At 69.8% G+C, this 57,042-nt stretch carries 49 protein-coding genes and 5 pseudogenes (1 of these 54 only partly in view); 24 read left to right on the top strand and 30 right to left on the bottom strand.

Annotated elements, in window-relative coordinates:
* A protein-coding gene (locus IE275_RS39965; protein ID WP_229871081.1) for a hypothetical protein crosses the window boundary here: on the bottom strand, window positions 1-141 show its 5' portion. Its footprint begins 339 nt before the window's first position; 141 of the gene's 480 nt are visible here — the first part of the coding sequence; it begins with the start codon at window positions 139-141; the stop codon falls past the left edge of the window.
* 289 nt (window positions 142-430) lie between these two features.
* On the opposite strand from IE275_RS39965, the gene IE275_RS39960 reads away from it, so the two are divergent.
* A complete protein-coding gene (locus IE275_RS39960; RefSeq protein WP_229871079.1) occupies window positions 431-682 on the top strand; it encodes a hypothetical protein in 252 nt (83 codons plus the stop codon).
* A gap of 146 nt (window positions 683-828) precedes the next feature.
* On the opposite strand, the pseudogene IE275_RS46335 reads toward IE275_RS39960, so the two are convergent.
* A pseudogene (locus tag IE275_RS46335) lies at window positions 829-989 on the bottom strand (IS1380 family transposase); the annotation flags it as partial.
* Between the two features lie 308 nt (window positions 990-1,297).
* On the opposite strand from IE275_RS46335, the gene IE275_RS39955 reads away from it, so the two are divergent.
* Window positions 1,298-1,885: a DinB family protein gene (locus IE275_RS39955; RefSeq protein ID WP_189717628.1), complete on the top strand. Its 588-nt coding sequence runs from the start codon at window positions 1,298-1,300 to the stop codon at window positions 1,883-1,885.
* 421 nt (window positions 1,886-2,306) lie between these two features.
* Here IE275_RS39955 and IE275_RS39945 read toward each other — a convergent pair whose 3' ends face one another.
* The 3 genes from IE275_RS39945 to IE275_RS39935 all read right to left on the bottom strand — a co-directional run bounded on the left by IE275_RS39945 (window position 2,307) and on the right by IE275_RS39935 (window position 4,309).
* Complete coding sequence (locus IE275_RS39945; RefSeq protein ID WP_229871077.1) at window positions 2,307-2,849, bottom strand: GNAT family N-acetyltransferase; 543 nt, start codon at window positions 2,847-2,849, stop codon at window positions 2,307-2,309.
* 162 nt (window positions 2,850-3,011) lie between these two features.
* Window positions 3,012-3,188 (bottom strand): hypothetical protein, encoded by a 177-nt coding sequence (locus IE275_RS39940; protein ID WP_189717604.1) that lies wholly within the window; start codon window positions 3,186-3,188, stop codon window positions 3,012-3,014.
* 305 nt (window positions 3,189-3,493) lie between these two features.
* The gene (locus IE275_RS39935; protein WP_189717603.1) at window positions 3,494-4,309 is read right to left on the bottom strand and encodes a hypothetical protein; all 816 of its coding nucleotides are present in this window, start codon (window positions 4,307-4,309) and stop codon (window positions 3,494-3,496) included.
* A gap of 76 nt (window positions 4,310-4,385) precedes the next feature.
* On the opposite strand from IE275_RS39935, the pseudogene IE275_RS46330 reads away from it, so the two are divergent.
* Window positions 4,386-4,598 (top strand): annotated as a pseudogene (locus tag IE275_RS46330) (2-oxo acid dehydrogenase subunit E2); the annotation flags it as partial.
* A gap of 86 nt (window positions 4,599-4,684) precedes the next feature.
* On the opposite strand, the gene IE275_RS39925 reads toward IE275_RS46330, so the two are convergent.
* A complete protein-coding gene (locus IE275_RS39925) occupies window positions 4,685-5,794 on the bottom strand; it encodes an FAD-dependent oxidoreductase (RefSeq protein WP_189717602.1) in 1,110 nt (369 codons plus the stop codon).
* A 111-nt stretch (window positions 5,795-5,905) separates the two neighbouring features.
* On the opposite strand from IE275_RS39925, the gene IE275_RS39920 reads away from it, so the two are divergent.
* Both IE275_RS39920 and coaD read left to right on the top strand, forming a co-directional pair.
* A complete protein-coding gene (locus IE275_RS39920; protein ID WP_229871075.1) occupies window positions 5,906-6,583 on the top strand; it encodes a TetR/AcrR family transcriptional regulator in 678 nt (225 codons plus the stop codon).
* 124 nt (window positions 6,584-6,707) lie between these two features.
* Window positions 6,708-7,184 (top strand): pantetheine-phosphate adenylyltransferase, encoded by a 477-nt coding sequence (gene coaD / locus IE275_RS39915; protein ID WP_189717600.1) that lies wholly within the window; start codon window positions 6,708-6,710, stop codon window positions 7,182-7,184.
* Between the two features lie 107 nt (window positions 7,185-7,291).
* Here the strand turns inward: coaD and IE275_RS39910 are convergent.
* Window positions 7,292-7,414, bottom strand: a pseudogene (locus IE275_RS39910) (IS5/IS1182 family transposase); the annotation flags it as partial.
* A gap of 82 nt (window positions 7,415-7,496) precedes the next feature.
* On the opposite strand from IE275_RS39910, the gene IE275_RS39905 reads away from it, so the two are divergent.
* The 3 genes from IE275_RS39905 (at window position 7,497) to IE275_RS39895 (ending at window position 9,934) form a co-directional block, all read left to right on the top strand.
* Complete coding sequence (locus IE275_RS39905; RefSeq protein WP_189717599.1) at window positions 7,497-8,264, top strand: barstar family protein; 768 nt, start codon at window positions 7,497-7,499, stop codon at window positions 8,262-8,264.
* 188 nt (window positions 8,265-8,452) lie between these two features.
* Window positions 8,453-8,740: an alpha/beta fold hydrolase gene (locus IE275_RS39900; protein ID WP_229871072.1), complete on the top strand. Its 288-nt coding sequence runs from the start codon at window positions 8,453-8,455 to the stop codon at window positions 8,738-8,740.
* Between the two features lie 360 nt (window positions 8,741-9,100).
* Window positions 9,101-9,934, top strand: a complete 834-nt coding sequence (locus tag IE275_RS39895) for a PIG-L family deacetylase (RefSeq protein WP_189717598.1) — start codon at window positions 9,101-9,103, stop codon at window positions 9,932-9,934.
* 388 nt (window positions 9,935-10,322) lie between these two features.
* Here the strand turns inward: IE275_RS39895 and IE275_RS39890 are convergent, their stop codons facing one another.
* Window positions 10,323-11,264: a MerR family transcriptional regulator gene (locus tag IE275_RS39890; protein ID WP_189717597.1), complete on the bottom strand. Its 942-nt coding sequence runs from the start codon at window positions 11,262-11,264 to the stop codon at window positions 10,323-10,325.
* A 151-nt stretch (window positions 11,265-11,415) separates the two neighbouring features.
* Window positions 11,416-13,014, bottom strand: coding sequence for a hypothetical protein (locus tag IE275_RS39880; protein ID WP_229871068.1), 1,599 nt, complete (start codon window positions 13,012-13,014; stop codon window positions 11,416-11,418).
* Window positions 13,015-13,238: 224 nt separating this feature from the next.
* On the opposite strand from IE275_RS39880, the gene IE275_RS39875 reads away from it, so the two are divergent.
* From IE275_RS39875 to IE275_RS39865, 3 genes are all read left to right on the top strand, one after another.
* Window positions 13,239-13,451, top strand: a complete 213-nt coding sequence (locus tag IE275_RS39875; protein WP_189717596.1) for a hypothetical protein — start codon at window positions 13,239-13,241, stop codon at window positions 13,449-13,451.
* 133 nt (window positions 13,452-13,584) lie between these two features.
* On the top strand, window positions 13,585-14,058 hold the full coding sequence (locus IE275_RS39870) for a VOC family protein (protein WP_189717595.1): 474 nt from the start codon (window positions 13,585-13,587) through the stop codon (window positions 14,056-14,058).
* Between the two features lie 260 nt (window positions 14,059-14,318).
* Window positions 14,319-14,888 carry an NADPH-dependent FMN reductase gene (locus IE275_RS39865; protein WP_189717594.1) on the top strand — a complete coding sequence of 190 codons (570 nt, stop codon included), beginning with the start codon at window positions 14,319-14,321 and terminating at the stop codon, window positions 14,886-14,888.
* A 28-nt stretch (window positions 14,889-14,916) separates the two neighbouring features.
* Here IE275_RS39865 and IE275_RS39860 read toward each other — a convergent pair whose 3' ends face one another.
* The gene (locus tag IE275_RS39860; protein ID WP_189717593.1) at window positions 14,917-15,432 is read right to left on the bottom strand and encodes a VOC family protein; all 516 of its coding nucleotides are present in this window, start codon (window positions 15,430-15,432) and stop codon (window positions 14,917-14,919) included.
* 410 nt (window positions 15,433-15,842) lie between these two features.
* Here IE275_RS39860 and IE275_RS39855 point away from each other — a divergent pair, with 410 nt between their 5' ends.
* Window positions 15,843-16,394: a GNAT family N-acetyltransferase gene (locus IE275_RS39855; protein ID WP_189717592.1), complete on the top strand. Its 552-nt coding sequence runs from the start codon at window positions 15,843-15,845 to the stop codon at window positions 16,392-16,394.
* A 168-nt stretch (window positions 16,395-16,562) separates the two neighbouring features.
* Here the strand turns inward: IE275_RS39855 and IE275_RS39850 are convergent, their stop codons facing one another.
* A complete protein-coding gene (locus tag IE275_RS39850) occupies window positions 16,563-17,420 on the bottom strand; it encodes an alpha/beta fold hydrolase (RefSeq protein WP_189717591.1) in 858 nt (285 codons plus the stop codon).
* Between the two features lie 141 nt (window positions 17,421-17,561).
* Here IE275_RS39850 and IE275_RS39845 point away from each other — a divergent pair, with 141 nt between their 5' ends.
* From IE275_RS39845 to IE275_RS39835, 3 genes are all read left to right on the top strand, one after another.
* Complete coding sequence (locus IE275_RS39845) at window positions 17,562-18,104, top strand: TetR/AcrR family transcriptional regulator (protein WP_229871067.1); 543 nt, start codon at window positions 17,562-17,564, stop codon at window positions 18,102-18,104.
* Between the two features lie 191 nt (window positions 18,105-18,295).
* On the top strand, window positions 18,296-20,797 hold the full coding sequence (locus tag IE275_RS39840; RefSeq protein WP_189717589.1) for a WD40 repeat domain-containing protein: 2,502 nt from the start codon (window positions 18,296-18,298) through the stop codon (window positions 20,795-20,797).
* A gap of 260 nt (window positions 20,798-21,057) precedes the next feature.
* Window positions 21,058-21,237 (top strand): hypothetical protein, encoded by a 180-nt coding sequence (locus IE275_RS39835; RefSeq protein ID WP_189717588.1) that lies wholly within the window; start codon window positions 21,058-21,060, stop codon window positions 21,235-21,237.
* A 119-nt stretch (window positions 21,238-21,356) separates the two neighbouring features.
* On the opposite strand, the gene IE275_RS39830 is transcribed toward IE275_RS39835, so the two are convergent.
* From IE275_RS39830 to IE275_RS39815, 4 genes are all read right to left on the bottom strand, one after another.
* Window positions 21,357-22,022 (bottom strand): VOC family protein, encoded by a 666-nt coding sequence (locus tag IE275_RS39830; RefSeq protein WP_189717587.1) that lies wholly within the window; start codon window positions 22,020-22,022, stop codon window positions 21,357-21,359.
* 188 nt (window positions 22,023-22,210) lie between these two features.
* On the bottom strand, window positions 22,211-22,714 hold the full coding sequence (locus IE275_RS39825; protein ID WP_189717586.1) for a hypothetical protein: 504 nt from the start codon (window positions 22,712-22,714) through the stop codon (window positions 22,211-22,213).
* A gap of 496 nt (window positions 22,715-23,210) precedes the next feature.
* Window positions 23,211-24,836: an alpha/beta fold hydrolase gene (locus tag IE275_RS39820; protein ID WP_189717585.1), complete on the bottom strand. Its 1,626-nt coding sequence runs from the start codon at window positions 24,834-24,836 to the stop codon at window positions 23,211-23,213.
* A gap of 14 nt (window positions 24,837-24,850) precedes the next feature.
* Window positions 24,851-26,092, bottom strand: coding sequence for an alpha/beta fold hydrolase (locus IE275_RS39815; RefSeq protein ID WP_229871066.1), 1,242 nt, complete (start codon window positions 26,090-26,092; stop codon window positions 24,851-24,853).
* Window positions 26,093-26,935: 843 nt separating this feature from the next.
* On the opposite strand from IE275_RS39815, the pseudogene IE275_RS46320 reads away from it, so the two are divergent.
* Window positions 26,936-27,185: pseudogene (locus tag IE275_RS46320) on the top strand (IS701 family transposase); the annotation flags it as partial.
* Between the two features lie 94 nt (window positions 27,186-27,279).
* On the opposite strand, the gene IE275_RS39810 reads toward IE275_RS46320, so the two are convergent.
* Window positions 27,280-29,691 carry an ADP-ribosyltransferase domain-containing protein gene (locus IE275_RS39810; protein ID WP_229871065.1) on the bottom strand — a complete coding sequence of 804 codons (2,412 nt, stop codon included), beginning with the start codon at window positions 29,689-29,691 and terminating at the stop codon, window positions 27,280-27,282.
* A gap of 948 nt (window positions 29,692-30,639) precedes the next feature.
* Between IE275_RS39810 and IE275_RS39800 the strand changes: the two genes are divergently transcribed.
* The 3 genes from IE275_RS39800 to IE275_RS39790 all read left to right on the top strand — a co-directional run bounded on the left by IE275_RS39800 (window position 30,640) and on the right by IE275_RS39790 (window position 34,029).
* Window positions 30,640-31,818 carry an NAD(P)/FAD-dependent oxidoreductase gene (locus tag IE275_RS39800; RefSeq protein WP_189717583.1) on the top strand — a complete coding sequence of 393 codons (1,179 nt, stop codon included), beginning with the start codon at window positions 30,640-30,642 and terminating at the stop codon, window positions 31,816-31,818.
* Between the two features lie 71 nt (window positions 31,819-31,889).
* Entirely contained in the window at window positions 31,890-32,783 is an 894-nt protein-coding gene (locus tag IE275_RS39795) for an RNA polymerase sigma-70 factor (RefSeq protein ID WP_189717582.1), read from the top strand.
* A gap of 307 nt (window positions 32,784-33,090) precedes the next feature.
* Window positions 33,091-34,029: a class I SAM-dependent methyltransferase gene (locus IE275_RS39790; RefSeq protein ID WP_189717581.1), complete on the top strand. Its 939-nt coding sequence runs from the start codon at window positions 33,091-33,093 to the stop codon at window positions 34,027-34,029.
* A gap of 924 nt (window positions 34,030-34,953) precedes the next feature.
* Here the strand turns inward: IE275_RS39790 and IE275_RS39785 are convergent.
* The gene (locus IE275_RS39785; RefSeq protein WP_229871063.1) at window positions 34,954-35,451 is read right to left on the bottom strand and encodes a hypothetical protein; all 498 of its coding nucleotides are present in this window, start codon (window positions 35,449-35,451) and stop codon (window positions 34,954-34,956) included.
* 1,052 nt (window positions 35,452-36,503) lie between these two features.
* Window positions 36,504-37,937 (bottom strand): pyridoxal phosphate-dependent decarboxylase family protein, encoded by a 1,434-nt coding sequence (locus IE275_RS39780; protein ID WP_189717579.1) that lies wholly within the window; start codon window positions 37,935-37,937, stop codon window positions 36,504-36,506.
* A gap of 173 nt (window positions 37,938-38,110) precedes the next feature.
* On the opposite strand from IE275_RS39780, the gene IE275_RS39775 reads away from it, so the two are divergent.
* A complete protein-coding gene (locus IE275_RS39775; protein ID WP_189717578.1) occupies window positions 38,111-38,599 on the top strand; it encodes an Lrp/AsnC family transcriptional regulator in 489 nt (162 codons plus the stop codon).
* 512 nt (window positions 38,600-39,111) lie between these two features.
* Here the strand turns inward: IE275_RS39775 and IE275_RS39770 are convergent.
* Together IE275_RS39770 and IE275_RS39765 are read right to left on the bottom strand one after the other, a co-directional pair.
* A complete protein-coding gene (locus tag IE275_RS39770; protein ID WP_189717577.1) occupies window positions 39,112-40,125 on the bottom strand; it encodes a sugar phosphate isomerase/epimerase family protein in 1,014 nt (337 codons plus the stop codon).
* 220 nt (window positions 40,126-40,345) lie between these two features.
* A complete protein-coding gene (locus IE275_RS39765; RefSeq protein ID WP_189717576.1) occupies window positions 40,346-41,527 on the bottom strand; it encodes a Gfo/Idh/MocA family protein in 1,182 nt (393 codons plus the stop codon).
* Between the two features lie 212 nt (window positions 41,528-41,739).
* On the opposite strand from IE275_RS39765, the gene IE275_RS39760 reads away from it, so the two are divergent.
* The 4 genes from IE275_RS39760 (at window position 41,740) to IE275_RS39745 (ending at window position 46,338) form a co-directional block, all read left to right on the top strand.
* Window positions 41,740-42,771, top strand: coding sequence for a LacI family DNA-binding transcriptional regulator (locus IE275_RS39760; RefSeq protein WP_189717575.1), 1,032 nt, complete (start codon window positions 41,740-41,742; stop codon window positions 42,769-42,771).
* Between the two features lie 525 nt (window positions 42,772-43,296).
* Window positions 43,297-44,388 (top strand): sugar ABC transporter substrate-binding protein, encoded by a 1,092-nt coding sequence (locus tag IE275_RS39755; protein WP_189717574.1) that lies wholly within the window; start codon window positions 43,297-43,299, stop codon window positions 44,386-44,388.
* A 94-nt stretch (window positions 44,389-44,482) separates the two neighbouring features.
* A complete protein-coding gene (locus IE275_RS39750; RefSeq protein ID WP_189717573.1) occupies window positions 44,483-45,544 on the top strand; it encodes an ABC transporter permease in 1,062 nt (353 codons plus the stop codon).
* Window positions 45,545-45,546: 2 nt separating this feature from the next.
* Entirely contained in the window at window positions 45,547-46,338 is a 792-nt protein-coding gene (locus tag IE275_RS39745) for an ATP-binding cassette domain-containing protein (protein WP_189717572.1), read from the top strand.
* Between the two features lie 533 nt (window positions 46,339-46,871).
* On the opposite strand, the gene IE275_RS39740 is transcribed toward IE275_RS39745, so the two are convergent.
* The 10 genes and pseudogenes from IE275_RS39740 to IE275_RS39695 form a co-directional block, all read right to left on the bottom strand.
* On the bottom strand, window positions 46,872-47,888 hold the full coding sequence (locus tag IE275_RS39740) for a Gfo/Idh/MocA family protein (RefSeq protein WP_189717571.1): 1,017 nt from the start codon (window positions 47,886-47,888) through the stop codon (window positions 46,872-46,874).
* Between the two features lie 100 nt (window positions 47,889-47,988).
* Window positions 47,989-49,185 (bottom strand): Gfo/Idh/MocA family protein, encoded by a 1,197-nt coding sequence (locus IE275_RS39735; protein WP_189717570.1) that lies wholly within the window; start codon window positions 49,183-49,185, stop codon window positions 47,989-47,991.
* 50 nt (window positions 49,186-49,235) lie between these two features.
* Window positions 49,236-49,529: an MFS transporter gene (locus tag IE275_RS39730; RefSeq protein WP_268255339.1), complete on the bottom strand. Its 294-nt coding sequence runs from the start codon at window positions 49,527-49,529 to the stop codon at window positions 49,236-49,238.
* Between the two features lie 91 nt (window positions 49,530-49,620).
* Window positions 49,621-51,123 (bottom strand): CoA-acylating methylmalonate-semialdehyde dehydrogenase, encoded by a 1,503-nt coding sequence (locus tag IE275_RS39725; RefSeq protein ID WP_189717624.1) that lies wholly within the window; start codon window positions 51,121-51,123, stop codon window positions 49,621-49,623.
* Window positions 51,124-51,152: 29 nt separating this feature from the next.
* Complete coding sequence (gene iolD, locus IE275_RS39720) at window positions 51,153-53,030, bottom strand: 3D-(3,5/4)-trihydroxycyclohexane-1,2-dione acylhydrolase (decyclizing) (protein ID WP_189717569.1); 1,878 nt, start codon at window positions 53,028-53,030, stop codon at window positions 51,153-51,155.
* Window positions 53,027-53,899, bottom strand: coding sequence for a 5-deoxy-glucuronate isomerase (gene iolB, locus IE275_RS39715; RefSeq protein WP_189717568.1), 873 nt, complete (start codon window positions 53,897-53,899; stop codon window positions 53,027-53,029). The genes iolD and iolB overlap by 4 nt, the downstream gene beginning before the upstream one ends.
* On the bottom strand, window positions 53,896-54,768 hold the full coding sequence (locus IE275_RS39710) for a Cgl0159 family (beta/alpha)8-fold protein (protein WP_189717567.1): 873 nt from the start codon (window positions 54,766-54,768) through the stop codon (window positions 53,896-53,898). Before IE275_RS39710 ends, iolB begins: the two co-directional genes overlap by 4 nt.
* 4 nt (window positions 54,769-54,772) lie before the next feature.
* Window positions 54,773-55,765: a 5-dehydro-2-deoxygluconokinase gene (gene iolC / locus IE275_RS39705; protein WP_189717566.1), complete on the bottom strand. Its 993-nt coding sequence runs from the start codon at window positions 55,763-55,765 to the stop codon at window positions 54,773-54,775.
* Between the two features lie 160 nt (window positions 55,766-55,925).
* Window positions 55,926-56,783: a sugar phosphate isomerase/epimerase family protein gene (locus tag IE275_RS39700; protein ID WP_189717565.1), complete on the bottom strand. Its 858-nt coding sequence runs from the start codon at window positions 56,781-56,783 to the stop codon at window positions 55,926-55,928.
* A 61-nt stretch (window positions 56,784-56,844) separates the two neighbouring features.
* Window positions 56,845-57,042, bottom strand: a pseudogene (locus tag IE275_RS39695) (sugar ABC transporter ATP-binding protein); the annotation flags it as partial.

Genomic DNA, 57,042 nt, shown 5'->3' with positions numbered 1-57,042 from the left:
GAATTCCGTGTACACCTCGCGTCGCACTTCCGACGCGTGCCGTGCTTCCTCGCGCCTCCATCGATTGCGGTCAGCGAGCAGCGTGGCGGTAATGCCGATCGCAGCACCGGCCAGCGTCGAGAGCAGGGGCATCCAGTCCATGGGCCGCAGCTTCTCCGAGGCGACACGGCCGGCGCCAGGGCTTGAACCAAGAGGTCGCGCCAGACTCTCGGGGGACACCGGGGAAGCACGGCGAAAGCAGCAGAGCCCAGCGGGACCACACATCCGTCATTGGCCCAGGCCGACGATGCCCGCCCTCGGCCCGGAATGGAGAGTTCGGCCCCCAACCCGATGCGTCGGAGCTGGCGGTTGCAGTCCGGGCAGGTTGCTGCCACGTCCTGTCGAGGGGACCGACGGCCCGTACGATGCCGGGTATCTGCCCCGGTCGGCGATGACGTTCCACGCCGTCACAAAGCCCATTGCCGAGCCTGGTCCCAAGGTGGGCGGTGACCCCGTATGGCTGGGCGAGCCTTCCTGGCCAGTGCACCCCGGGACCGGGGAGCCACTCGACTTCATCGGGCAGTTCTGTCTGGCGGGCACCGACCTCGAAGAGCAGTACTTCCTGAACTTCCCTCACGGCTACGGATACGCGTACCTCAGCCCGGACCGCTTGGAGGGTCGCTTCAGCTGGGAGGCAGCCTGACCTCGATCTTGCACGAGGGTCCGTCGGCTTGATGACGGACCCTTTCTGCTCGTGGGCAGGCTGATGGCCCGCCTGTCGCGTCGGGTGGGCGCCAGGTTCCACGGCTCCGGTTGTGTGTGCTGCGCGCAGGGACGAGTAGTTGCTGGTCAGCCGGGGTTCGGCAGGACCGCGAGCCGTTGTACGGCCGCGGCTATTACGCCGGTCCAGGGCCAGTTCTCTGCGAGGCGCAGGATGCGACACCCCGTCCGGTGGTGACGAGGTGAGCGGCTGCGGAGAGCAGCCGCAGGCGGCGGGGTTCCGAGAGCCGGTCCTCGCGAACGACGACATCGACGACCCGCCTCTTCGGCAAGGACTCCCTGACCTCCGGCGGCACGGTGAAGTGCTCCCGGAGCGCACGCCGACTCGTCAACGGCTCAGACTCTGGCGTCGCCATCGGATGCCGGACATCGGTGACCTCGCCATACTCGCCTCAGGGGTTGTCTCACGCGGCGAGTTCCGCGAGTTTCTTGTAGCAGGTCAGGGCGGCGGCCATGGGCAGGCCTCGGCTCTGTCAGTCGTTGCGGACCAGGTACGGGATCTTGAGACCACGAGCAGCCCATGGCAGGCTCATGCCGCATGATCGATGAATTCGCGAAGGACAACCTGCACGGGAGACTGCGCCGGGACCGCGAGGCGCTGCTCTGGAAACTCGACGGCTTGTCCGAATACGACGCCCGCCGACCTTTGACAGCGACCGGGACCAACCTCCTCGGCCTGATCAAACACTTGGCCACCGTCGAGGCCAGGTACTTCGGCGAGGTCTTCGACCGCCCTTCCCCGGAACCGCTGCCCCGGTGGCAGGACTCCGACGGCAGCGATCTGTGGGCGGCCGAGGACGAGACTCACGATCAGATCATCGAGTTCTACCGGCGCACGTGGGAACACTCGGACGCGACGATCAACGAGCTTCCCCTCGACGCCCCCGGCCACGTGCCGTGGTGGCCGCAGCCTCATGCCGACACGAACCTGTTCGCCGTCCTGGTCCATGTCCTCGGCGAGTCCATCCGGCATGCCGGGCACGTCGATATCCTGCGCGAGGGCCTCGACGGCCGGACCGGGTTGCGCCCGGAATACGAGGAGCCGATCGACGAGGAAGCCCGTGCGGCCTACTGCGCGAAGATCGAGCAGGCCGCCAGGTCGGCCGCACCGATCAAGGCTTACTGATCGTTTCGGAGTGAGGTTCGAAGCCGTCTCAAGCAGATGATGCCGCAGGCGAGTTGAAGCAGTCCGAGGTGGACGTCGCCGCGAATCTCGTAGCGTTCCGGAGTCATTTGAACTGGTGGAGCCAGACGAAGGTCCGCTCCACGACCCAGCGGGTCTTTCCCAGTCCGGTAGTCGTAGCCGTGGTCGGCGAACGAACCGGCCTGTTCGGTGCCGTGCCGATCTACGATCAAGTGGTGCTTGCTGCCGGCCGAGTCCGGCGAACGCCCCGGTCGGCACCGCTGGAAGAGTGAACGGTCGATCGCCTGGCTCACCGTCCGATACCTACGAAAGGGCTCGCGCTTCCCCGTCGTCCTCAGCCTGGCCGCCGCACCGACCTGCTACGCAGGATGGTTGGCCTTCACGCACCGATGATTCGGCAAGATCACAATCCACCGCTGGGGCTCGGCCGCCATTCCGCTTCGAGGATGCTGAACATCTCGGAGTCCCGCCAGCCGTCCCGGATCAACGCGGTGTGCCGATGCCGCCCTTCGTACGTCATGCCGAGCTTGCCCAGCAACCGGGACGACGCGAGATTGCGGGGGTCACAGGTCGCGTAGATCCGGTGGAGTCCCCGTTCCCCGAACCCGCGCGACAGTAGCTCTTGCCCGATCGCCGTGCCCACGCCACGCCCCCAGGCTTTCGGGTGCACGATGTAGGCGATTTCGCCCTGACGATGGCGACGGCTACGAATGTGCAGCTCACCCATGCCGACGAGTTCGTCCTCGAACCGAGCGATGTAGACGAATCTCTCCTGATGGGCGTGCGACCAGGCTTCGACGGCGGTCTGCACGAACTCGCGCGTCTGGTCCTCGGTGTTCGGTCCCCAAGGCTGGTAGCGACAAGCTTCCTCGAGGCCGGCCCAGGAGTGCACGGCCTGCCAGTCGTCGAGTGCGGGCTTGCGCAAAGTCACCATGGATCGGCTCACAAGTGGATCTTGCCAGATCTCGCACGCATGGGGCACGAGCCCGGACTTCGTAGTGGCAGGTGCCCTTGCCGCGCGGCGATGTCGAGGATCACGGCGTGGAAGCCGTGTTGTCGGGCCCCGGGACCCTGTGAGGCGATACCGGGGCCCTGCACCGTTCATCGATCATTGATCGGCGGTTGCGTCTTCCCGCCGCTCGCCCTCCGCCTGGGACGGTTCGGTCCTGGGGACATCGGGGTGCTGCATGGCCGCGCGCTCGGCTGGTTCGTCGCGCTCGCCCTCGGCCTGGGAGGGCGTGTGGGAGTACAGCCAGCGGTCGTAGTCCGAGGCTCCGGTTTTCATTGCGGCCTCCTTTGCCAGCTCATCTCCCATGCTCCTCCCGGTGGCGCAGGAAGACGAAACCGGCTGGCACTTTGTGACAGGGGTGCGCGTTCGGACGGTCCGATGCGGGCTGGCAGATCGCTTCGGCAACGAGTTCAGCGATCGCCGTCGGTCACAACCTCGTGACCCGGTGCGACGTCGCGATCAACTCACCCGGCCCAGACCTCACCATGCCCACTTCAACGAGCCTCCTGCTCTTCGGTCGCCGTCTACGACGGGGATCCGTCGACGGCGCCCATGATGGCGCGGGCGAGGAGGTACTGGCCTCAGACCCCGGCGCCGGCGTTCCCGCGCCGCCGTCGGCCCCGGTTGCGGCGTCGGCGTTGGCGTAGCCTGCTGGTGCGCAGCCGGGCGGCGGATTCCGGGTCGCTCGCGGCCAGTTCGGTCAGGGCCGGGTGAACGCCCGCCCGCTCCGGATATCCGGCCGAGGGATCGCACCGCCATGCTTCCGCGTCGCCCCGCCGTTCGGACAGATGCAGCCAGAGGAACTGCGCGAGCAGTGCCGCGCCGACGAGGACGGACGCCGTCCAGTCCACCGTTCCGCGGGGCCGGTGGTCGAGCAGCGCCATCGTTGTGAAGGTCAACTCCAGCACCAGCAGCAGGACGCCCACGACCGTCAGACAGCCAGGAGGGCGCGGCGTACGGGGCTTGCCGGCGTCCAGCCGGGCCCGCACCGCCGCGTGGAACTCCGCCCGGGCGGCACGGAAGGCGGTGTCGTGCACCAGCAGGTTGCCCAGGGCGGCGGACGCGGTACGGCGCCGCAGGGCGGCGAGCAGGGCGTCCGGCAGCGGATGCCCGGCCCTGCGCTCGGGATCGGCGCCGGCCGCGGTGAGGCCCAGATTGCCGCGGTGGTTGACGGTGACCAGCCCGTCGAGCACCAGCCGTGCGGCACAGGCCTGGACGTCGTCCTCGGGCCACCAGAGCTCGTCGGTGCCGATGTACGGATCGTCCGCCGTCGCGGCGGCGTACCGCTCGGCCAGCGTCCGCCGCCACCGTGCCTCCCGTCGGCGACGCACGCCGAGCGACCCGTACAGTACGGCCGTGACGGGCGGGACGACGCAGGCGAGGACGACGGACATCACGCGTCGAGCGTAGAGCGCCGGGCGGGTCCGGGGACATTCGATATCGCGCTGCCGCCCACGGCCCTGGCAAGGGCCGGTGGCTCGAGCTGGAACAGGCAGCCGTCCGCCTCGTGATGGCCACTGCGCCGAACTCGCCGCCGCCATCGCCGTCTTGGCGAGGACCGCGGGGGAGGGGCGTACGGAATCCCATGATCTGACGGACAGAACCGTCGCCCTGGCCGCCGTCGGCCTCTTCGGTGTGGACACGGCCACGCCCGTCCTCAACCCGAGGGAGGCCGCCATCCTCGCGGGGGGCGCCGTACCGCGAGGGCGGCCCGCGGCCCCATACCGGCAGGCGCCGGGCCGACCGGACTCCCCGCCGGACGCCGCTGCCCTTCAGCCAGGTCGGAAGAACGCCAGCATCTTCTGGGCGGCGTCCGGCGACGTCAGCAGTTCCTGCATGTCCGTGGACATCCGGGCGGCAGCGCTGGTGCGTGCGAACATCTCGCGTTCGTATGCTCTGACGGCGGCGGGACGGTCGTCCGGGTGCTCGGCCAGTGCGAGACCGAGCAGGGCACCGTCGAGCAGCGCCATGTTGGCGCCTTCTCCCACCGGCGGCATCAGGTGCGCGGCATCGCCGAGCAGCGTCACGTCAGGCGCCGGCGGCCAGGTCAGGCCGACCGGGAGGGTGGTGATCGTCCGTGGCACGACCGTGTCGTCGCAGGCCTCGATCAGGGCGGTGAACCGCGGGTCCCAGCCGGGAAGCAGGTCGATCAGCCGCGCCTTGGCGGCGGCCGGGTCGTCGAACGGGATCCCGCTGGTGGCGAACCAGTCCTCGGCGGTGTTGTAGAAGCTGAGGCCGATACGGACGCGGCCGTCGCCGTTGCGCTGCGCCGCCAGGGACAGCCCGTCGCCGAGCACCCAGTAGGTGCCGCGCCCGACCATCGCCGCGAGGTCGGGGTGCGTACGGTCGATGTCGGGAATGCCGACCTCGACGACGTTCTGGCCGATGTGCGCCGGCCGGGCGTCGGTGAGCAGCGCGCGAACCCGGGACTGCGCGCCGTCCGCCCCGACCAGCAAGTCGTACGCCGCGCTGGTGCCGTCGGCGAAGTGCAGCACGCCGTCGCCGGCGGACTGGAACGTGTGCCCCCAGCGCACCATGCCTTCGGGAAGGGAATCCAGCAGCAGGCCGCGCAGGTCGGCGCGGTCGACCTCGGGCCGATCGAGCGGGGCGTCGTCGGGTGTGTCCTCTTGGAGCAGCAGGGTGCCGTCCGGCTCGAGGAGACGCATGTCCTGGCCTTCACCACGGGCAATCGCGTGGAACTGATCGATCAGACCCGCCTCGCGCAGCGCCCGCTGGCCGGAGTGGATGTCGAGCATGCCGCCCTGACCGCGCGCGCCGCGTGACGATTCACGTTCGTACACGACGGCGTCGATGCCGTTCACATGCAGCACCCGGGCCAGGACCAGGCCACCCAGGCCGGCTCCGACAATGGCGATGTCCACAGCCACGCCCCCTTCGATTCACTGTATCGACCAATACACTGTATCACCGGCCAGCGCTGTATTGTCATCGGCATGTTGGTGTGGGAGCGGCCGGAGCCGCCGGATCGACCGATGCCCGCCCCGCTGAGCCGGGAACGGATCGTCCACGCGGCGATCCAACTCGCCGATGCGGACGGCTTGGACGCGGTCTCCCTGCGCAAGGTCGCCGCGGTCCTGGACGTCGGACCGATGCGCCTGTACCGCTACATCGCCACCAAGGAAGAACTGCTCGACCTGATGGTCGACACGGTCCACACCGAGATCCGGCCCGTCGGCGACAGCTGGCGCGAAGTGCTCCGCTCCCTCGCCGAAACCACCCGGCAGGCCACCCACCGGCACGAATGGCTCGCCGACCTGATCGGCGGACGCCCCCAGCTCGGCCCGAACGCACTGGCCGCCGGAGAAGCCGTACTGGCCGGGATGGACGGCATCGACCTGGAGACCGTCGTACCGGCGGTCTCCGCGGTCAACGCGTACGTGATCGGCGCGGTACGCCGGGAGATCACCGAGCGGCGCGCCGAGCGGCTCTCCGGGATGGACATCAAGCAGTGGCAAGCCACCTTCGGGCCCTATCTGCAACGGACCTTCGCCACCGGCCGATTCCCGGCCCTGGCCACGGTCGTACGCGACGGACCCCACCTGGAAGCCGACCAAACCTTCCGGATCGGCCTCGACCTCCTCCTCGACGGCATCGAAGCCCGCATCTCCGACCGACACGCGACCGAGGGGCCGGACCGGCACCGCGCGTGACGCCGACTCGGCGCCGACTCACGATGCGGCGGGCCGATCGTGGTCCTCGGGATGCCGACGCGGTCGCGGCAGATCGCCCTGGCAATTCCCTACCGGGGTAGGCCGCTTGTTACTCTTTTCGATCATGCGAGCCCTCTTCCCAGGATCCTTCGACCCGGTCACTCAAGGGCACCAGGACGTACTCCGGCGCGCGGCCCTGCTGTTCGACGAGGTCGTCGTGTGCGTGATGTTCAATGCGAACAAGGTCGGCCGCTTCCCCGTCACGGAACGGCTGGACCGGCTCCGCGCGGCAGCAGCCGACTTGAGCAACGTCACGGTCGACTCCCACACCGGCGGCCTGCTGGTCGACTACTGCCGCCGAGCCGGAATCGACGTCGTCATCCGCGGAGTCCGCGGCGTTGCCGACCTGGAGTACGAAATGCCGATGGCCCGCATGAACCACGAACTGGCCGGAGTCGAAACGTTCTTCATCGCCGCCGACCCCACCCTGGCCCACATCTCCTCCACCCTCGTCACCGCTGTGAGCCAACAGGACCGTGTCCCGAACGATGAGGTGAGCGAGCTTCTTTCAGCAGGTGGGGGCAATGGCGAAGGTTCCTGAGAGGGGTCCCGCGTGGTGAGGCGGTCGAGTCGTTCGAAGCAGCAGACGGCTACGGCGAGGCCGCGGAAAGCCCGGTAGTCGGAGGGATGGCGTTCGTAGCGGTGGTTCATCGCCGCGAACAGCGTCTCATCAGGCGTGCCCCGCGCTCCGCCGCCCTGTGGCCGCACCTTCGACGCTGGGACGAGCGGCTCGGAGATCTCCCACAGCCCGTCCGGAAGGGAGTCCGTCAGCTCCCGGGCCGAGGACGAAAACCCTGTGGCAGCTGTCCAACCGACGTCCTACCCTGCAGAGCTGGAACCACCCGGGAGGCACATGAGTGACGGGCCGCGCTTCGCGTTGTTCGACGAGTCGGGCGAGATACCCCTGGCCTTCTGCGCCGACGTGACGGGCTTCTTCTACGGCAGCAATCCCGGTCACAGGGCGATCACGTTGAGGAAGTGCACTCCGACACCCGCCCTCGCCGAAGTCGCCGGCCAGGCACGGAAGGAACAAGTAGACCTCTCGATCAAGATGCTCGACACCCAGGGGCGACCTCTCGCGGGGGAACTGATCTGTGGCGTGGAAGTGGGCACACCTCGGCGGTCGGGTGAGGCCCACGACGTCGTGGTCTCGGGGACGCTCTGGAGCGCACCGACGGTCGCGGCCCGCCCCATCTGGGAGCGATGGTGTCTGGGCAGGCCCGAGACCAACAATCGATGGGCGGCGTACGCACCGAACGGCCGCGAGGCTTGGCTGAGTCTCGTGTGCCGGCAACCGCGGAGAACCGGGCCCGACGCACAGCACCGGACCTACCAGCTCGACGGCCGCTACATCACCGACCTGACCAGCTTCTACCTGGCCTTCGGCGAGGCGATCAACGGCCCTGGTGGCTCCTACGGTGCCGGCTTCTTCTGGTTCTGGGACTCCTTCAAGGGAGGGGCGGGTGCGATCCCGCCGTTCACCGTGGTCTGGAACGACTGGCAGGTTGCGGCGCCGAGGCTGAGGTACCCGTACCACCCGGTGGGGGGAACGCCGAGCGATTGCTTCGCGATGACCGTTGCCGGCCTTCGGGAGATTGGCGTCGAGGTGGTCTTGCCGTAGACGTCCAGTGGCTTGGACGAGCGTGTGCAGGCGCGGGCGGATGTCGAATTTCCTTCGGTCCGGTCGCCCGCCGCCGACGCGGCACTCGGCGTGCCCGCCTCCTCCACCGGGTCGGCCGTCGGCGACGGGTAGGTGCGCGGTCGCTGCTCGCGCGGCAGCCCGCACCGGACAGGACCGATCACTTCCGGATGGTGGGGCGCCACGCCACGGTCCGGTGGCCTCGGCCGACATGTGCGGCAGCCGCGATCAACGAGTCGGCCCCCCGCATCGCGGCCCCGCTGCTGGTCGTGGACGGCGACCAGGACGTCATTCCCGGCGTGACGAACGGAGAGCCTCTGGCCCGTCTGGCGCCGCACGGCACCTACCTGTCCGTCCCGCACGGCGACCACCTCCTCGGCAACGCGCGGCCGGACTGGCTGCCGCACCTCAGTGACCACATCACCCACACCCTGACGGCGACGGGAACACCCGCGTGAACCGTTGCTCAGAGCCTCGGCGGCTCCCGGTCCGGCCGAACACACTCGCAGTCCGATCGGCCTTCTCCGGAGCGTCGCCGCCGACCGCTCTCGCTCCATTCCGCACCCTCGACGACGACGCCTTCCCCTCGCGCCGATGTTCCTCGTTCGCGTGGAAACGCGGACTCCTGCGATGCCGAGTGGCCGCACCGGGAACAGGCGGTCCGGCCGGGACGGTTGCACCTGGAGAGGGACCGGCGCCGCACGGGCGGGGAGGACGGAGACCACGAGGTCGTCCGCCCCACTTGGAACCGGGCCCAGGGTCGCGGTACGCCCGCCGCGCACTTGGACCAAGACGTATTTCCGCAGGAGGACTGTTTCATGACTGACCGGCCCTTGACGCTCATGGCAGTACACGCCCACCCGGACGACGAGGCGACCGGAACCGGAGGGGTCCTCGCGCGGTATGCGGCGGAAGGCATCCGCACGGTTCTTGTGACGTGTACCGACGGCGGTTGCGGTGACGGACCGGGGGGCATCAAGCCGGGCGATCCCGGGCACGATCCGGCGGCGGTCGCCGGGATGCGCCGTCAAGAACTCGAGGCGAGCTGCGACGTCCTCAAGGTCAGCGATCTGGAGATGTTGGACTATGCCGACTCCGGGATGATGGGCTGGCCGAGCAACGACGCCCCCGGATCCTTCTGGCAGACCCCCGTGCGGGAAGGCGCGACCCGGCTCGCGGAACTGATGCGGCACTACCGACCTGATGTCGTCGTCACCTACGACGAGAACGGCTTCTACGGCCACCCCGACCACATCCAGGCACACCGCATCACCATGGCGGCGCTGGAGATGACCGAGCTGACACCGAAGGTGTACTGGACCACGGTGCCGCGCTCGATGATGCAGCGCTTCGGCGAGATCATGCGCGAGTTCCATGAGGACATGCCGGAGCCGGATCCCGCCGAGGCGGCCGCGTTGGCCAAGATCGGCCTGCCCGACGACGAGATCACCACCTGGGTGGACACCACCGCCTTCAGCGGCCAGAAGTTCGACTCGCTGGCCGCGCACGCCAGTCAGGGCGAGAACATCTTCTTCCTCAGGATGGGCAAGGAGCGGTTCGGCGAGCTGATGGGCATGGAGACCTTCGTACGTGTCCAGGACGCCACCGGCGCGCCCGTACCCGAGAACGATCTCTTCGCCGGACTGCGCTGATCCGCCCGTCCGACCGACCCGGGAAGGCCCCTCGACCGCACGGCGCGATCGAGGGCCATCCGGCATCCGGCATCCGGCTTCCGTCATTCGCCTTCCGCCATCCGCAGGGCTCGGCCGGTACCGGCAGCCGGTTCCTCCGCCTTGTCTCCCGACCGCCTGCGCCCAGGGGAGGGCGACGGGGTGGTGCGCTCGCCTCGCGGCCTCGTCCTCGCAGGCCCGGACGGGCGGTCGGGCCATTGCCAACCCCGCGTGTGCGCATTGCGCACTCCCCGTCCCGCCGTCCGCTATGCCGGCGGGACGGGGACGGGGACGGGGATGGGGACCGGTCCCGGTCCCGCGGCCGCCGAGGGCATCTCCGGCGCGGCCGCGGGCGGCCGGTTTGCGCATGTCACCCTGCTGCCCGTATGCGCAACGCCGTGACGCACCAGTCGAGTGCCGGTGTCAGAGGCTGCGGGGCCGGCCAGTCGTTGATGACCGCGAGCAGGTGGAAGTACCGGTCTCGGCGCGGATCGTTCACGGCCTCCAAACGCTGCAATAGCCACAGGTCGGGTTCGGTGTCGCCGGGGCGGCCGGAGGAGCGCGCACAGCGGGCGGTCAGCTCCCTGACGACGGGGTCGGCCTGGTGCGCTTCCGGGGCGATACCCGACTGGACGGCGGCTGCGGCGAGGTCACGGGCGACGGCGACGACACCCGGGCGCGGTGGTGTGGAGCCGCTTCCGGAGAGGTCTGCCGAGCAGTTCTCGGTCACTTCCCGCATACGGCCGCGGAAGTCCGGGTCCAGTGCCAGTTCCGCCAGCTGCACCCATGCCTCGACCTGTGCGTCTGTGGGGTTGTCGGGTAGTTCCGGTGTCATGGAGCGCCGGGCCGCGGCGTGCCGGCCGGGACCGCCGTCCAGCCCCTCGAAGACCGTGTCGAGAAAGCCATCGATCAGTCGTCGACGTTCGGCTTGGGAGAGCTGGGCCAACCGGTGCATGCGTTCCATCTCCTCATGGGTGGGTCTGCGCCTGGCCGCGGCCAGCAGCACCGCCCGCTGCAGCCGCAGGGTGGTGATCTGCACTTCCAGCGCGGCTGCATGCTGTTCCGCAGCGTCGCCGAGCGTCAGCTCTCGCTCCACGACCTTCCGAATCACGTCGAGGCCGAGTCCGAGTTCGCGCAGCGTCCGCACCAGGGTCAGTCGGGCGACGGCGTCGGGACCATAGCGGCGATAGCCGGCGGGGGTGCGGTCGGCCGGCACCACGATGCCGCGATCGGAGTAGAAGCGGATGGTCTTGACCGTCAGCCCTGTGCGTCGAGCCAGTTCACCGATCGAGTAGTGGGTGCCGTCGTCCATGGCCTCACCTTCACCTCTCCCCTTACGGGAGACTCAAGCCCGCTCTCGTGCTCCGAAATCGTGTGCTCCGCGCCGGTGGCACGAGCCCAGCGCCGGTCGCCGTACGACCCGTGCCACCACAGTGTCGGAGAGTCGACCGAACCCGCAGCAGTCAGGGCATCTCCGAGCATCCGCCGGTTGTCGCGTGCCCGGGGCGCGATGTGGCGGGCGTCCGTATGGCAGCTGCCGCGGCTCTCCTCTGGATCACCAGGGCCGACATCACGGCGGGGGGCAGGGACGGGTTGGCTGCCGCTGCTTCCGCTACCCGCCAGTCGGCGTCGGCGAGCAGCTCAGCGATGACCGGTGGCGGAAGCGCTGGGTTGCCGGCGGCCACGCGTCTTGCGCGCGTGTCCGCCAGGCATGCGAGCAGTGCCGAGGCCGTCGCCCCGCGATGCCGGGCGACCTCACGGAACACCTTTTGTACGGGTGGTTGGTGCCGGACCAGGTTCTCCAGCAGTGCTGGGGTCGCGTCCGGGTTGGTCGCCACGCCGGCCAGGACACGTACACCGTGCCGGTCGACCATGGCGCGCAACCGCGTTTCGGTGAGGCCCGGGTGCGGAGCGAGGGCCTTGATCACCTTCGCGTCGGGGTCGTCGGCCAACCGGTCGCGTATCTCGGGCAGCAGATCGCGTCGCTGGGCCACGAGCATGCGGACGGCCGGGTCCCGTGACGTGGCCAGCTCTACGACCTCGGAAGGAGAAGCGGCGGCGATACGAGGCAGAAGAGTGGCTCCGATCTTGGCAGTTCGGGCCAGGCGGGTGAGCACGTCGAGCGGTACGCGGGGATGGCGGGCGAGCCTGCGGCGCACGTCGAGGTCACGGTCGTCGGCCAGCGCACGGATCAGGGCATCGTCGATGGCGGGATTCTCGGCAAGGTCGGCGCGGACACCGGGATGGGGGTCCGCAGCGAGCCGCGCGAAGGCCTGCGGGGACAGGTCCTGGCGGGCGGCGAGAGCCCAGCGCAACAGCATCGAAGGATGCTCCACGAAGCCGGAGACGGCTTCGACGGGGGTGGCGGGGTTACGGATCGCCGCCGCACGCATGTCGTGGACGGTGGACTCGTGGGAGCCGTCGCAGGAGGCGCCCGGCAGCAGATCACAGTCCGGCCTCGGGCTCTGCGGATGATGAACGAAGGGGGTTTCCTCGCGGTCACAGACCAGGCAGCTTCGTGCCTCAGGCAGTGTCCCCACGGTCACCAACGCTGCCAGTGCCGCCGGGGGTGTCTCCTCGTTGCCCGCCACCGCGCGGCGGACCTCGGCGTGCGGATGCGCCGCGAGTCTCTCGGCCACGTCCGCGGTGGTCCACAGCGCGAGTTCGGCGACGACCCGTACGTCCGGGTCGGCCGCGAGCGTGTCCACCACGTCGGACGGGAGGCCGCGGCAGGCCGCCAGCTTCTCCCGGCGCTCCCGGTCCGGATCCACCGCGAGGAGACGCGCCCATTCCGGGCGGCCGGCCCCCTGGTCGAGCAGGGCGAGGGCGGCATCCGGCCAGACTGACGGATCGACATCCGCTGCGGTCAGCCGACCCTCGTACGCGAGCTGTACCGCGCTCCCGTCGACGCGCTCGGCCAACGCGACGGCCTGTACACGGCTGAGGTCCGCGCGACAGGCGAGACCCATGGCGATGTCGTCGTCCGCGATGGATATCAGCTGGTCGACCAGCTCGGACGGCAGGGCTGCATTGGCGGCGAGCCCGCCCAAGACGTGAGGCACACGGGCATCCTGCCCGGAGCGCGGAGGACGAGTGCGGGATTTTCCGCGTCCCGACGCGTTGCAGGCGGCGCGCCAACGGTGTTGTCGCAGGCCAGGGGCATAGGGGGCCGTTCCGAAGGCCCGCTGTACGGCTTGTCGTACACCGTTGTGAGCGGCCGGTACGGGGAGCGGTGGGTCCCAAAGCGGTCCGAGCCCGGTCGACCCTGCCGATGGCCTTGTCCACGGTGGGTTCCCAGTGTGCGGCGCCGGGCAGGACGGTGGACCAGGCCGAACTCGTCGGACCCGAATGGCAGTTGCCGTACGGCGGCCGCGCCCGCGCATCGATGGCGTTCCACGCGGAATTCGCGCACGCCCACGGCGAGCGGGTGCGCATCAGCCCCCGGGAGGACCTCGGGCTTCACACGGCTCGGCACCAGTCGGTGATCACGGAGTGGTAACCGCCTGTGACCAGAGATGGCGAGGATGCCGAGATCCTTGTTCCTGTCCCCACACGGACCGGATGCACTTTCCCGATGAGGAGGCGCTCTGCCTGAGAATGCCGCCAAGCCTCGCGCGCCATACGCTCGACACATGTCCGACGTCACGTCTGCCGGCGCCGCAGCCGACGACCTTCCCACGCCGGCCGAGGGCATGGTGCTCACGCACTTCCTCACGGTCAGCGATGTCCCCCGCTCACGGGCCTTCTACGCCGACGTGCTGGGTGGACGGGTGGTGCTGGAAGAGAACCCCTGCATCATCAAGGCCGCCAATAGTTGGATCATCATGAACCCAGGCGGCGGGCCCACCGACGACAAACCCGATGTCGTCCTGCGCACACCGGACGACCCCAACACCGTCTCCAGCTTTCTGAACATACGCGTGGCTGACATCCACGACTTCTATGCCACGGCGAAAGCCAAAGGGGCGGAGTTCCTCACCCCGCCTATCGACCGGCGCGCCGAGCTGCGCTGCTATATGCGCGATCCGGACGGCTACCTCATCGAGGTGGGCCAGGCCACGGGGCTGCTCAAAGGCATTCTGGCGCGCACCGACACCGAAACCTGACGGCGGCGCCCGACCGGGATGGTGCCTCCAAGGAGCGGTTGTCGTGCCGAGGGGTTTGCCGCGGCGGTCGCGACGTGAGTACCGGCAATGACGAGCGGCACGGAAATGCGGCTGAGGACGTTCGCGTCCGTCGGCGGGTACGGTCGTCGCATTACCCTTGGGCATATTGTGCCGTTTTGTAGCATATCGAGCGAGCCTGTGTCACCCAGGCAGGCTTTTCCCAACGACCCTCTCCTAACGACCCCTGTGAGGCGTGTCTGATGGATACCTACGACGTCGGCTACTTCGTCGGCAGCTTGTCTTCGACTTCGATCAATCGGGTGTTGTCCAAGGCCCTGATCCGGCTGGCGCCGAAGGACTTGCGATTCACCGAGATCCCGATCGGGAATCTGCCGTTGTACAGCCCTGACTACGACAGCGACTACCCGGCGGAGGCCCTCGCCCTGAAGGCGGCGATCGCGCGGTCGAACGCCGTGCTGTTCGTGACGCCGGAGTACAACCGGTCGATTCCGGGTGCGCTGAAGAACGCGATCGACTGGGCCTCGCGGCCTTGGGGGCAGAACTCCTTCGATCACATCCCCGCCGCGATGATCGGCGCCTCCATCGGACAGATCGGCACCGCGGTCGCCCAGCAGAGCCTGAGGGCGGTGATGGCGTTCTGCAACGCCCGGCAGATGACCGCACCCGAGGCGTACATCAAGTTCACGCCGGAGGTGTTCGGCGACGACGGCGACGTCAGGGACGAGTCGACTGCCGCGTTCCTCGGCGACTTCATGGCGGAGTTCCGCGAACATGTCGTCCGCGTGCTGACCGTGCTGCCGCGAGGGTGAAGGGCGCCGAGCGGCAGTACGGGGAAAATCACAGCACCTTCTGTCCGTACATCTCGCCGAGCGGGTCGGCGATCAGTTCGATGCGAGCACCATCCGGGTCGCGGAAGTACACCGACACATCGCTGTGAATGACGTAGTCGATACCGGCCTCGTCGAAGCGGCGTACGATCTCGGTCCAGCGGTCGGGCTCCATCGAGATCGCGATGTGGTGGAGCCCGCCGAGCACCTCCGCGTACGGGCCGACGTCGAGGCCGGGGAAGTCGAAGAACGCCAAGAGGTTGCCGTGGCCGATGTCGAAGAAGAAGTGTGAGGAGCCGGGGTAGTCCCGGTTCTCGATCAGCTCGGTGAGCGGGAAGCCCAGGAGGTCCTGGTAGAAGCCGATGGTCCGCTCGACGTCGCTGCTGATCAGCGCGGTGTGGTGCAACCCTCGGGCGGTGGAGGCGGGTCGCTGCCCCTTCGGCCGCAGGTGCGTCTCCCGGAGGTGCCGCCGTACCGCCTCGACGGCGGGCAGGTCGGTGCCGCTGGGGGTCGGTGGATCGTCCATGAGTCCTCATCTCAGAGTCACCGGTCGAGTACCCGCATACGCGGCACGCCTACCAGGCCCACGAGGCCGTCTCCCGTCACGTGCCGGCGGTTGGTCGCGGCGCTCTCTGCGACGGCGGCAGCAACGTGTTCGCGTGCCTGTTCAGCGAAGCCCAGCTTCGACCAGTGAGGTCGGGGCGCCGATGTGGCGGGCCTGGTCGAGCGGCGAGCGTCCGACCTGGTCGGGGCCTTGGACACCCAGAGTCGTGGCTGCCCGACTGAGCGCATTGCATGCGGCGACCTGTGGGAGCCGCCCGTCGTGGACGCCGACTCGCGGCAGGTTGCGTCTGTCGCCGAGAACGTGGGCGAGCCTGTGTGAAGTCCCATGGTGCCGGCCCCGAACGTCCGGCCGGCCGCGGGTAGGGTCGGGCGGTGCCCGAGCTGAAGCGGCTGCATGCCTGTCATGCCCCGGCGGTCCTGCTCTTCGAGCTGGCGAACCGCGCCTACTTCGCTGCCTCGGTTACCGACCGCGGCGACGGCTTTTTCGACCGGTTCACCGACCGCTACAACGCCTTGCTTGCTGAGCAGGAGGCCGGCATCTGCGCCTTCCACGTGCTTGTCGCCGAGGACGGCTCGATACTCGGCAGGTTCAACCTGATCGACATCGAAGACCACACCGCGGAACTCGGCTACCGGGTCGCGCAGCATGCGGCCGGCCGCGGCCTGGCGACCGCAACCGTCCGGGAGCTGTGCCGACTGGCGGCGGTCACGTACGGGCTGCGCACACTGCGGGCGGCCACCGCCCGTCAGAATGCCGCGTCCCGGAAGGTGTTGACCAAAGCCGGGTTCGTCCCTGTCGGCCCGGCGGACCCGGTCCACCTCGGCGGCAAACCGGGCACCTGGTATCAGCGCGACCTGGTGCTCCAGCCGGACAGTGCGATCTCCCCGGGGGACCGGCTGGGGGACGGGGACGGCCACCGCTGATCATCGGTGTGCGAAACCTGAAGATCATGCGCCGGCCGCAGGTCGCAGCGTAGATCAGATCACGATCTACGGCTGGAGTACGAGGCCACGGAGCGCCCCCCCGTGTGCTCGGGGTGGCCATGGACACCGGTCGCACCCGTCGAACGCCCCCCGCCGCGAACCCCGTGATCAGCCTGCGCGCCGGTGCGGCTTCGCCCCGGTGGTGGTCAGGAAGTCGGTGAGGGCTTCGGCGAGTTGTTCGGGCTGGTCCTCGGGGACGAGGGTGGACGAGTCGGTGATCTCGAGCAGCCGGCCCTGGGGGTAGAGCTCGGCCAGTCGGGGGCCGTGCTCGCGGGGCATCAGGCGGTCTTCGGTCGCCCAGACGACGAGTACGGGGCGGTCGAAGTCACGCAGTTGTTCGCTCCAGGCCAGGAGGGTCGCTCGGTCGGGCGCCGAGGTGGCGAACTTGGCGAAATCCCTGCGGATGGCCTTGCTGCGGGTCGCGGGGGTGAACCAGTCGTCCATGATCTCGTCCGGGATGCCGCGCAGGCTCATCCCGCCGTATCCGTTGCGGTTGTGGCGGAACGAGGGGATGCGCATCAGCCGTGTCAGCAGCCGGACGCCGCCGGGGACCCGGCACACGTGGGCCATGGCCTTGGCGGGCCCCGGGGGGAAGTTGTCGAACGCTTCGCAGGCCACCAGGACCATCCGCGCGACTCTCCGCCCCTGCTCCTCCGAAACGAGGAACTGGCCACCGCCCCAGTCGTTCAGGACGAGGGTCACCTCCTCCAAGTCCAGGCGTTCGATGAACTCACCCAGCAGCCGTGCCACACCGCGGTGGGACAGGTCGGCGTCCCGGTTCATCGGTCGGCGATGTCCGCCGAGCGGCAGGGTGGGCAGGACGCAGCGATATCCGTCCAACAGCGGTACCACCTTGCGCCACTGCGTCTCGTTCATCGGCAGACCGTGGGCGAACACCAGCACCGGCCCGGTACCGCCGGTGTCCTGGTAGTCGATCGGTCCGGCCGACAGCTCGATTTCCGGCATCGCTCCCCCATTTGATAGATCGTTCTACTGTAGTCCAGTGAAGGTCGACGGGCGGGCCAAGACGTCGATGAGGAAGGGTGAAACGCAATGGGGCAGGGACAGCCGGACACGCGGAGCAGGATTCAGGGTGCGGCTACGGCGTTGTTCCGCCGCAACGGCTACTCGGGCACCGGGCTGAAGCGGATCGCGACGGAGGCGGACGCGCCGTTCGGCTCGATCTACCACTTCTTCCCCGGCGGCAAGCAGCAGCTGGCCGAGGAGACGATCCGCACGTCCGGGGGCGAGTACGGCCGAATGGTGCTGGCCTTGCTGGAAAGCGTCGCAGACCCGGTCGAGTCCGTCACCCACGCCTTCGAGGCCGCGGCGCACGACATCGCCGCGAACGACTACGCCGACGCGTGCCCGATCGCCACGGTCGCGTTGGAGGTCGCGAGCACCAACGAGGTCCTCAGAGTCGCGACGGCGGACGTCTTCGAGGAGTGGGTCGGCGCGGGAGAGCAGTGGTTCGGCCGCTGGGTGACCGACCCGAACTCGGCGCGGTCGCTCGCCTGCTCGATGATCATGATGCTGGAAGGTGCGTTCGTGCTCTCCCGGGCATCCCGCGACCCGGAGCCTCTGCGGGTGGCCGGCCGATCGATGGCCGAGTTGCTGCGCGCATCTCTTGAGCGGCCCGTCGGCGACTGAGCGACCCCGGCCACGTCATCGCTGAATCCGCCCCCGATCGAACGGGTCCGGAGCCAGGCTTCCAGGACGGCGGAAGCCGTGCCGCGGCACTGTCAGAGGCTGTCTGTAGCATCCGTGGCCAGGTGAGTGACCCGGCCACCCGCCGCGGGGAGGGACGGAGTCGTGAAACGGGCTGCGAGGAGCGTGTGGCGATGGCGAACAGCAGCGAAGCCGGCGGGCTGACGCTGGATTCCGACGACGAAGCCGCGCTGTTGCGGCCGTTGGCGTTCGCCGAAGGCGCGGGTCTGCCTCTTGCCCTGTGGGTGGTCCTGGCACGCGCCCTGTCGGGTCGTCCGTGGACGGCTCAGGACGTGAGCGTGTTCCGGGACCGGGTGGGTGAACTCCTGGTCGAGACGCGGACAGCGGCGGGTGTGGTCTACCGGCTGCGTGCCCAGGGAGATCGGTCGGGTGAGCGGCAGACGCAACGGGCGGTCACGAGCGCGTTGTTGGCCGAGGTGCCCCGTGACGGGGAGAGCGGGCACCGCGACTGGTCGGCTGCCGCACCGTACATCGTCGACCATCTCGCCACCCACGCCGTCGCGGCCGGTGTCCTGGACGAAGTGATGGAGGACGCCGAGTACCTGGTGCACGCGGCCCCGCGGGGGCTGCTCCGTGCGCTCAATATCCCTGGCTCGTCCCAGGGGCTGGTGCGGCGGAGTATCTACCGGGCGTCCGTCCACGTGCACGCCACCGCGAGCCTGCCCGAAAGGCGGGACATCCTCGCCGTCGATGCCGCGCGCCACGGTGAGACCGGCCTCGCACGGGAGCTGTCCCGCGGCCGCCCGTGGCAGCCGCGTTGGGCGACCGGCACGATGGTCCATCCCGCGCTGCGCTTCACCCGGACGGGGCTGGGCGTGGACGCCGCCGCGTGCACCGTCATCGACGGGCGTCCCCACGCGGTGACCGGCTGCTACGACTCGAACGTGCGCGTGTGGGACCTGGTGGACGGCACCGAACGCCTTGTCATCACCGAGGACGACGGGGTCTACGCACTGGACTGCGCCATGATCGACGGGCGTCCCCATGTCGTCACCGGAACCTGCTCCGGCAGCCTACGGGTGTGGGATCTGGACACGGGGGCCGAGCGGTTCGCCCTCGGAGGTCACAAGGGCTGGATACGCGCGGTGGGTTGCACGGTGATCGACGGCCGGCCGCACGCGGTCACCGGGGGAGAGGACTGCCTGGTCCGGGTGTGGGACCTGGTCGACGGGTCGGAACGTGCGCGGATGCCCGGCCACACCGAGGAGATTCGAGCGGTGGCGTTCGCCGAGGTCGCCGGCCGCTCCGTGGCCGTGACCGGCGGCTACGACAACACGGTGCGGCTGTGGGACTTGGAGGACGGCGTCGAGCGGGCCGTTCTCACCGGTCACACGTCCGCCGTGTACTCGGTGGCCTGCACCGTGATCGACGGCATCCCCCACGCCGTCACCGGGAGCGGTGGGGAGAACGCCGCACGGGTCTGGTGCCTGACCGACGGCTCGCAGCGCGCTGTGCTGGGCGGGCACACCTCGTGGGTGTCTTCCGTGCGTTGCGTCGAGCTCGGCGGACGTCCCCACGTGCTGACCGCCGGTGGTGACCGCACGGTTCGTGTGTGGGACCTGACCGAGGACACGGAGCGCGCGGTCCTGACCGGGCACGAAGGCTATGTGGACGTGCTGGCCTGCACGGAGATCGACGGGCGCCCGTACGCCGTGAGCGGCGGCCATTCCGCGAGCCCGCGCGTATGGGACCTGGGTGACGCCCTCCTGCCCGCGGCACGCAAGGGCCACACCGGGACCGTGCAAGCCGTGGCCGCCGTGGAGATCGACGGACGTCAGCACGTCGTCACCGGAGGCGACACCACGATACGGGTCTGGGACCTGGCCGACGGTGCGGAACGACGCACCCTGCCGCACGGGCACTGTGTGGAGGCGCTGGCGTGCACGACGGTCGACGGCAGCCCCCACGCTGCCGTCGGAGGCTGCTGCGGCGCCGCCCGGGTCTGGGACCTCGCCGCGGGGACCGGACTTCGCGGCCTCCCCGGATCCGACTACCAGGTGCAGGCCGTGGCGTGGGCGGACGTCAACGGCCGTCCCCACGCGGTCACCTCCGACCAGGACCGCACCGTACGCGTGTGGGACCTGGACGAGGACGTGGAGCACCCGCTCCTCACCGACCGCACCCGGTCGGGGGTGCGGGCCATGCAGTCCGTCACCGTCGACGGCCGCCCCCACCTCCTCACGGGCAGCGAGGACGCCGCCCTGCGGCTGTGGAGGCTCACGGGGAGAAGCCGACGCGTCACCGCAACCGTCCACACAGGGCACCACTGGATACGGGCGCTCGCCGGCACCGTCCTGGACGGCCGTCCGCACGCGCTGACCGTGGGCGGGAACGACACCGCGGTACAGGTATGGGATCTGACGGACGGCACCCTGCGATCCACCCTCCAGGGACACCCGTCAGGAGTTCTCGCGGTGGCCTGCGCCACGCGGGACGACCGTACGGACGCCATCACCGTGGACGGCAGCGGTACGGTCCACGTCTGGGATCTCGCTTCGGCACGGCTCCGGGAGACGGTCGCGCTGCCGACGCGGGCCCAGTGCGTGACCGCCGCCGGTCCGGACCTCGTCATCGGCATGGGCGACGACGTCGTCGTACTCGATCGCAATCGCTGAGGCACGTGCACGGTCGGGTCGGTCCGTCGCACACCTCAACCGGCAGGGGAGGGGCCGGCACTGAGCGACCGCGATGTGAACCTGATGGCAGGGCAAGCGCCCCCGACCGCGGAGATCGTCCACGCAGGTCGGTGTCCCGTCGTGAAGCGGCCGTGGACATCTCGTGCAGGCAGGTTGTCGACAGGCGGCGTGTGTTCGGCGGCTCGGGGAATCCGGACGACACGCGGGCGACGAGCCCCCTGACCGAAAGGACGGTCACCTTGACGGCCATCATCTCCGCAGTCCTGTTCTTCATCGCCTTCCTGATCAACGCGGCCGAGATCTCCACGAACGACGTCTTCAGCTCGACCAACGTGATGTTGCTCGGCCTGACCGCCCTGGCCCTGCACCTCGCGGGCATCGGCACCGGCTGGTCCGCACGGGGAGGCCGCCGACGCTGACCGTCCACCGGCGGCATCACGGCCGCCGGCTCCCTGGCGACCGCGCCCTGAAGCGCGCCGGGGCGCAGGGCGTCGGAGTAGTGACGGCTGCGCCCGTGGCTCCAAGGAGAACGAGGAAGTCAGGGCGGCGTGGGGGCGGGCGAGGTGACAGACTCCCAGGCGAACCCGTCCAGGTCGGTGAAGTCGTCGGCGGTGCTGCCGAGGACGAGGCGGTGCGATCCGGTGCCGTCGGCGGGGACACCGAGGTCCTTGGCCAGGGCACGGCGCTTGTACAGCGCCAGCTTGACGGGGCTGGACTGGCCGGCGGTGAACTCGGCGTACTTGCCCCCGAAGCTCTTGGCCAAGGTCAGGCCCCTGTCGACGTAGAACTGCCTGGTGGCCTTCACGTCCTCGACGCCGAGCAGCAGGACGACCTCGTCGATCTCGCGGGTGGCGGGGCCGGTGTCCTTCTTCGCCGAGGTCGCGATCTTCCAGATCGTTCCGTCCGGGGCCTGTACGACTCCGCCGTAGCCCCACAGCGACTTCGCGGCGGGCTTCAGCACCGTGGCACCGGCGTCCACGGCGGCGCCGACGAAGTGGTCGACGGTCGCCGGACCGGACACCGTGAGCGCCAGGGTGAAGCCGCGGAATCCGGTGGAGTGCGCCTCGGACGCTCGCAGGCGTATGTACGTGTCCACCCCGAAGGCGCTGTAGAAGCGGAGGGCGGCTTCGGGGTCGGCGACCTCAAGGGTGAGGCACGCGAGGGATGTGGGGGCTGCGGGGGAAGCGGTGGTTGCCATGGCCATCACGATAGGGACCGAGCGGCGGCCGGGGCTTCTCGATTCCTGACCGGTCTTGAGACGCGCTTCGCCACTCGCGTCGGTATCCGCTCCGCATCGATCGCTGACCCCGCATCGCGGCCCGCGGTCCATAGCCGCGGCATCGCCCCGCATGGGCGAAAGGCTGTGTGTCATGCGGCCCGGTTCCGGAGCTGCTAGCCGACCGGTCCGACCGGTCCGATGGAGAAGAGACTACTCAGCTCGATCCCCAAGAACTGGGCGTAGCGCGCCGTCACCTCGGGTGAGAAAGTCCCGCCGAGGAACTGAGTCGCAAGCCCTACGACGCAGACTTGAACAGCCCCGGCAACTCTCGTGATGTCCGCCTCCAGAAGTGCTTCCGCGATGTCTTCCGGAGTCAGGCCGGCCGCTGTCCGCCCATCAGGCGAAATGCCCAGCTCGACTGCCAAGGGATTGAGGCAGGTGTCCGAGACCAGCGATATCAACATCGCCAGATCATCCAGATTCGGCCCGTCCACCGACGGCAGGGCCGACGGTCCGGCAAGCGTGCCGCCCACCTGCGCGGTCCCTGGAAGTACCTCGGTCACAGGGCTCGCCGCGGGTTCTTCCTGTGCGAATGCCGAGCCAGTCGTACCGAACACCGCGGCTCCCGACAATGCCGCTGTGACCAGGGCTGCCGCGCATTTTTTCGAGACGTTCATAAGGAGTCACCTTTAGGGTGCGATCGGGCTCAACCTTGCGGCGCGTGGCGAGGGCGTATTCACCTCGCCGTCGCGCCCGAGCAAGGAAGCCGGCCGGCGATGAAGGAGTCTCTCTTCAGCTCACCACAGCCACCTTCGCGTCGCATCCGGAACGAGCTGCGGAGAGCCGGCCGGCCCACAGCGGGGTCTGGGGCGTGATCTCCGAAGCCGATCTCATGGTGGTCGAAGAGCAGTTGGGGCCCGATACCGATCTTCCTCGTCGACCACCTCGCCGGTGCTGGGGCCCACGACCCCGACGCCCCGGTACGACCGTCTGGGTCGACCGGCCCCTCCCACTCGACGTGAGCCGATGACAGGGTGTGGCGTCCTCACCGACAACAACAGCCGCACCGGCCTGGTGCCGTGGACCTGCACCGCTGGGGCCCGCGTCCACCACCATGGCGGATGCGGGCCCCGGCGGTTCCGGGACCGTGGGTGGCGGTCGCCGGCCGACGCCTTACGATGCGATCTCGAACTGCGGCGGCTGGAGTCCCGCGAGGCAACTGGTGTTCGGCGCGGTCGGACGGGCGAAGAACGACGTGGTGATCGTCTGCGCGCACTGCGAGTCGGCGAACACCACGTGGGCGACGTAGGGGACCGTGACCGTGGTGGAGCGACTGAGCGTACGGGCGACGTAGGCTCCGTTGCTCGGCGCCGTCTGGGCGTCGAACCCGCCGGACAGGGCGAGGGTCGGGATGTCGCTGCGGGTCACGTTCCGGACCGACGGGGGCGCCGGAGGGACGTCCCAGGTACGGCAGTCGTCGTGGAGCCAGGCGAGTTGCGGGGCGTTGGCCAGCATCGACCGGGGGAACGACGGGAACGCGCGGCGTCCGCCCCGGATGATGTCGGCCCGGCTCTCGTACGGGGTCCACTGGCGACAGAAGACGCCGTACACCAGCCCGTGGGCGACCCTGCCGATGGCCTGCGGGCTGTACTTGCCCCCGGCGAGCTGCTCGGCGATCCGCTGCGGGTTGCCGTGGGCCAGTTCGTCGATGGAACGGGGCACCCCGGCGGCCACGTGGGTGGCCGAGGTCAGCCAGGTGACCAGGTTGCTCCCGTCCAGCACGACCTTCACCGGCTCAGGGTGGACCGGGACCGTGACGGTGGTGGTGATCGGGTGGGCCTCCAGCTCACTGACGAGGCGGAGGAAGGTGGCCTTCAGGTTCGGGTAGCGGGTGTTGCAGGCGGGCTGCCGCGCGCAGGCCTTGAACAGGCCGTCGAAGCCTTCGCGTGCGGCCTTCCAGGTCACGGCCCCGCCGGCGATGGACGGCGGCAGGATGCCGTCGATGCCGACCGAGCGGATGCCCTTCGGGTGCAGGCGCATGTAGTTGAGGGCCAGGTGGGTGCCGTAGGAGATCCCGAAGACGTTCCACTTCTTGACACGCAGCGTCCTGCGCAGGGCCTCGTAGTCGGCCGAGCTCTCGATGTCGTCGTAGGTGCTGCGGTCGGCGCCCTGGGCGTCCACGCGGTCGCGGCAGGCCCGGGTCGCCTCGACGTGCAGGCGCCCGGTGGACGGCGCGTTGGAGACGAGGCCGAGGGCGCGGGCGTTGAACCGGTCGATGTTCGGGCAGGTGAGCTCCGGGTCGGCCGAGTAGGTGCCGCGCTGGGACATGAAGATCACGTCGCGGTCGCGGTTCAGGTGGCCGGCGAGCGCCATCGGGATCTCGGACACCGCGTCGTCGCCGGGGCCGCCGGCGAGCCACACGATCGGGTCGGGCGCGGGGCTGCTGCTCTCCGCGGGCATGATCGCGACGGCGAGGGTGATCTTACGGCCGGCGTGGCTCCTGGGACCCTTGGCCTCCTTGGCCTCCTTTGCCTTGGAACGCTTCTCGGGCACGGTGAGGGTGCCGCAACGGGCGCGCGCGAGATCGGGGATCGGGTCCGCCGTCCTGGGACAGGGGCCCGGTTCGAAGCGGGCGTCGCCCACCGTGCGGGCGACCGTGCCGATCGGGCCGTCGTTGCCGGACTCGGCGTGTGCGGGCAGTGCGGCGAGGCCGACGACGAGGGCGCCTGCCGTGGTCGCGGCCAGCGTCGCCGGTAGCCGCCGCGCGGGGCGCCGGCTGGGGGTCGTACCAGGGGACATCGTGCGTACTCCGGTCAGGGGACGATGGTGAACGGCTTGGGTTCGACTCCCGGCACGCAGCCGGTGTCGGGCGCTGTCGGCCGCGCCAGGAAGGAGCGCAGGACCGACGCGGCGCAGGGGTTCTGCGGCACCACCCAGTGGCCGATTCCGGGAATCAGCACGGCGGTCGAGCGGGGCAGCGTACGGCCGGCGTACGGCCCCCAGCTCGCCCCGGTCTTCGCGTCGAAGGTTCCGGTGATGATGAGCGCGGGCACGTCGCTGCGGGTGGCCACCCGCTGGACCGCGGTGCGGTCCGGGACGTTCCAGACGCGGCACAGGTCGTGCTCGAAGGGCAGCTGCGGTGCGTGGGCCAGCACTGAGTCCGGCCATCCGGGGAAGGCCCGGCGACCCGCCTTCAGCACGTCACGCTTCGAGAAGCCCGGGGCCCACTCGGCGCAGGCCACCGAGTGCGTCAGCCCGTGGGCGAACTCGCCGATGGCGGGCGTCGCGCCGGCGGCCTGGGCGCGCGCGAGGCGCTCCGGGTTGCCGTCGGCGAGTTCGTAGAGCGCCGCGGGGACGTCGACGGCCGGTACCAGTCGACCGTTGGTGACCAGCAGGTTCACCAGCGTGCCCCCGTCGAGGACGACCTTCACCGGGGTTCCGCCACCGGGCGGTGGCACCGTCAACCTCAGGGGGTTCGCCTCCAGCCGCCGGACCTGCTGCGTGAGCGTGCGGGAGAGGTGCGGGTAGCGGGACTTGCAGGCGGGCTGGGCCTCACATGCCGCGAAGATCGCGTCGATCCCCTCCTGAGCGCTGTCCCAGGCCCACGGCAGGCTCACGATCTGTGGGGGCACCACCGAGTCGATCGCCAGCGAGCGGATGCCCTGGGGGTGCCGGCGCAGGTAGGTGAGGCCCAGGTCGGTGCCGTAGGAGTAGCCGTAGACGTTCCACTTCTTGATGCCCAGGGCCTTGCGCAGCGCGGCGAAGTCCGCGGCGTTCTCGGTGGTGTTGTAGGCCTTGAGGTCGTTTCCCTCGCCCGTCAGGCGGTCCCGGCACTGCTTCGCCGCGCGTACCAGACCCCGTCCGGTGGACGGCGCGTCGTAGGGCAGACCCACGGCGGTCGCGTTGAACCGGTCCAACTCCGGGCAGGCAAGGTTCGGCTGTGAGTGCAGGGTGCCGCGCTGGGCCACGACGATCAGTTCACGGTCGCGGTTCACGCCGGAGTCGATCAGGAAGGGGATGGCTCCGAACGCGTCTCCGCCGGGACCCCCTTCCATGAACACCACGGGGTCCGCGGCAGGCTTCGTCGACGCCGCCGGGATGATGGCGACGGCCAGCCGGACGGTCCGTCCCGTCGTGCGCTCGCGGTTCTCCGGGACCTCCAGGAACCCGCACCGCCCGGGAACCGGCTCGGGCGTCCGTGGGCAGGGGCCCGGCACGAACCGCGCCGGATGTCCCGGCGTCGGCCCGCCGACGGGCGGCGAGGCGCTGCTCGGAGTGGTCCCGAGCGCACCGAGGACACCCAGACACGCGGCGAGAAGTGCCGCCTTCGTACGCGCCCTTGGGCCGAGTCGTGGAGGGATGCGCCGAGCCCTGCTCCGTATGGGCGTCCCGGTCGCTGAGAAGGAGGGCAGGGGCCCGGAACCGATGTCGTGTTCCGTCATGTGATCTCGTCTCTCTGACGTCCCTGGCCACTCCGGTCGGGGGACGGTCGGCATGGCTGCGCCCCGCCGCACGGCCGGGCAGGGCGCGTACGCCAGCCTGCGTTCGGGCAGGGGCTTCCACCACTCGTCGCCTCCACTTGGAGCAGCCTCACCCCGGGCCGGGGGCTGTGCCCGGCCCGGCCGGGAGCGGAGCCGCCCCCGCTCCGGCGGTGGTCACTCAGCCGTATGCCCGAGGCGGGCGGGGCGCTCTTCGCCGCCGTCACGTCGTCCGCGTGGACGTCCTCGGACCACTCGGTAGCGTGGCTTACGTGGGTTGCGCCAACATCGCCCCGGTGTCGCCCGGGACGCCCCGCGGTTGGCGGTGGGGGAGCGGGAGCACGTGGCCGAACGCGGCTTCGGCGTATGGGCGCCTGCCGCCTGGGCGCCGTGGTCCTGCCCGCAACTCGGCCCGACGTCGACGACGGCATCGCCTTCGAGACGAAAGTGGTCATGGCCAAGGCGATGGTCCGAACAGCGGTCGCGGACCGTATCCCGTGTCGATGGGTGGGCGGCTGCGGCCTACGGCTTCGGCTTCCGCACGGGCCGGCGCTGCGAACTCGAACAGGCCGACGTCTTCCACGTCATGGCCACCACCGGCCACTACACCGTCGTCACCCGCTGGGCACTCGACCACCCGTCCACGAACTGTTCCCCGGCCTGCGGCAGAGGCAGTGGCGGGACCGGCGTCGGCCTCTGCCCCGTGGTTGCCGGGCGCGAGCGTCCGGCAACCACGACCGTGGGCGCCCTGGAACAGAGGCGGTTCAGGACACCACGGGAGCGGTGTCCGTGACCTCGCTCAGCCGGACCGTGCACAGCCCGCGGGGCTCGCTCTTCACCTCCGTCACCTTGAGTTGGGTACCCGGCGTAAGGATGTACTCCTCCTCGCCGGTGAAGGCGGAGAAGCGCTTGATCCCGACCGCCCGGGCCGGCGTCACCTCGAACAGGGTTCGCTTGCCGCGACTGCCCAAGAACGCCCTGGCCACCTTCAGCTCGGAGGTGCACGACGAGACGCCCCACCAGGTCACCGTCCGGCCCACCGGGTACTGCGCCCGAAGGTCCAGCGACACCCCGCGCCACAGCGGCTGCGTGTAGGCCGGCAGCTTGGAGACCGCCGAGAACAGCAGCCGCAGGTACGGCAGGTAGGGCGTGACCCTGGTGCGGTCGGGGGAACGCAGAACGCTGTTGATCTCGCGGTAGAAGGCCGACTCACAGGTGTAGAGGTGGAGCGCGGCGATCGCGTCGGCGGACAAGGCCCCGTCGGCCGCCTGGTCCGCACGCTGCTTGCCGAAGTCGCGGGAGCGCAGGATGTGCCCGGCGAGCCCGGACAGTACCGCAGAGGCCGGGGCCACGGCATCCTGGAAGTCCATCAGCGGGGTGTCGAAGACACCGGTGATCTCGGGCAGGACCAGGCCCTCGTCCTTGACGCTGGTCAGGCGCTCCAGGTACAGCTGGTGCAGGTTCATGGTCGACTCGATGAAAGCGCCCATGCGTGCCGCGACAGCCCCGTCCGCACCGCCCGCGCCGGCTGCCGTCTCGTTCCACCCCTTGCTCGGCAGCCAGTCGACACCGTCGGCGCCCAGCGAGGCCAGAGCGTCGTTGACCTGGGCGAAGTGGTCGCCCTCGCAGAAGATGTCGCCCTGTGCCGCCGGGTTCGCGTGGTCGAGGTGCCGGACCTCCACGTCCGGGTACTTCTGCTGGAGCCGCAGGACGACCCGCTTCAGGCTGCGGGCGTGCGCACCCCACCACGCGAACACGACTCCGCGGTCCTCCTCTGCCGCGTCCTGCTTGGCCTTGAGGATCTCCTCGACGATCCGCTCGGCGACCGGTCGCCAGAACGCCGTGTGCTGGTCGGCCCCCATCGCCCCGTCACCGCTCGCGGTCAGCGACGCGTTCAGCAGGAGCACGCCCTGCGTCAGCATCGCCTGGAACCACTCCGGCGGCTGGACCGTGTCCCGCTCCTTCAGCAGCGCCCGCACCTCGGCGATCGGGGTCTTCTTGACGATGCCGTACTTCCACATCGCCGCCGCCTTGATGAGGCACCGGATGCTGACGACCCGGCCGAACTGACTGTCCTTCCAGTCGCTGAAGGTGTTGTCGAACATGGCTATGCCGGTGGCGCTCTCCGGCCGCGGATACGGGTTCTGGCCGAAGACCACGACCTTCCACTTGTGCGGCGGGTTCGGCTTGAGCGCCTGGAACGTCAGCTCGCGGACCGGGACCACCTCGGGGCTGCGGCCCTTCCCGATGAACCGCGCGGCGTCCGGCTGCGCCTCGATGACCGGCTTCAGCAGCGGGAGCCAGGCCTCCCCGCCGCCGTCGAAGAGCTCGGTCAGGGCGAGGGGGTCGTTCGCATCGGGCTGGGGCTGCGGCGGCTGGCCCGGAGCCGGGACGCCCGTCGTCGATCCGTCCATGGCGGAGGCGCTTTCGCTGGTCGTGGCAGAAGAAGAGGAAGGAGCGGGAGCGGCACTCTCGGGCGCCGGGGCCGGGGCCGGGACGGGGACGACGGGAGTGACGGCCGTCGGCGGCACGATGCGCACCCGCTGGTCGACGGGCGTGTTCTCGATCCCGTGGAGCTGGGAGATGATCGTGGAGCGCAGCTCGTCGTCGTCCTCGAACCAGTGGTCGTGGAAGAGCGTGTAGCCGGTCCACATCAGATTGGCGCACACCCGGGCCGGCACCTGGCCGGTCTGCGCCCCCAACCCGACGAGCGCCACCGACCGGATGCTGCCCGGCTTCTTCCGGTTCTGCCGGTGGACGGCCTGGAAAGCGGCAGCGCACGCCAGCGCCACATTCAGCGTGGCGCTCACGTTCTGCGAGGACCGCACCATCGTCGGCGTCGATATCAGGTACCGGGGGACGGTCGCGCCGGACGGGACGCAGACCGCGCTGCCCACCGGCATTGCTCCGGCGAACCGGTCGCGAATCGCGCGCTGGACGCGCACCTGGATGCCGGACCCCAGGTACCGCTTGATGACGGCGTCGACGCCGCCGTCCATCCGGCCCCGGGAGTTCGTGGGGGTGACCCAGGCGTCGACGTCCTCGTCGAGGATCGAGCCCTTGCGGATCTCGATGCCGGGGGTGTCGGCGAACGCGGCACGCCACGCCTCCACCACACGCTCGTTGACGTCCGTCAGCACCACCCTGAGCGCGGGCAGCACACTGCTCTCGGTCATCGTCCACTCCTGTCGTGCAACAGCGGTTCCAAGACCTCGAACGTATCTCCCACCACTGACAACGCAGCCCCGACAAGGGAACGGTGACCTGCCGTCATGCTCCGGTGAGCCCGCATCGACCGGGGGCCGCACAGCCTGTCTCCTACCGGCCTGCACCCGCCGATGAGCATGTTCGTACGCCGCCGAGCAAGCGGCCTGGACACCGCGGTGCAGAAGGCGTTGGCCCACCCGGCACCCAAGAACGCGCCCCTCGCCTCGTCCTGGAAGGGTGCCGCGTCGGCCGTCCGCCGTCGGGCCCTTCAGAGGGTTGTGCGGGGCGCTGTGGGGCGGCGGGTCCGCGGCTTCGGGCGCCGTGGACATCTGAATCGTGCGCTCCGATGCCCGGCCCCGGGCCGAGGAGACCAAGACGCTCGACCAGCCGTACGCCGAGGCGGAGACCGAGAGCGGCAAGCTCGTCGTTGAGTACCCGTTCCTGAAGCCGACATGACGTCGTCGTGGTCTGGACGCTCGGGTGAAGGCTCGCTGGTCCGGAGTGGGTGGGGAGGTCGGGCCGCTGTGAGATGCAGGCCGAAGCCGCGGGCCGCACGGTCGCACACTTCCCCCGCCCGGCCACGCCCGCTCCGCTTCGGACGGGCAGCCTGAGCCGGAGCCCGCGGCGCGCATCCGGCAGACCAGTCATCGCCGACTGCTCGCGCAGGGGATTTACAGGGCCGGTCCATGGGCGGGGCTCCCGCCGACCAGCGGCAGCCGGCCCTCGCCCTCCTCGGCGTCCTGTTCTGCTTCGGCCGGGCCCGGTACAGAGGAGGAATCCGACGGGTTCTTGGCAGCACATCGACCGTGCATCCGCTGTGACCTGGTTCATATCGGCGACCTGTCACGTCCGGTGCGGGTCGTCTGTCCCATGGGCGTCACCGACACCGAAGCCGGTGCCCGACCTTGGGAGATCCAATGAACACCGACCACCGCATCGTCGTCCTTGGCGCGGGCTACACGGGCTTGTTCAGCGCCATCCGGCTGGCCCACCGCACTCGCCGGACGGGCGTGAAGATCACTCTGGTCAACCCCTCGAGCCGGTTCGTCGAGCGGCTACGGATGCACCAGATCGCCGCCGGGCAGGAGCTGGCCGAGCACCGGATCCCCGATCTGCTCGCCGGGACCGGCGTCACGTTCGTCCAGGGCACCGCCACCGCCATCGACCCCGAGGCCCGGCGGATCACCGTCGACGGCGCCGAGACCCTCGGATACGACACGCTTGTCTACGCGCTGGGCAGCTCGACCGACACCGGCAAGGTTTCCGGCGCCGACACCCAGGCGTTCACCCTCAACAACCCGCAGATCGCCGGTCGGTTCGCCGCACGGCTCACGGAGGTCGCCGCGTCCGGCGGCACGGTCACCGTCTGTGGCGGCGGCCTGACCGGCGTAGAGGCGGCCACCGAGATCGCCGAGAGCCAGCCCGGCCTGAACGTCACGCTGATCAGCCTGGACGAGCCTGGCGGCATGATGGGTGCCAAGGCCCGCGCGCACCTCTACCGCGCACTGGACCGTCTCGGAGTCACTGTGGAGACCGGCGCCCGTGTCACCAAGGTGCTGCCCGACGCCGTCGAACTGGCCGACGGCCGGCTCGTCCGCTCCGACCTTTGCCTGTGGACCACGGGCGTCAAGGTGTCGCCGCTCGCCGCCGATGCCGGGATCGCCACCGACGACCGCGGCCTCATCCTGGTCGACGCCACGCTGCGTTCCGTTTCCCACCCGGAGATCCACGCCATCGGCGACGCCGCCGCCATCCGTCTGGCCTGGGGACGGATCCACGGCACCTGCCAGAGCGGCCTGCCCACCGCCCAGTACACCGCCGACACCATCGCGCGGCTCGTGCGCGGCAAGGCCGTCAAGCCGTTCCGCTTCGGCTACTTCCATCAGCCGGTCAGCCTCGGCCGCCGTGATGCCGTCATCCAGTTCACTAGGGCCGACGACACTCCCCGCCGCATGCACCTCACCGGCCGGAGCGCCGTCGCGTACAAGGAGATGGTCAGCGCCAGCCCGCTCACGACCTACCGGCTCAGCAAGCGCATGAACGTCACCACCATCGTCTCCAAGGGCGGCCGCGCCACCCGCAAGCCCGCGGCATGACGGGCACATCGGCTCCCGGCGCCATGATCTCGGACCTTGCCGCCCCGATACGGCGCTGGCAGCATGAGCCGATGGTCGACGCCAGGGACGAGCAGGACCCGTACATCGAGCACCGCAGGCTGCTGTTCGCCACCGCCTACCGCATGCTGGGCAGCGTCACCGACGCCGAGGATGTCCTCCAGGACACCTGGCTGAGTTGGAGCACCGTGGACCGCTGCACGGTCCGCCACCCCAAGGCCTACCTGGTGCGCACGGTCACCAACCTGTCGCTGAACCGCCTCACCTCCGCACGGGCGACCCGTGAGACCTACGTCGGGCCATGGCTCCCCGAGCCCTTGCTGACCTCCCCCGACATCGCCACGGAGGCCGAATTGGCCGACAGCGTCTCCACCGCGATGATGGTCGTCCTGGAAACCCTGAGCCCCGTCGAGCGCGCCGTCTTCCTGCTCCGCGAAGTCTTCGGCTACTCGCACGCCGAGATCGCCGAGACCCTCGAACGCCCCGAGCCGACCGTCCGCCAGATCGCCCACCGCGCACGCGAGCACGTCCAGGCCCGCCGCCCCCGTTTCGACGCCGACCAGAAGCAGCGCCGGCAGATCACCGCTCAGTTCATGGAGGCCTGCGCGGGCGGCGACCTGAACGCCGTCATGGAACTGCTCGCCCCCGACGTCACCTCCTGGTCCGACGGCGGCGGCAAGGTCACCGCCGCCCGCCGCCCTCTCCACGGCACCGACCACGTCGCACGCTGGATCGTGGGTTTCCTGGCCAAGCCCGAACTGGCCACGCTGACCATGGAGCCGGCCATCATCAACGGCGAGCTCGGCATCCTGGCCACCCTCGGCGGACAGACAATCGGCGCCCTCACGTTCGACCTCGTCGACGATCGCATCCAGAATCTGCGCTTCCAGGTCAACCCCGAAAAACTCAGCGGCCTGACCCCCCACAACGGCTTGGCGCTGCCCTGAAGCGTGCAATCCAGGCGAAGAGCATTGCCGGCCGTCTCAACGATCCTGAGGGTGGCCGCGGGGCGCCGGTCCCGGTTTGCGTGCGTGGCGTCTGCTGTTTCCTGCACCTCGTGGTCCGGCCGGTGACTCCTGCTGCCCAGTTAAGTGGGGGACTGTGGGGCCGGGTGTCCGGGGGCGAGCGGATGCGCCCGGGAGGCGGACGGTGGATGGCCGTCGGCGAATCAGGCTAGCGAAGGCTCCTCAATCACCTGAACGGACATCGGTGTGTCCGAGGTAGTCGAATGCCGCATCGCCTAGTTTGATGCCCATGGGGAAAAGTGAGATTTCAGTGAAGTTCCGGCAGAAGTTCAAGCGCGCTGCCAAGCGCCAGGCGGTCATTGCGAACATGGCATTCTCCCGACTCGGAATCCTTGTCGCACCACGCCATTACTATTCCTCTGCTCCGGACCTGCGCGGTCTTGCGGAAAACCGTGAGCACTGGCGTACCGCTTCCAGCCTGCCCGGCCTGCACATCGATCTCGATGAACAGATGGCCTGGCTCGAGAAGGCATGCAAGCCGTTCGTCGATGAATACCGCGGGAATAAGGTGTTCGAGAAGTCGGGTGATCTCGGCCCGGGATACGGCTATATCGAGGCGCAGGCCCTGCACGGTATCCTGCGCACGCTGAGCCCCCGCAGGTACTTGGAAGTGGGCAGCGGAGTCTCCACGCACATCGCGCTACAGGCACTCGCCCGGAACGCCAAGGACGGTCGTCCGGGGACGGTGACCTGCATCGAGCCGTACCCGCGCGACTGGCTGTCCCGGGACAACCGCGTTCAACTGCACCGCGTACCCGTCCAGACCGTCGACCTGGCGACGTTCACCTCCCTGAGCGCGGGTGATGTGCTGTTCGTGGACTCGTCCCACGTGGTGAAACCTGGTTCGGACGTGAACTTCCTCGTTCTGGAGGTCTTCCCGCGTCTCGCACCAGGCGTCATTGTCCACGTACATGACATCTACCTGCCGTACGACTACCAGTGTGACCTGCTGGACAGCGTGTTGCACTGGGCGGAAACCTCGCTCGTGCGGGCCTTCCTGGCGAACAACAGCCGTGCCCGGATTCTCGCGTGCATGTCCCACCTGCACTATGAAAGGCCCGACGAGATGCGGACGGTCTTCCCGGACTACCGGCCGGCGCCCCATCGTGACGGTCTCTTGGCCGGGGAGGGCCACTTCCCTGCTTCGCTGTGGTTCGAAGTCTGCTGATGCCCGACTTCCGCCCGACGCGTGCGCCGACGTGGTGGACGTGGGCGGCGTTGCTGGGCAGCGGTTGTCGTCGCCGAAGCACTCATTGCGGCCGCTCCGCCTGGTCGTACTCGGCTGCGCTGAGCTAGGCCAGTACGCGATCGGAGGTTCGGTTCGCTCGAGCATCGCCAACAGCGCGTCGGCCGGCGGAACATGGCGGAAGAACCGTACGACGGCCTTCGGGACGGGGTGTTGCCCCCCCCACGCCCGGAGGGCGGCGCGGGCCGTATACCGTTCCCCGGCATGCGTCCAGGCCCGGGTAGGGCGGCTGCTTGAAGTACCACCCGTAGACCCCTGCCGCCGCCGGGACAGGACTCGGACGTACCAAGACCTCCTGCGCCGACCACAACCGGCCGGGACTGACGAGAGTGAGTCGGCGAGCGCCTGCACCAGCTTGCTGCGCGGGTGAAGAGGCCAGGGCAAGACGATCTCCTGGGAGTGGCCCACGATGCCTTTGGGGCCGATGAACTGTACGGCTTGAGGGCCCAGCTTGTGATCAGCGTTCCGGCACCTGTGGCGGAGCAGGTACGGGCATCAATGAGGGCCATGCGCGACTTACGTGCCTGTATCGGGCGCGGGGATCTCATCGGCACTGACACATACGCAATGGCGGAGCGGGTGGTTAGGGACAGCCAGCAGCCTGCGAGAAGTGATGTGCGTGGACTTGGCCAGCCGACGCCAGGTCCGAGCCCGTTCCGGATGCGGCCGGCGAGCGGTACGGCGGCCCGACAGGGTTGCTGGTGTACGCCCTCGTCCGGCGTCGTTGATGTCGGCGACGATTCCGGCTCTGCTGCCACCGCCGACACCGGAAATGGTGGCCGAGTTCTGCGACTTCATGAAACAGCGGATCGCCACCGCCCGGAAGTACGGACCCGCGGCGCGAGACTATACGTGAGTAACCGGGGCTCCTTCGAGCGGCAGGTGGCCACGGGCGCAGTAGTACTCGGACTCGAGCCACTCTTCGATCACGAAGAGCGGGCGCGACAGAAGAGCCTCTCCGACCTGCTGAACCCGCAGAAGCAGCCCAAGATCAGTGAGGGCAAGGGAGTGGTCGGGGGTGTACGCCAGGCAATTACCGTGCTCGGCAGCGTGGTCGAGGAGGTATTGGTGCGCCTGCTCGGGATCACGGCCTGCCAGCGCAAAGTCCGCCAGGAAGACCTGCGGGCCGGTGACGGCATCCATCGCCACGCATGTCAACATGCCCTCGTCGTAAAAGACCTTCACTCCATCAGTGAAGTTTTGCTGTGCGTACGGGCCTTCTACCCAAGTGCACGGCTGGGAGCCCTGGAGAGCATCCGTGACTTCGGCAGGACTCATGCCGAACCGCAGCGGTCCCACACCGAGCGCAGGCAGCAACTCCCAATGCTCCCGCTCACCATGCATCCTCAGATCCCCACCCCTCATCTGAACGACTAATAGCCGTGTAGCCTTCCTTGCCCCGGCAAGGAGTACCCGCCCAGCGATGTATGCGCGTCGACCGGCTCAGAGACGGAGCCGCTTCCCGCGGCGGCGCGGGCACTTCGCAGGGCTTCCCGAACCGCTGGATTTCGCCCGGCTCATGGCATCGGTGGCATGGTACAAACGGCTTGGCGACGTACGAGACGTTGTCACCACCTCATGCTTGCGGATGATCGCGTAGGAGTAGACGCGGACATCGTCGTCGCTGATGCCGGCGCGGTCGTCGGGTCTGGCGCGCTGCTCCTAGACGAGGGTGGTGTTGGGGTTGCCCTCGGCGACGGCTCGAAGGTATTGGGTTCCTTCACCCGTCAGCGTGAGCGCCACCGTGACAATCGAGCATCGTGTCCGGTCCGCATGTTCCTTCCTTGTCGCGGCCGCAGTTGGCGCAGGCTCGGCGTGTTCGTGCGCGGAAGTTGTTCAGGCAGGGCCGCTCGAACGCCGAGATCGCGGGGATGGTGGAGGTGCACGCGGACAGCGCCCGCCGCATCCAGGGCGGCGTTCCACCCTCACTGAAGGCCTGGGTTCTCAGGGCGATCGCGGACCTTGAGGCGCTGGGCGAGTGGGCCAGCCACGACTGCGGCCGGTACGTCACCGCCCGGCTGTATTGGTCGTACGGCATCCACGTCACGTCGGAGGGCCGGGGAGCCGGACCGCGAGGTGAAGATCGTCATCCGCATGTCTCATCAGGTGATCTACCTGGCCGCCGCCCCGATGACGCATTCGGATTGCTGGACGTCGCCGAGGCGAAGGCGAAAGCTGCCCGCGGCCGGGGCGCCGATCGCCCCTCAGCCCGGTCGGGTTCACGCGGCCCTCGGCAACGAGCGTGATGCCGAGCGGCACCTCGGCCAGGCGGACGAGCTGGTGGGCGACGGCCTGGGCGACGACGTCCGGGAGAGGGTGGGCGTACTTGACGCGGCCGAGCACGTCGGCGCTCGGCGGTCTCCGCCCGCGATCTCGCCACTGATTGCCACACCCGGTCAGCGAGCTGACCGCACCTCGGCGGTGATGATCCTCAGCGCCTCGGCGATGCGGTCGTGGTGGGTGCGGTGGGAGACCACGCAGACGCGCAGGGTGTAGCGGCTGTCGACAACCGTGCTGGAGAGCACGATGCGCCGGTGGCCGTTGATGCGCTCCAGCAGACGGCGGCTTGCCTCGTCGGCCCGCTCGGTCGCGGCCTGGCTGCCGTCGGCGGGGCGGAAGCGGAAGATCACGGTGGACAGGTCCGGGCGCTGCGGGACCTCCAGCTCCGCGACGGCGGACAGGGTGTCGTGGACGTGTTCGGCCAGGTCGAGCTTCTCGTCCAGAGCCTCGCGGAAGGCGTCCACCCCGTGCAGGTGCAGGGGAAGCCAGGCCCGCAGACCGCGGATCTCGTGGGTCAGCTCGGGCCCGAGGTGAGCGGAGTCCGGGACGCCTCCCGCCGTCCCCATGTCCTGGAGGTAGCTGCCGGTGCCGTCGTGAGCGGCGTGCAGGGCGGCGATGTCGCGGACGACGAGGGTGCCGGTGCCGAACGGCATGAACAGGGTCTTGTGCGGGTCCAGGGTGATCGAGTCGGCCTTCTCGATACCGGCGAGGCGTTCCTCGCCGCGTGCGGTGAGCCGGAAGAAGCCGCCGTAGGCCGCGTCGATGTGGAACCACACGTCCTCGCGGCGGGCCAGGTCGGCCAGCTGCGACAGCGGGTCGACAGTGCCGGTGTCGGTGGTGCCGGCGGTGGCCACCAGCAGGAACGGCCGCAGCCCGGCGTCCCGGTCGGCGCGGATCATCGCGGCGGCGGCGTGGGGGTCCATCCGCAGGTCCGGGGTGTGCGGCACGGTACGTATGCGGGTGGCGGGGATGCCGGCGAGGCGGGCGGCCTTGGCGACGGAGTGGTGGGCGAAGGTCGTGGTGTAGACGGTGCCGCCGGCGAGGTCCTCGCCGAGCCGGTTGTGGCGGGCGGCGACCGTCGCCGAGAAGGTGGCCATCGAGCCACCGCTGGTCAACAGGCCACCGCTGCCCTCCGGGAGGCCGCACACATCGCGGGCCATCCAGCGGATCACACTCTCCTCCAGCGCGGCGAGGGCCGGGGCGACCGAGGCCAGGCCGCCGTAGCGGTTGACGGCACGGTTGTAGAACTCGGCGAGCGCGGCCGAGTACAGACCGCTGCCCGGGATGTACGCCAGGTGGCCGGGTCCGGCCGTCTCCAGAGCGCAGTCGGCGGCCTCGTCCAGGCGTGCGAGCAGAGCCTTCAGGTCACCGCCCCGGGCGGGCGGCGGCGCCAGGAACGACTCCACGAGCTCGGCCTCGGCCTCCGGCGACAGGAGGCTGCTCGCGGGGCGCGCCGCGAGGTTCTCGGTGCGATCGATGACACGGTCCAGGACGAGGCGTCCCATGTCGGTCATCGCGGCGCGGTCGGGTTCCAGGGGGAAGGGGTGCATGAGGCAGTCCAGGGGTGGTGAGAAGGGGTGCGGAGGGAGCAGCGGAACCGGTTCGGCGGCTGCGGCGCGTGACCAGAATGCGCCGCCGAGCCCGGCACGCGATGGCGTAGTGAGTGCCATTGCAGTGCTGCGATGCAGGATTGTTCGCCGATACGGCCGATACGCTGCATTTCATGCCACGCCCCCTGTACGACCGCATCGACCGGGCGATCCTGGACCACCTACAGCGCCACGGACGCACCCCCAACGTCGACCTCGCCGAAGCCGTACGTCTGTCCCCCTCGTCCTGCCTGCGACGCACCAAGGCGCTGGAGGAGGACGGGGTCCTGGCCGGCTACCGGGCGGAACTGGACCGCGAGCGCCTCGGCCTCGGGCTGACGGTGTTCCTCTCCCTCAAGGTCGAGCACTCCCGCACCACCTCCCAGGTGGTCGAAGAGGCTCTGAAGGCGATCGACCACGTGGTCGCCTGCCATGTGGTCTCCGGCGACGCCGACTTCTTCGTCGAGCTCGCCGTGCCGGACCTGCGCACCTTCGAAAAGGTGCTCACAGACCAGATCCTGGCCATCGGTCCCGTCCGCGATGCCCGCAGCACCTTCTGTATCCGCACCGTCATCGACCGCGGCCCGCTACCGCTCGACTCCTGGCCCGCCCCGCGTGCATGACGGTGTCGGCAGCGCGCGTGCGGTTGTGCGAGCGGCCCGTGCCCGGGGCGGGGCGAGCGCGGCATGATCCGTGGCCGGACCCTCCCGGCGGACCCCGGCGGACCCCGGCGGAGGACGCCACAGCCTCCGCCGGCCCGCAGCCGTGCCCGCCGCAGGTGCGGGTGTCCTTGCCGGAAGGGCAGGAGTTCTCCGGGGGAGCGACTGTGGCGCGAGGCCGGATGAGAGGGCTTCATCAGGGAACACGCCGAGGAGCAGCCCGCCGAGCACCGCCCCGGCAACGGAACCCGCGGGCATGACCAGGGTGAGGCGGAGGTTGGCGCCGAGCGCCGAGGACGGCAAAGCCGCCGTCGCGGCTGCCGCAACCACGATCGTGGTGATCGCGAACCGGTACGGCCGAGGACCGCGGCGCCCGCTCCCCGATCGAGGAACGCGCGCGCACGATCGCCCGGCCGACGGCGGTGTCGGCTCCCGTGTGGAGAATGAGCCGGGCCGGCGGGAGCCGGCCCTGGCGATCACGGCCGCAGCGACTCCTGAAGTGCCGCGTCGGCCGCCTTGAGGACTTCGGCGGCCACGGCGACGCCCTCGACGGGACCGAGTTCGGTGTCCTCGTGCTCGATGTTGACCAGCATGTCCGGGTCGACCTCGTGGAGGGCGCGCAGGAACTCGGTCCAGTAGGCGACATCGTGGCCCTTGCCGAGGGCGACGAAGTCCCAGGCGGACTCCTTGGGCCACTCGTTGGCCCACTCGTCGCCGCCGAGGTTGGTGCGCGGCTCGTCGGGCGACAGGCGCCGGAAGCTGTTGTCGAGCACCCCGTTGAGGGCGGCGTACTCGCGGTTGATCCGGACGTCCTTGGCGGCGGCGTGGAAGACGAGTTCGCCGAGGTGGCGGACCACGGTCACCGGGTCCATCCGCTGCCAGAACAGGTGGGAGGCGTCCAGTTCGACGCCGACGTGGGTCGCGCCGGTGAGGTCGATCAGCTTGTGCACGTCGGCGGAGTTGAAGACGACGTTCTGCGGGTGCAGTTCCAGGGCGACCTTGACGTCGTGGTCGCGGGCCAGGCGGTCGGTCTCACGCCAGAAGTCCGCGACGATCTTCCACTGGTGGTCCAGTACGTCCAGGGCCGCGGAATTCCACGCGTTGACGATCCAGTTGGGGCGGGTGGCGCCCGGCTCGCCGCCGGGCAGGCCCGACATGGTCACCACACGGTGCTGCCCGAGCCGCTCCGCCAGGCGGATGGAGCGGCGGATGTCCTCGGAGTGCTTCTCGCCGATGGCGGGGTTCGGGTGCAGGGGGTTGCCGTTGGCGTTCAGGCCGGCGATGGAGACGCCGGTGCCCTCGAAGAGGCCCAGGAAGTCGTCGCGCGCGGTGTCGCTGACGAGGATGTCGTCGAGGGTCGGCACATGCACCGCCGGCAGGAAACCGCCGGTGTTGATCTCGATGCCCGTCAGGCCCAGATCGGCGATCACCTTGATCGCTTCCGGCAGCGGCCGGTCGTGCAGGATCGCGTTGTAGAGTCCGAGCTTCATTTTTGGGTTTCCTCAGTCTTTTTCGATGGTGAGGGTGGTGCCGCCGTCGAGGGCGGGGAGGGATGCGCCGCCGGGCTGGTGCATGTGCGGCGGCTCGCGCGGCACGGCGAGGGCCTTGGTCAGAGGCAGGTCGTGAACGGTGGCAGGGGAGGCGCCGTGCTTTGCGGGCGCCCGCTCCATCCGTCGGCGGGGCGGTGCGGGACGTAGGGGCCGGGACCGGTCACTGGACGGTGACGGCCTTGCCGCCGGCGTCGGCGGAGGCGACGACCGCGTCGATGACACGCAGGTTGTGCAGCCCGTCGGCGAGGGTGGGGCAGGGCGGCAGCCGGTCCAGGCCCGCGATCTGCTCCAGGAAGGCGCGGGCCTGCCAGACGAAGAACTCGTGCTGGCCGTGGCCGACGCTCGGGAAGTCCATGGGCAGGCCACCGGCGACGTAGGGGTGCCCGGGGCCGACCACCACCCGCCGGTAGCCGTCCACGGGGTCGGAAGCCGCCGAGTCGGCGATGGTGAACTCGGCCGGGCGCGACAGATCGAAGGTCGCCGCGCCGCCCTGGGTGAACACCTCGAAACCGAGGGAGTTGGCCAGTCCTCGGGCGATGCGCGAGACGGAGAACGTACCGACGGCGCCGGAGGCGAACGTGGCGGTGAACGTGGCGATGTCGTCGTTCTCGACGGGCTCGCGCTCCTGGCTCACCCGTACGTCGGCCGAGTGCCCCACCGCGGTTCCCAGCGGCACCGGCCTCTCGTGCACCTGGGTGGACAGGACGGCGCCCTGGACGCTCTGCACCGGACCACAGAAGTACTCGCCGAGATCGATGAGATGGCTGCCGATGTCCGACAGCGCTCCCGAGCCGGGACGGCCCCGGTAACGCCAGCTGATGGGGGCGTCCGGGTTGTGCCCGTAGTCGCACCAGTAGTGCCCGTTGAAGTGCTGGACCGGACCGAGCGAGCCCTCCTCCACCTGCTGCCGGACGGCGTTGACGGCGGGGGAGCGGCGGAAGGTGAAGCCGGTCGCGGCCACCAGGCCGGAGCACTCGGCGGCGTTCACCATGGCCTGCGCGTCGGCCACGCTCGGCGCGAGCGGCTTCTCGCACAGCACGTGCTTGCCCGCCGCCAGCAGCGCCTCGACGATCTCGCGGTGCAGATGGTTGGCGACCACGACACTGACCGCGTCGATGTCGTCGGCCGCGACGATCGCCCGCCAGTCGGTCTCGGCACGCTCGAATCCGTAGCGGCGGGCGGCGTCCCGCGCGAACGGCTCGTGGGCATCGGCTACGGCGACCAGGCGCACCTCGGGCAGACCGGCACCGTACAGGGTCGCGGCCTGCCGGTAGCCGTTGAGATGGGCTCGGCCGGCCATTCCGGCTCCGATGACCGCCACCCCGATCGTCCTTGTGCTCATGGTGGTTCCTCTCCGGCGCGAGGGGCGCTGTGGCTGGGGACATGGGCCGCGCACCGCTCCCGGGCCGGGAACGGGCGAACCGAGCGCTCATGGGCCGACCCTGACCGGGCTGGCCAGTCAGAACACCGCTTAAAGCGCTTTAAGTGCTGGTACTATCGGCGGCATCACGGACAGATGTCAAGGGTGTTGCCGCACAGGTACGGGAGGTTCGTGTGGAGGAGCTCGGATCCGATGCGGGTGCCAACGGTGCGACCCCGCGTCCCCGGCTGGAGGACGTCGCCGCGCGCGTCGGCCTGTCCACCGCGTCGGTGTCGCTGGTGCTGCGCGGCGTGCCCGGCCCCAGTGAGCGCACCCGGCAACGTGTCCTGAAGGCGGCCGCCGAGCTCGGCTATCGCCCCGACCGCACGGCCAGCGCCCTGGCCAGCAGGCGCAGCCGCCTGCTCGGCGTCATGATCGACGTCCACAGCGCCTTCCAGGCCGAACTGGTCGAGCACCTGTACACCGCCGCCGAGGAGGTCGGCTACGACCTCGTCCTGAGCACCCAGACCCGGACCCGTGACGAGAGCACGGCCGTCGAGACGCTCCTGGCCTTCCGCTGTGAGGCGCTGATTCTCCTCGGTCCGGTGGCCCCCGCCTCCGTCCTCGCCGAACTCGACCGCAGGGCGCCCGTCATCTCCGTGGGCCGCCGGATCACCGGGGCCGACCTCGACGTCGTCCGCAGCGCGGACGACGACGGAGTCGGCCGGATCGTCGATCATCTGGTGGGCCTCGGGCACCGCGCGATCGCCCACGTCGACGGCGGCAAGGGCGTCATCGCCACCGACCGTCGCCGCGGCTACCGGAGCGCCATGCGCCGCCACGGTCTCGACGACCGGATCAGGATCCTGCACGGGGATCACACCGAGGAGGCCGGCGAGGGGGCGGGCCGGCGTCTCATCGAGAGCGGCGACCTGCCGACCGCGGTCGTGGCCTTCAACGACCGGAGCGCCATCGGTCTGCTCACCGCCCTGCGCGGTGCCGGGGTCGACGTCCCCGGCACCGTCTCCGTCGTCGGCTACGACGACGACACCCTGTCCCGGCTCGGCTGCTTCGACCTCACCACCGTGAGCCAGGAAGCCGAGGAGCAGGCGCGCCGAGCTGTGGTCGCCGCCGTGGAACGCCTCGATCAGGGTCGCGTGACGCCTCGCGAGATCGTGCTCGCGCCCTCGCTGGTGGTACGGGGGACCACGGCGCGACCGCGCTGACCCACGCCAGGCTCCTGCCCCGGAAGGGCCGTGACCGCCCGGTGCGCGGCGGCCGCCACCCGCGCCGTGACCCATGACCGGCAGCCGCCCCGGTGGCAAATATATGGCCGATGCACGCTTTTTCGGCGTGATCGAAGCGTAGTGCGCATTTGAGAGCAGACTCTTGACACCTTCCTGAAACACAAGCATGCTCTGGCCATCCCTTAAAGCGATTTAAAAGACCGCGGAACTCGCTCATCATTCATTTCGGCGTTGCTGTGACCGGTGCCGGGACACCCCCGTGACCAGCCGTTCTGTTGATCGCCGATACCGGCCTGCCCCTCACCGGAGGAAAGACTCCGGAGCCGTGGATGTGCCGCACGGACGCAGGACCTTGTGCGGTCCTCGCCGTGAATCCGTGGCTGTCGGCGAAAGGGCGGGACCGCCATTCGATTCGCCCGCATTCACCGCCGCACGACCATCCCCAAGACATGCCTGGCCCCGCTCAAGCCCCGCCCGGCATCACACGAAGGAGCAACCCTGTTCATGGAACGCACACAGCCCCGACGGCCGGCCGGTCGTCGTCCCTCCAGAAGAGGCCTGACCGTGGTGAGCCTGCTCGCCATGGCGGCCACCGCGCTGACCGGGTGTGCCAGCGGCAAGGCAAGCGACGACACCGCGGGCCAGGCGACGGCGACGGCCGGGAGCGGAACGACGTCGGGCGCGAAGAGCACCGGTAAGAACTCCGTCTACGTCATCGGCGGCAAGCCCGACGACCCGTTCTGGTCCGCGATCAAGCGCGGCGGCGAGGACGCGGCGAAGCTGGTCAAGGCCGGTGGTGGCAAGGTCACCTTCCTCGGCCCGCAGAACTACGACAACCTCGGCCCCGACGCCGCCAAGCTCACGCTGACCGCCATCTCGCAGAATCCGTCGGCGATCCTCGTGCCGGACTGGGTGCCCGAGAACCAGGACGCCGCCATCAAGCAGGCCATCGCCAAGGGCATCCAGGTGTTCATCTACAACTCGGGCGGCGCCGACGCGGCCGAGCGAGTGGGTGCCATGAAGTACATCGGATCGGACGACTACGAGGCGGGCAAGGCCGGCGGCATCAAGTTCGCCGAAGTGGGCGCCAAGAACATCCTGTGCGTCAACACCGTGCCAGGCTCCGCCAACCAGGAGGCCCGCTGCAAGGGCGTCAAGGACGGCGCCACGGCCAAGGGCTCCTCGTCCAAGCAACTCCCGCTGCCCTCCTCCAACTTCGGCAACCCGTCCGCCGTCACGCAGGCGATCAAGGGGGCACTGCTGAAGGACACCAGCATCGACGCCGTGGTGACGATCGGCGTCGGGGATGCCGACAGCGCCGCCGCCGCCATCAAACAGGCAGGCGCCGACAGCAAGGTCGAGCTCGGCACCTTCGACCTCTCACAGAGTCAGCTCGACCGGATCAAGGCCGGCAGCCAGCTGTTCGCCATCGACCAACAGCCCTACCTCCAGGGCTTCTACGCCGTCTCGATCGCGAACCAGTACCTGTCCTACGGCGTGCTCCCGCCGCAGAACCCCCTGCTGACCGGCCCGCTGCTGGTCACCAAGGACAACGTGGGCGCCGCGATCGCCGGCACCAGGGCCGGCGTCCGCTGACTGCCCCACCGGTGCCGGGTCCCGCCCGGGCCCGGCACCTGTCCCCACGCCCGACGCGCACCACCCCCGGATTCACGAAGGTGACCTCATTCCGATGACAACACTTCCCCGCACGACGGCCCAGAAAGAGACCGCCGTCGCCCCACCGAAGCAGTCCGAGAGCCCGCTGGGGCAGCTGCGGCACCGCCCTGAAGCCGGCGCGCTCATCGGAACCGTCAGTGTCTTCGTCTTCTTCGCGATCTTCGGAGGCGAGAAGTTCCTCGCCACCGGCGGTGCGGCGAGCTGGCTGAACATCGCCGCCGAACTCGGCATCATCGCCATCCCCGTCGGGCTGCTGATGATCGCCGGTGAACTCGACGTCTCCGTGGGCTCGGTGCTGGCCGGCAGTTCGATGACGCTGGCCATCGTGTCGGGATACTGGGGCGCCCCGATGATCGTCGGCATCCTGTGCGCACTCGGCCTCGGTGTGCTGACCGGGCTCCTCAACGGACTCATCGTCACGCGGACCAACGTCCCGTCCCTGGTCGTCACGCTGGCCACGCTGTCCGGACTGGCCGGACTCACCCTCGGTCTGTCCCGCGTCACCACCGGGACCACGAGCGTCCCCATCAGCCCCGACCCCCTGTCCAAGGCGCTGTTCGGCCATCTGATCGCCGGGCAGTTCGAGGTCGCGATCTTCTGGTGGCTGGGCATCGCGGTCTGCGTCACGGTGCTGCTCCAGATGATGAAGTACGGCAACTGGATCTTCGCCATCGGCGGTGACAAGGAGAGCGCCCGCGCCACCGGCATCCCCGTCAACAGGGTGAAGATCGCTCTGTACGTGGCCAGCGGATTCGGCGCGGCCCTGGTCGGCGTGATCCAGACCATCCTGTACAACGGCGCCCAGGTGGCCAACGGCCAGTCCTTCGTCTTCAACTCCATCATCGCGGTGGTCATCGGCGGCGTACTGCTCACCGGCGGTTACGGCTCCGTCTTCGGCGTCGTGCTGGGGACGCTGACGTTCGCCATCGTCAACCAGGGCATCTACTACACCGGTTGGAACTCCGACTGGGCCAGCCTGATCCTCGGCATCCTCATCCTCACAGCGGTCCTGATGAACAACACGTTCCGTCGGCTCGCCCTCTCCTACAAGCCCCGATCCGCGAAGAAGGCCTGACCATGACCACACCCCTTCTCCGCCTGACCGGCGTCAGCAAGTCGTTCCTCGGCACGCACGCGCTCCAGGACATCTCCCTCGAGGTGGACGCCGGAAAGGTGCTCTGCCTGCTCGGCGACAACGGCGCCGGCAAGTCCACCCTCATCAAGATCATGTCCGGCTTCCACAAGCCGACCACCGGCACCGTCGAGATCAACGGCGAACCCGTCACCTTCGAAAGCCCCCGCGACGCCAGCGACCAGGGCATCGCGACCGTGCACCAGTTCGGCGGTACCTTCCCGCTGATGGGCGTCGGGCGCTGCTTCTTCGTCGGGGCAGAACCCACCAAGGGCTGGGGCCCGTTCAAGCTGTTCGACAAGAAGGTGGCCGGCGACATCGCCGTACGCGAGATGCAGTCCCTCGGCATCACCCGTGTCACCGACGGCAACCGTCTCGTCGGCAGTCTCTCCGGAGGCGAGCGCCAGGCTCTCGCCATCGCGCGGGCCGTCTACTTCGGCGCCAACGTCCTCATCCTCGACGAGCCCACCGCGGCGCTCGGAGTCAAGGAGGCCGCCCACGTCCTGCGGATCATCATGCAGGCCCGGGCCAAGGGGGTGGCGGTCATCCTCGTCACCCACAACGTCCGCCACGCCATGATGGTCGGCGACCACTTCGCCGTCCTGATCCGCGGGCAGAAGGCCGACGACTTCCGCAAGGGCGAGCGCACCCGGGAGGAGATCACCGACCTCATGGCCGGCGGCGAGGCCATGGCCGACCTCGAGGCCGAGCTGGCACAGTTGCAGGCCGACGCCTGATCACGCCGGACAGCGCCGCGGTGTTCCGCGCCCAGAGCCGCCCAGAGCCGAGTGCCCTGGGCGGCTCTCCGCGCGCAAGGGCCCGATGAGAGCAGACTCTGGTGCCGCCCCTGCTTTCACGGCGGCCTGACGTGAGCCGGCCCCGCGACCGCCGGTACGGCGACGCCCGAACCCCGCGCCTGGACGTGTACGTCCCGTGCAGCCGCCCGAACGGTGCCTCGCTCCCGCTGTATCTGCACGGCAGCGGATCATGACGGGCAGCAAGCTGATCGGTGGGCGCCCGCCGCTCCACCGGCCGGCCGGGAACGGCTCGATCCGCGCGAGCTCGAACCACCGGCTGCGCACGCCCTGTTCCGTCGGCGCACACCCGGCCGCACCCGTCGCGCCGGCCGACGACTCGGTGTCGGGCGCCGCCGGACCGTACGGATCCCTGGCCCGGCGAAGACGGGTGGGCCAGGTGTGCGGGGAACGGCAGCGGCCGCCCGCTCCCAGGAGCGGACGGCCGAGCGGTGTTCGGAGGTGTCGGGTGACGTTCAGGCGCCGCCGCCGTAGAACGCGGGCCGGGGCTTCATCCCGGTGGTCATGATCCGGCCCGACTTCCGTGCCTCGACGGTGGCGTTGGAGATGACGGTGGCGGCGTAACCGTCCCAGGCGGAGGGACCGGTGGCCTCGTTGCCGGCGGCGACGTCGGCGATCCACTCGCGGAACTCGGTGTCGAAGGCGTCCGCGAAACGACCCACCCAGTCCGCGAGCACCTCCGTGCTGTGCTGCCCGGCGGTGCGTACGCCGACGGCGGCGGGGTCGGGCAGCCGGACGACGCCCTCCTCGCCGACCGTCTCGCACTGGATGTCGTAGCCGTACCGGCAGTTGACGAAGACCTCCAGATCGATCCGGATGCCCTTTGCGGTCTCGAAGAGCATGATCTGGGGGTCCTTGAGGTGCGGGTGTCGCTTGCTGGTGGAGCGTGGCAGGACCACCTGGGCGGAGACGATCTCGTCGTCGAGGAGCCAGCGCAGCACGTCGATCTCGTGGACCGCCGAGTCGAGCGCGGCCATGTCGGTGCGGTACGACTCGGGCACGGTCGGGTTGCGGTGGGCACAGTGCACCATCAGCGGCTCGCCGATGCGTCCGGAGTCGACGATCTGCTTCATCCGCCGGTAGCCCGCGTCATAGCGGCGCATGAAACCGACCTGGACCAGGCGGACGCCGTGGGCCGTCTCGGCCTCGACGATGCGCAGACAGTCCTCCGCGGTCGTGGCGAGGGGCTTCTCGCAGAACACCGGCTTTCCGGCGGCGATGGCGTCGAGCACGTGTCCGGCGTGCGTGGGGCCCCACGAGGTGACCAGCACCGCGTCCACGTCGTCCGCCGCGATCAGGCCGGCGCCGTTCGCGAACACCCGGGCACCGACCCGGGCCGCCGCCTCCTCTGCGCGCGCCACGTCGATGTCGGAGACCGCGGTGACCCGGGCGCCGGTCACGGTCTCGGTGAGCCGACGGATGTGTTCCCGACCGATCCAGCCGGCGCCGATGACACCTACGCGTACCGTCATGGGTGATCCTCATTCTTGACTGGACGCCCCCTGCCCCCGATGCGGATCGGGGGCAGGGGGCGTCCAGGAGAAGCGGGCGTGGAGTGCGTGTCGGGCACCGTCAGCCGGCGGCCGGGACGGTGACGGTGGCACCGCCGGTACGGGAGGACTCGACGACGGCCTGGATGATCTCCAGGGTCCGCAGGCCGTGGGCGAACGTGGCGCAGGCCGGCAGGGGCTCGCCGACGCCGGCGACCTGGTCGAGGAAGGCGCGGGCCTGGTAGGTGAAGTTGTCGGCGTTGCTCGCGCCCACACCCGGCGCCTCCATCGGGACGCCGCCCTTGAAGTACGGCATCTGCGGGCCGGCGATGATCTGACGGGCGCCGCGTGTGCGGGCGTCGGGCTGGGCGTCGTCGAAGAGGTACTCGGCGGGCCGGTGCTGGTCGAAGGCGGCCCGGCCGCCGACGCCCAGGACGTCGAAGGCGAGCCCGTTGGGCAGGCCGAAGCCGGTGCGCGTCACCGAGAAGGTGCCGACGAGACCCGACTCGAAGCGTGCGGTGAAGGTCGCGGTGTCCTCGTTCTCGACCTCGCCGACCTCGTCGGAGACGGGGGCCGCGTTGTGTCCGACGACCGCGCCGAGCGGCAGCGGCCGCTTGGGGATCTGCGTCGAGAGGGAGGCGCCGGAGACGGTGACGATGGGTCCGGCGACGTACTCGGCGGCGTCGATGACGTGCGAGCCGACGTCACCGAGCGCGCCGGAGCCGAGGGGACCCTGGAACCGCCAGTTCAGCGGCCCGTTCGGGTCGGTGGCGTAGTCGCACCAGTACCGGCCGCTGAAGAGCGTGAGGTCGCCCAGCTCACCGCCGCGGACGTGGTCGCGGATCGCGGCGATGGCGGGGGAGCGGCGGAAGGTGTAGCCGACGGCGGTCACGACCTCGGCGCGCCGCTCCAGCTCGGCCATCGCGCGGGCGTCCTCGAGCGAGCCGGCCAGCGGCTTCTCGCACAATACGTGCTTGCCCGCGGCGACCAGCGCCTCGGCGATCGGCCGGTGCAGCGCGTTGCCGACGACGATGCTCACCGCGTCGATCGTCGGGTCCTCGACGACGGCCTCCCAGCTCGGGAGCGCCTTCTCGAAGCCGTAACGCCGTGCGGCGTCCTCGCCGAGCGCGAGGTTGGCGTCGGCGATCGCGGCCAGCCGGACGGGCGGCAGACCGGCACCGAAGACCGTGTTGACGTTGCGGTATCCGGCGGCGTGGCTGCGGCCGGCCATCCCGGCCCCGATCACCGCGACGGAAAGGGGTGTGGCGGACGTGGTCATGGCGGTGCCTCTCGAAGTGTGGGAAGGGAACTCGGTGCGAAGGAGCGCGGTCAGGCGGCGGACCGCTCACGGAAGTGGGATTCGATGGCTTCCATCGAGCGGCCCCTGGTCTCGGGAACGGTCCGCACGTAGGAGAGGAAGGTCGCCGCGTTGACGGCGGCGAACAGGAGGAACGTGGTCCCGCCGACCGCGTCGATCAGGGGCGGGAACGCGAGGGTGACCAGGAAGTCGGCCATCCAGGTGCCGAGGACGGCCGTGCCCATCGCCAGGCCGCGCAGGCGGAGCGGGAAGATCTCCGAGAGCATCAGCCAGAAGACGGTCGCGATACGGCCCTGCATGAACAGCAGGAAGACCAGCGGTGCTCGGTGCGGGGGCCTGGAGAGCGTCGTCCCTGACGACCATGGCCACCTCCTGGCGGTTGATGCGTGGGGGATTTCAGCTGGAGGTGGGGAAGTCGAAGCCGGCGGAGTGCTCCTGGGCGGGCTGCGGCCAGCGGGTGGTGACGACCTTGGGGCGCGTGTAGAAGCGGATGCCGTCGGGGCCGTGGACGGGGGAGTCCCCGATGAGGGAGTCCTTCCAGCCGCCGAAGGAGTAGTAGGACATCGGCACCGGGACGGGGACGTTGATGCCGATCATGCCGACCTTGACGCCTCGCTGGAAGCGTCGGGCGGCTTCGCCGGAGGCGGTGAACAGGGCGGTGCCGTTGCCGTAGGGGTTGGCGTTGATGAGGCCGATGGCCTGGTCGAGGGAGTCCACGCGGATGATCGCGAGGACGGGGCCGAAGAGCTCCTCCCGGTAGGCGTCCATGGCGGTGGTGACGTGGTCGAGGAGGGAGGGGCCGGTGAAGAAGCCGTCCTCGTGGCCGTCGACCTTGAGACTGCGGCCGTCGACGACGACGGTGGCGCCCTGCGCGGCGGCGGTGCCGACGGCGCTCTCGACGCGTTCCTGCGCGGCCTTGGTGACGAGGGGGCCCATGTCGGTACCGGGCCGGTCGCCGGGTCCTACCTTCACTTCGCGTGCCTTGCGCTCCAGCACCTTCACCAGGCCGTCCGCCGCCTCACCCACGGCGACGGCGACGGAGACGGCCATGCAGCGTTCTCCGGCCGAGCCGTAGGCACCGGCGATGATGTGGTTGGCGGCGAACTCCAGGTCGGCGTCGGGCAGGACGACGGCGTGGTTCTTGGCGCCGCCGAGGGCCTGGACGCGCTTGCCGTGGGCGGTGGCCCGCTGGTGGACGTACTTGGCGATGGGAGTGGAGCCGACGAAGGAGACGGCTTCGATTCCCGGGTGGGTCAGGATCGCGTCGACGGTGTCCTTGCCGCCGTGCACGACGTTGAAGACGCCGTCGGGAAGCCCGGCGTTCTTGTACAGCTCGGCGACGAAGTTCGCGGCGGACGGGTCGCGCTCGCTCGGCTTGAGGATGAAGGTGTTGCCGGTCGCGATGGCGATGGGGTGCATCCACAGCGGCACCATCGCGGGGAAGTTGAACGGGGTGATGCCGGCGACGACGCCGAGCGGCTGGCGGAAGTTGTGGACGTCGACGCCGCGGGAGACCTGGTCGGAGAAGCTGCCCTTCAGCACGTCGCCGAGGCCGCAGGCGAACTCGACGACCTCGCGGCCGCGGGTGATCTCGCCGCGGGCGTCGTCGACGGTCTTGCCGTGCTCGGCGGAGATGATCCGGCCGAGCTCCTCCTCGTGCTCGACGAGGAGCTGCCGGAAGGCGAACATGACCTGGGTGCGCTGGGTGAGGGAGGACTCCGACCAGGTCTCGAAGGCAGCGGACGCCGCTGTGACCGCCGCGTCCACGTCGTCCGCCCCGCCCAGGACGACCCGGGCCCGCTCGGCGCCGGTGGCCGGGTTGAACACGGGCTGGGTGTCGGTGGCGGTGCCGGAGTTCGGGGTGGGGGAGCCGTTGATCCAGTGCTCGATGGTCTTCACGGTGCGGGTTTCCTTCATGGGGACGGGGATTACAGGTAGTGGCGCTGGGCGTGCTTGTGCGCGGCGTACGTCTCGTAGGCGTCGCGAGTGGAGTCCAGCGCGGAGACCTGACTGACGGGGACGTCCCACCAGCCGTGGCCGGGCGGGTGGGGACCGTAGAGGTCGGTCTCGACGTGGACGACCGTGGTGCGGGCGGCCGCCTTGGCCTTCTCCATCGCCGCCCGGAACTCGTCGACGGTGGCGGCGTGCAGGACGTCGGCGCCGAGGGAGGAGGCGTTGGCGGCGAGGTCGACGGGCAGGACCTCACCGTCGAGCCGGCCCGAATCGCCGTCGCGGAAGCGGTACTTGGTGCCGAAGCGCTGCGAGCCGAGCGATTCGGAGAGGGCGCCGATGGAGGCGAAGCCGTGGTTCTGGACGAGGACGACGATGACCTTCAGACCCTCGGAGACCATGGTGACGATCTCCTGGGCCATCATCAGGTAGGAGCCGTCGCCGACGAGCACGACGACTTCGCGCGTGGGGTCGGCCATCTTCGCCCCGACGCCGGCGGCGACCTCGTAGCCCATGCAGGAGTACGCGTACTCGACGTGGTAGGCCTTGGGGTCGCGGGCCCGCCACAGCTGCTGGAGGTCACCGGGCATGGAGCCGGCCGCGTTGATGACGACGGCACGGTCGTCGAGGACGTCGTTGAGTGCGCCGAGGATCTCGGTCTGGGCCGGGAGCGGGCTGTGGCCGATCGTGAAGCAGCGGTCCTCGATCTCCCGTGTACGGGCGATGAGTTCACGCGTGCGGCGACGGTACGACTCCTCGACCTCCCAGTCGGCCAGCGCCCCGGCGAGGGCCTGGATGCCGAGGCGGGCGTCGGCCACGAGCGGCTCGGCCGAGTGCTTGACGGCGTCGAGGCGGGCCACGTTGAGGTTGACGAACGTGACGTCGGGGTTGCCGAACACGGTGTGACTGGCGGTCGTGAAGTCGCTGTAGCGGGTGCCGATACCGAGGACGACGTCCGCCTCGCGGGCCAGTTCGTTGGCCGCGTAGGCGCCGGTGGAGCCGATGCCGCCGACAGCGTAGGGATGGTCCCAGGCGACGGCGCCCTTGCCGGCGTGGGTGTCCGAGACCGGGACGCCGGTGGCCTCGGCGAAGGCGCGCAGCACCGTCTCGGCACCGGAGTACACCGCCCCGCCGCCGGCCACGATGAGCGGCTTCTTCGCATTGCGCAGCAGCCGTGCGGCCCGGTCCACGGCAGCGGGCTCCGGCACCGGGCGGCCCACGTGCCAGACCCGGCGCCGGAAGAAGGAGACCGGCCAGTCGTGGGCCTCGGCCTGCACGTCCTGCGGCAGGGCGAGCGTGACGGCGCCGGTCTCGACCGGGTCGGTCAGCACCCGCATCGCCGCCAGCGCGGCCGGGATCAGCTGCTCGGGGCGCGAGACGCGGTCGAAGTACTTCGACACGGCCCGGAAGGTGTCGTTGACCGTGACGTCCCCGCCCCGGGAGTCCTCCAGTTGCTGGAGGACGGGGTCGGCGGCGCGGGTGGCGAACATGTCGGAGGGCAGCAGCAGCACCGGCAGCCGGTTGGTCGTCGCCAGGGCGGCACCGGTGATCATGTTGGTGGAGCCGGGGCCGGTGGACGCCGTGCAGGCGAAGGCGGCCAGCCGGTCGCGCATCTTGGCGTAGGCGACGGACGCGTGCACCATGCCCTGCTCGTTGCGCGCCAGGTAGTAGGGCAGATCGGCTTCGCCGGTGGTGGCGGCCTGCAGCAGGGCCTGCCCGATGCCGGCCACGTTGCCGTGCCCGAAGATGCCCCACATCCCGGGGATCAGCCGCTGCTCCTGGCCGTCGCGTTCGCTGTACTGGTTCGCGAGGAAGCGGACGAGAGCCTGGGCGGTGGTGAGTCGGACGGTGTTCATTGCGCGTTCGGTCCTTCGAAGGGCAGCCGGTCGTCGATGTCCTGCGAGGCCCAGGTGGCCCGGACCCAGCCGTGGGCGGGGTCGTCGCAGATCTGCCAGGCACGGTCCTGTCCCGGACCGGCCATGACGTTGAGGTAGTAGAGGTCGTAGCCGGGCGCGGCGACGGACGGGCCGTGCCAGCCGTGCGGGATGAGGACGGTGTCACCCGAGCGGACCTCGGCGAGCACGTCGATCGGCCGCTCGGCGGTGCCGTAGACGCGCTGGTAGCCGAAACCGCCCTCGCCCGAGACCTCGAAGTAGTAGATCTCCTCCAGCTCCGACTCGACTCCCGGCCGGGCCTCGTCGTGCTTGTGCGGCGGGTACGAGGACCAGTTGCCGCCCGGGGTGAGGACCTCGCACACCAGCAGCTGCTCGGCCTCGAACGTGCCCGGCAGGCAGTAGTTGTTGACCTGCCGTGAGCACGCGCCCGCACCGCGCAGCTCGACCGGCACCTCCTCCTTGCACCCGTACCGAGCGGAGAGTGAGCTCCGCTCGGTACGGGCGGAGGGCAGCGCGAACAGACCTCCCTGTGCGCTGCTGATCAGGGCCTCCGACGCACGCGGCAGGTACGCGAAGTCGGTGACCGAGGCGAACACGCTCGTCCGGCCTTCGAGTTCGAAGGCCCTGCCGTCCGTGGTGACGGTGCAGGAGCCCGTCAGCGGCAGGATCAGGAACTCGGAGTCACCCGTGGCGAGCGCGTGCGCCTCACCCGGCTTCAGGGTCAGGATCCTGAGGCCGGAGTATCCCCAGCCCGCCGATTCGGGCGTGACCAGGAGGTCGTACGGGCCGTCGGCCGAAGTGCCCTTCGGCAGGTGGTATTTGCTGCTCACAGCAGGCTCACCGCCTTGTCCACCGCACCGGCGACATCGCCGCCCGCGGGATAGAGCAGGGAGCGGCCCACGACCAGACCCTGCGCGGTGGGCTGCCTGAGGGCCTTCCCCCAGGACGCGAAGGCAGCCGCGGCGTCCTTCACCTCGCCGCCAAGCAGGAGCGCCGGCAGGGTCGAGGACGCCAGGACGCGTTCCATGTCGTCGACGACCGGCAGCTTCAGCCAGGTGTAGGCGGTCCGGCGGCCCAGTCCCGAGGCGATGGTGACGGACGTGACGACGGCGTCGGTGGTGAGGTCGTTGCGGATCTTCCCGTCCTGCCACCCTGAGAGGAACGGCTCGACCATGGCGATGAGTTGACGGTCGTTCAGCTCGTCCACGGCGCGAGCGGTGTTCTCCAGGGCGGAGGGTGTCGCGGGGTCGTCGAGGGCGATGCGGGTGAGCATCTTGCCGCCGTCGAAGCCCATCGCGGCGATCGTCTCGGCGTCGTAGCCGGTGAAGCGGTCGTCGATCTCGAAGACCGAGCCCGCGAGGCCGGCCCTGTTCATGGAGCCGAAGACGGACTTGCCGTCCAGGACACCGAGCAGGAGCAGGTCCTCGAGGATGTCGGCGGTGCCCAGCACCCCGGTCACCCCGGGGCGGTCGAGAGCGGTGCACAGGCGGTCGAGGAGCTCGAAGCGGTCGGCCATCGCGTGAGGGTCGCCACCGACGCCGTTGGCGCCGCGCGCCGGGTGGTCGGCAGCGATGATCATCGCCTTGCCGTGCTCGCCGAACAGGGAGGTCGCCTTCACCCGGCGGGCGGCGGCGGCCGCGATGGCACCGGGGTCGCCGACCCGGGCGGTCACGATCCGGCTCACGTTGTCGGACAGCACGTCGTCACGCCTTTCGTTCGGTGCGGGCGAGGGATGCCTCGCGGAGTTTGGTGGCGACCTCGGCCTCGGTCGGCATCGCCTCGGAACAGGCCAGCCGGCCCGCGACGATGGCGCCGGCGGCGTTGGCGAAGGCGACCGTACGGTGGGTCTCCCAGCCGGAGAGCAGTCCATGGCACAGTGCGCCGCCGAAGGCGTCCCCGGCGCCGAGTCCGTTGACGACGTCCACCGGAACCGGCGGGACCTCGACGGTCGAGCCGTCCCGCTCCATGGCCAGGACACCCTTGGGCCCCTGCTTCACCACGGCCAGTTCCACCCCGGCGTCGATCAGCGCCTTCGCGGCGGCGTAGGGCTCACGCTCACCGGTGGCCACCTCGCACTCGTCGAGGTTGCCGACGGCGACCGTGGTGTGGCGCAGCGCCTCCGCGTAGTGCGCCCGAGCCTCGGCCGGACCGAGACGGTAACCGCTGGCATGCTCCGGCCAGAACATGGGCCGCCAGTCGAGGTCGAAGACGGTGGGGCCCGACGTGGCCCGGTGCGCCAGGGCGGCGAGGGTGGCCGAGCGGCTCGGTTCCGCACTGAGCCCGGTTCCGGTGACCCAGAGGATCCGCGCGTCCCGCACCGCGTCCAGGTCCAGCTCACCGGCGTGCAGGTCCAGGTCGGGCGCCTTCGGCAGCCGGTAGAAGTACAGCGGGAAGTCGTCCGGCGGGAAGATCTCGCAGAAGGTCACCGGCGTCGGCGCGATGTCCGACGTGCCGACGAACCGGCTGTCGACGCCGTAGCCCTTCAGGGCCGTGCGGACGAAGTCGCCGAACGGGTCGCGGCCCGTCTTGGTGATCACGGCGGAGGAGCGCCCGTAGCGGGCGGCGGCGACGGCGACGTTGGTCGGGCTGCCGCCGAGGTACTTGCCGAACGAGGTGACCTCCGCGAGGCCCACGCCCGTCTGGAGCGGATACACGTCCACCCCCACGCGGCCCATGGTCAGCACTTCGAACGGCATGGTCGGTTTCCCTTCGCTCCGGAGATTCCGGGGTGTGGAGTAAAGACTTAAAGCGCTTTAAAAACACTTCGTGGAGAACAATGCCTCCACTCAAATGTCATGTCAATAGGTTGTTACGGCGGGATGTGGGGACGGGATGCCGCCGGCCGGCGGCATCCCGTCAGGAGCCCGCGGCCAGGTACTCGGCGATCTTGTCGCGCATGAACACCGAGGACTCCTTGGCCCGTTCCTCCCAGGCGAAGACACAGGCGGTCAGGGTGCCGTCGAAGCCGTTCGCGCGCAGCTCGCGGAACAGCTCGTCGAAGTCGACCTCGCCCTCGCCCATGTCGAGGTGCTGGTGGATGCGGGCCGTGGTGCCGGGAGGGTTGAGGATGTACCGGTTCCCGGAGGACGCGGTGTGGTCGAAGGCGTCGGCCAGGTGTACATGGGTCAGCAGGTCGCCGGCGTACTTGATGATGCCGGGGGCGTCGTTGCCGATGTGGAAGGTGTGCGGGGCGCAGTAGAGGAAGCTGACGCTGGGGTGGTTGATGCCCCGGATCAGGTTGACGGCGTCGTAGCCGTTCTCGATGAAGTCGTCCGGGTGCGGTTCCAGGGTGAGGCGGATGCCCTCGCGCTCGAACACGGGCAGCAGCTCGTCCAGCGACTTCCAGAACTGGGCCTCGCTGCGGTCGGAGTCCTCGGGGCGGCCGTTGAACTCCGAGATCATGCTGTCCACGCCGAGATCCGCGGCGATCTGGATCGAGCGCTTCCAGTACCGGACCGCAGCCTGCCGGGCGTCCTCGTCCGGGCCGGACCAGCGGAACAGTGGCAGCATCGAGGAGATGCCGACACCCGCCGTGTCCAGCGCCTTGCGGAACCGGCGCACGGTGGCGTCGTCCACGCGGGGGTGCCGGAAGAACGGGATGAAGTCCTCGCGGGGTGACAGCTCGATCCACTCGTAGCCCAACTCGCCAACAACTGCGGGAAGTTCGAGCAGCGGCACGTTGCGGATCATGTAGGGGTCGAGGGCGATCTTCATGGGGGAGTGCCTTCGGGTCAGGGCAGTGGGTGGACTGCCGGTAGGAATGTTGATGCCGATGTCATGCGGGTGAGGCCTCGGAGGAGGCCGCCGCTGTGGGTGCGGTGAGGTCTTCCGCCTCGGGGAGCTCCTCGACGTCGACGCCGCGCACTTGGGACAACTCGTGTTTGAGGGCTGCGAGTTCGGCGCCGCCTGCCATGTGATTGGTGAGTTCTTCGAGGCTGACCTCGTCGCGGGAGGCGGAGAGTTCCATGGTTCC

This window comes from Streptomyces phaeofaciens, assembly GCF_014648915.1.
Classification (GTDB): domain Bacteria; phylum Actinomycetota; class Actinomycetes; order Streptomycetales; family Streptomycetaceae; genus Streptomyces; species Streptomyces phaeofaciens.
This window is presented reverse-complemented; position numbering and strand designations above follow the sequence as displayed.

Coding starts and splice junctions, on each gene's coding strand:
- IE275_RS39960 (WP_229871079.1), top strand. CDS start 431: ATGACGTTCCACGCCGTCACAAAGCCCATTGCCGAGCCTGGTCCCAAG.
- IE275_RS39955 (WP_189717628.1), top strand. CDS start 1,298: ATGATCGATGAATTCGCGAAGGACAACCTGCACGGGAGACTGCGCCGG.
- IE275_RS39940 (WP_189717604.1), bottom strand. CDS start 3,188: ATGAAAACCGGAGCCTCGGACTACGACCGCTGGCTGTACTCCCACACG.
- IE275_RS39920 (WP_229871075.1), top strand. CDS start 5,906: ATGCCCGCCCCGCTGAGCCGGGAACGGATCGTCCACGCGGCGATCCAA.
- coaD (WP_189717600.1), top strand. CDS start 6,708: ATGCGAGCCCTCTTCCCAGGATCCTTCGACCCGGTCACTCAAGGGCAC.
- IE275_RS39905 (WP_189717599.1), top strand. CDS start 7,497: ATGAGTGACGGGCCGCGCTTCGCGTTGTTCGACGAGTCGGGCGAGATA.
- IE275_RS39900 (WP_229871072.1), top strand. CDS start 8,453: ATGGTGGGGCGCCACGCCACGGTCCGGTGGCCTCGGCCGACATGTGCG.
- IE275_RS39895 (WP_189717598.1), top strand. CDS start 9,101: ATGACTGACCGGCCCTTGACGCTCATGGCAGTACACGCCCACCCGGAC.
- IE275_RS39890 (WP_189717597.1), bottom strand. CDS start 11,264: ATGGACGACGGCACCCACTACTCGATCGGTGAACTGGCTCGACGCACA.
- IE275_RS39870 (WP_189717595.1), top strand. CDS start 13,585: ATGTCCGACGTCACGTCTGCCGGCGCCGCAGCCGACGACCTTCCCACG.
- IE275_RS39865 (WP_189717594.1), top strand. CDS start 14,319: ATGGATACCTACGACGTCGGCTACTTCGTCGGCAGCTTGTCTTCGACT.
- IE275_RS39860 (WP_189717593.1), bottom strand. CDS start 15,432: ATGGACGATCCACCGACCCCCAGCGGCACCGACCTGCCCGCCGTCGAG.
- IE275_RS39850 (WP_189717591.1), bottom strand. CDS start 17,420: ATGCCGGAAATCGAGCTGTCGGCCGGACCGATCGACTACCAGGACACC.
- IE275_RS39840 (WP_189717589.1), top strand. CDS start 18,296: ATGGCGAACAGCAGCGAAGCCGGCGGGCTGACGCTGGATTCCGACGAC.
- IE275_RS39830 (WP_189717587.1), bottom strand. CDS start 22,022: ATGGCCATGGCAACCACCGCTTCCCCCGCAGCCCCCACATCCCTCGCG.
- IE275_RS39825 (WP_189717586.1), bottom strand. CDS start 22,714: ATGAACGTCTCGAAAAAATGCGCGGCAGCCCTGGTCACAGCGGCATTG.
- IE275_RS39820 (WP_189717585.1), bottom strand. CDS start 24,836: ATGTCCCCTGGTACGACCCCCAGCCGGCGCCCCGCGCGGCGGCTACCG.
- IE275_RS39815 (WP_229871066.1), bottom strand. CDS start 26,092: ATGGAAGGGGGTCCCGGCGGAGACGCGTTCGGAGCCATCCCCTTCCTG.
- IE275_RS39810 (WP_229871065.1), bottom strand. CDS start 29,691: ATGACCGAGAGCAGTGTGCTGCCCGCGCTCAGGGTGGTGCTGACGGAC.
- IE275_RS39800 (WP_189717583.1), top strand. CDS start 30,640: ATGAACACCGACCACCGCATCGTCGTCCTTGGCGCGGGCTACACGGGC.
- IE275_RS39795 (WP_189717582.1), top strand. CDS start 31,890: ATGGTCGACGCCAGGGACGAGCAGGACCCGTACATCGAGCACCGCAGG.
- IE275_RS39790 (WP_189717581.1), top strand. CDS start 33,091: ATGGGGAAAAGTGAGATTTCAGTGAAGTTCCGGCAGAAGTTCAAGCGC.
- IE275_RS39785 (WP_229871063.1), bottom strand. CDS start 35,451: ATGCATGGTGAGCGGGAGCATTGGGAGTTGCTGCCTGCGCTCGGTGTG.
- IE275_RS39780 (WP_189717579.1), bottom strand. CDS start 37,937: ATGCACCCCTTCCCCCTGGAACCCGACCGCGCCGCGATGACCGACATG.
- IE275_RS39775 (WP_189717578.1), top strand. CDS start 38,111: ATGCCACGCCCCCTGTACGACCGCATCGACCGGGCGATCCTGGACCAC.
- IE275_RS39770 (WP_189717577.1), bottom strand. CDS start 40,125: ATGAAGCTCGGACTCTACAACGCGATCCTGCACGACCGGCCGCTGCCG.
- IE275_RS39765 (WP_189717576.1), bottom strand. CDS start 41,527: ATGAGCACAAGGACGATCGGGGTGGCGGTCATCGGAGCCGGAATGGCC.
- IE275_RS39755 (WP_189717574.1), top strand. CDS start 43,297: ATGGAACGCACACAGCCCCGACGGCCGGCCGGTCGTCGTCCCTCCAGA.
- IE275_RS39750 (WP_189717573.1), top strand. CDS start 44,483: ATGACAACACTTCCCCGCACGACGGCCCAGAAAGAGACCGCCGTCGCC.
- IE275_RS39745 (WP_189717572.1), top strand. CDS start 45,547: ATGACCACACCCCTTCTCCGCCTGACCGGCGTCAGCAAGTCGTTCCTC.
- IE275_RS39740 (WP_189717571.1), bottom strand. CDS start 47,888: ATGACGGTACGCGTAGGTGTCATCGGCGCCGGCTGGATCGGTCGGGAA.
- IE275_RS39735 (WP_189717570.1), bottom strand. CDS start 49,185: ATGACCACGTCCGCCACACCCCTTTCCGTCGCGGTGATCGGGGCCGGG.
- iolD (WP_189717569.1), bottom strand. CDS start 53,030: ATGAACACCGTCCGACTCACCACCGCCCAGGCTCTCGTCCGCTTCCTC.
- iolC (WP_189717566.1), bottom strand. CDS start 55,765: ATGCCGTTCGAAGTGCTGACCATGGGCCGCGTGGGGGTGGACGTGTAT.
- IE275_RS39700 (WP_189717565.1), bottom strand. CDS start 56,783: ATGAAGATCGCCCTCGACCCCTACATGATCCGCAACGTGCCGCTGCTC.